This is a genomic window from Variovorax sp. PvP013 (genome assembly GCF_050435945.1).
Classification (GTDB): domain Bacteria; phylum Pseudomonadota; class Gammaproteobacteria; order Burkholderiales; family Burkholderiaceae_C; genus Variovorax.
Genome location: NZ_JBNDLF010000003.1, coordinates 448,375 through 503,409, shown reverse-complemented (window position 1 = coordinate 503,409; position 55,035 = coordinate 448,375). Strand labels below are relative to the sequence as shown.

General features: G+C 71.1%; 54 protein-coding genes, 2 tRNA genes, 3 pseudogenes and 1 riboswitch (2 of these 60 cut by a window edge). Of the genes and pseudogenes, 34 read left to right on the top strand and 25 right to left on the bottom strand.

The window, feature by feature from the left end; all coding sequences use genetic code 11:
- The 5 genes from ABID77_RS12750 to ABID77_RS12730 all read right to left on the bottom strand — a co-directional run.
- On the bottom strand, positions 1-210 hold the start of the coding sequence (locus ABID77_RS12750) for a glycosyltransferase family 2 protein (RefSeq protein ID WP_429596051.1). The gene continues 867 nt to the left of window position 1, outside the view; 210 of the gene's 1,077 nt are visible here — the first part of the coding sequence; the start codon lies at positions 208-210; its stop codon lies off the left edge, out of view.
- Between the two features lie 79 nt (positions 211-289).
- On the bottom strand, positions 290-2,131 hold the full coding sequence (locus ABID77_RS12745) for an ArnT family glycosyltransferase (protein ID WP_429596048.1): 1,842 nt from the start codon (positions 2,129-2,131) through the stop codon (positions 290-292).
- Between the two features lie 19 nt (positions 2,132-2,150).
- Positions 2,151-3,788 carry a peptide chain release factor 3 gene (locus tag ABID77_RS12740; protein WP_429596045.1) on the bottom strand — a complete coding sequence of 546 codons (1,638 nt, stop codon included), beginning with the start codon at positions 3,786-3,788 and terminating at the stop codon, positions 2,151-2,153.
- A gap of 131 nt (positions 3,789-3,919) precedes the next feature.
- Complete coding sequence (locus tag ABID77_RS12735) at positions 3,920-4,363, bottom strand: hypothetical protein (protein ID WP_429596042.1); 444 nt, start codon at positions 4,361-4,363, stop codon at positions 3,920-3,922.
- A 38-nt stretch (positions 4,364-4,401) separates the two neighbouring features.
- Positions 4,402-5,175 carry a hypothetical protein gene (locus tag ABID77_RS12730; RefSeq protein ID WP_429596040.1) on the bottom strand — a complete coding sequence of 258 codons (774 nt, stop codon included), beginning with the start codon at positions 5,173-5,175 and terminating at the stop codon, positions 4,402-4,404.
- A 153-nt stretch (positions 5,176-5,328) separates the two neighbouring features.
- A riboswitch (S-adenosyl-L-homocysteine riboswitch) is annotated at positions 5,329-5,397 on the top strand.
- Positions 5,398-5,496: 99 nt separating this feature from the next.
- Between ABID77_RS12730 and ahcY the strand changes: the two genes are divergently transcribed.
- The 6 genes from ahcY (at position 5,497) to ABID77_RS12700 (ending at position 11,277) form a co-directional block, all read left to right on the top strand.
- Complete coding sequence (gene ahcY / locus ABID77_RS12725; RefSeq protein ID WP_429596037.1) at positions 5,497-6,969, top strand: adenosylhomocysteinase; 1,473 nt, start codon at positions 5,497-5,499, stop codon at positions 6,967-6,969.
- Between the two features lie 10 nt (positions 6,970-6,979).
- Positions 6,980-7,741, top strand: coding sequence for a TlyA family RNA methyltransferase (locus ABID77_RS12720; RefSeq protein WP_429596034.1), 762 nt, complete (start codon positions 6,980-6,982; stop codon positions 7,739-7,741).
- A gap of 32 nt (positions 7,742-7,773) precedes the next feature.
- A complete protein-coding gene (metF, locus tag ABID77_RS12715; RefSeq protein ID WP_429596031.1) occupies positions 7,774-8,607 on the top strand; it encodes a methylenetetrahydrofolate reductase [NAD(P)H] in 834 nt (277 codons plus the stop codon).
- A 118-nt stretch (positions 8,608-8,725) separates the two neighbouring features.
- Positions 8,726-9,436 carry a septal ring lytic transglycosylase RlpA family protein gene (locus tag ABID77_RS12710; protein ID WP_429596029.1) on the top strand — a complete coding sequence of 237 codons (711 nt, stop codon included), beginning with the start codon at positions 8,726-8,728 and terminating at the stop codon, positions 9,434-9,436.
- A 228-nt stretch (positions 9,437-9,664) separates the two neighbouring features.
- On the top strand, positions 9,665-10,951 hold the full coding sequence (locus ABID77_RS12705; protein WP_429596026.1) for a PQQ-dependent sugar dehydrogenase: 1,287 nt from the start codon (positions 9,665-9,667) through the stop codon (positions 10,949-10,951).
- Entirely contained in the window at positions 10,948-11,277 is a 330-nt protein-coding gene (locus tag ABID77_RS12700) for a c-type cytochrome (RefSeq protein ID WP_429596023.1), read from the top strand. The genes ABID77_RS12705 and ABID77_RS12700 overlap by 4 nt, the downstream gene beginning before the upstream one ends.
- Before the next feature lie 31 nt (positions 11,278-11,308).
- Here ABID77_RS12700 and ABID77_RS12695 read toward each other — a convergent pair whose 3' ends face one another.
- Positions 11,309-12,229, bottom strand: a complete 921-nt coding sequence (locus ABID77_RS12695) for a 23S rRNA (adenine(2030)-N(6))-methyltransferase RlmJ (RefSeq protein WP_429596020.1) — start codon at positions 12,227-12,229, stop codon at positions 11,309-11,311.
- 202 nt (positions 12,230-12,431) lie between these two features.
- On the opposite strand from ABID77_RS12695, the gene ABID77_RS12690 reads away from it, so the two are divergent.
- From ABID77_RS12690 to erpA, 4 genes are all read left to right on the top strand, one after another.
- The gene (locus ABID77_RS12690) at positions 12,432-13,496 is read left to right on the top strand and encodes a porin (protein WP_429596017.1); all 1,065 of its coding nucleotides are present in this window, start codon (positions 12,432-12,434) and stop codon (positions 13,494-13,496) included.
- A 185-nt stretch (positions 13,497-13,681) separates the two neighbouring features.
- Complete coding sequence (gene rplM, locus ABID77_RS12685; RefSeq protein ID WP_429596014.1) at positions 13,682-14,113, top strand: 50S ribosomal protein L13; 432 nt, start codon at positions 13,682-13,684, stop codon at positions 14,111-14,113.
- 11 nt (positions 14,114-14,124) lie between these two features.
- Positions 14,125-14,517: a 30S ribosomal protein S9 gene (gene rpsI, locus ABID77_RS12680; protein ID WP_429596011.1), complete on the top strand. Its 393-nt coding sequence runs from the start codon at positions 14,125-14,127 to the stop codon at positions 14,515-14,517.
- 201 nt (positions 14,518-14,718) lie between these two features.
- A complete protein-coding gene (erpA, locus tag ABID77_RS12675; protein WP_429596008.1) occupies positions 14,719-15,084 on the top strand; it encodes an iron-sulfur cluster insertion protein ErpA in 366 nt (121 codons plus the stop codon).
- A 77-nt stretch (positions 15,085-15,161) separates the two neighbouring features.
- On the opposite strand, the gene ABID77_RS12670 is transcribed toward erpA, so the two are convergent.
- Both ABID77_RS12670 and ABID77_RS12665 read right to left on the bottom strand, forming a co-directional pair.
- Positions 15,162-16,319, bottom strand: a complete 1,158-nt coding sequence (locus tag ABID77_RS12670; protein WP_429596005.1) for an anhydro-N-acetylmuramic acid kinase — start codon at positions 16,317-16,319, stop codon at positions 15,162-15,164.
- 52 nt (positions 16,320-16,371) lie between these two features.
- Positions 16,372-17,721 carry a M23 family metallopeptidase gene (locus tag ABID77_RS12665; protein ID WP_429596002.1) on the bottom strand — a complete coding sequence of 450 codons (1,350 nt, stop codon included), beginning with the start codon at positions 17,719-17,721 and terminating at the stop codon, positions 16,372-16,374.
- 158 nt (positions 17,722-17,879) lie between these two features.
- Here ABID77_RS12665 and tyrS point away from each other — a divergent pair, with 158 nt between their 5' ends.
- The 3 genes from tyrS to dtd are packed head-to-tail and all read left to right on the top strand — an operon-like array spanning position 17,880 to position 20,534.
- Positions 17,880-19,112: a tyrosine--tRNA ligase gene (tyrS, locus tag ABID77_RS12660; protein WP_429596000.1), complete on the top strand. Its 1,233-nt coding sequence runs from the start codon at positions 17,880-17,882 to the stop codon at positions 19,110-19,112.
- Between the two features lie 55 nt (positions 19,113-19,167).
- On the top strand, positions 19,168-20,097 hold the full coding sequence (locus ABID77_RS12655; RefSeq protein WP_429595997.1) for a cation diffusion facilitator family transporter: 930 nt from the start codon (positions 19,168-19,170) through the stop codon (positions 20,095-20,097).
- Positions 20,094-20,534, top strand: a complete 441-nt coding sequence (gene dtd, locus ABID77_RS12650) for a D-aminoacyl-tRNA deacylase (RefSeq protein ID WP_429595994.1) — start codon at positions 20,094-20,096, stop codon at positions 20,532-20,534. The genes ABID77_RS12655 and dtd overlap by 4 nt, the downstream gene beginning before the upstream one ends.
- Before the next feature lie 10 nt (positions 20,535-20,544).
- On the opposite strand, the gene ybeY is transcribed toward dtd, so the two are convergent.
- A complete protein-coding gene (gene ybeY / locus ABID77_RS12645) occupies positions 20,545-21,030 on the bottom strand; it encodes an rRNA maturation RNase YbeY (RefSeq protein WP_429595991.1) in 486 nt (161 codons plus the stop codon).
- Between the two features lie 2 nt (positions 21,031-21,032).
- Positions 21,033-21,980, bottom strand: a complete 948-nt coding sequence (locus ABID77_RS12640; protein WP_429595988.1) for a PhoH family protein — start codon at positions 21,978-21,980, stop codon at positions 21,033-21,035.
- A gap of 31 nt (positions 21,981-22,011) precedes the next feature.
- On the opposite strand from ABID77_RS12640, the gene ruvA reads away from it, so the two are divergent.
- Positions 22,012-22,584, top strand: a complete 573-nt coding sequence (gene ruvA, locus ABID77_RS12635; protein WP_429595986.1) for a Holliday junction branch migration protein RuvA — start codon at positions 22,012-22,014, stop codon at positions 22,582-22,584.
- Positions 22,585-22,612: 28 nt separating this feature from the next.
- Here the strand turns inward: ruvA and ABID77_RS12630 are convergent, their stop codons facing one another.
- The gene (locus ABID77_RS12630) at positions 22,613-23,047 is read right to left on the bottom strand and encodes a hypothetical protein (RefSeq protein ID WP_429595983.1); all 435 of its coding nucleotides are present in this window, start codon (positions 23,045-23,047) and stop codon (positions 22,613-22,615) included.
- A 37-nt stretch (positions 23,048-23,084) separates the two neighbouring features.
- Positions 23,085-24,830, bottom strand: coding sequence for an alpha/beta fold hydrolase (locus ABID77_RS12625; RefSeq protein WP_429595980.1), 1,746 nt, complete (start codon positions 24,828-24,830; stop codon positions 23,085-23,087).
- Positions 24,831-25,058: 228 nt separating this feature from the next.
- Between ABID77_RS12625 and ruvB the strand changes: the two genes are divergently transcribed.
- Together ruvB and dmeF are read left to right on the top strand one after the other, a co-directional pair.
- Positions 25,059-26,114: a Holliday junction branch migration DNA helicase RuvB gene (gene ruvB / locus ABID77_RS12620; RefSeq protein ID WP_429595977.1), complete on the top strand. Its 1,056-nt coding sequence runs from the start codon at positions 25,059-25,061 to the stop codon at positions 26,112-26,114.
- A 47-nt stretch (positions 26,115-26,161) separates the two neighbouring features.
- Positions 26,162-27,154 carry a CDF family Co(II)/Ni(II) efflux transporter DmeF gene (dmeF, locus tag ABID77_RS12615; RefSeq protein ID WP_429595974.1) on the top strand — a complete coding sequence of 331 codons (993 nt, stop codon included), beginning with the start codon at positions 26,162-26,164 and terminating at the stop codon, positions 27,152-27,154.
- 225 nt (positions 27,155-27,379) lie between these two features.
- Here the strand turns inward: dmeF and ABID77_RS12610 are convergent, their stop codons facing one another.
- Positions 27,380-27,760, bottom strand: a complete 381-nt coding sequence (locus ABID77_RS12610) for a hypothetical protein (RefSeq protein WP_429595971.1) — start codon at positions 27,758-27,760, stop codon at positions 27,380-27,382.
- Between ABID77_RS12610 and ABID77_RS12605 the strand changes: the two genes are divergently transcribed.
- Entirely contained in the window at positions 27,744-28,415 is a 672-nt protein-coding gene (locus tag ABID77_RS12605; RefSeq protein ID WP_429595968.1) for a hypothetical protein, read from the top strand. The two genes, ABID77_RS12610 and ABID77_RS12605, sit on opposite strands and share 17 nt — an antisense overlap.
- A gap of 182 nt (positions 28,416-28,597) precedes the next feature.
- Here ABID77_RS12605 and ABID77_RS12600 read toward each other — a convergent pair.
- A tRNA-Met gene (locus ABID77_RS12600) sits at positions 28,598-28,674 on the bottom strand.
- 187 nt (positions 28,675-28,861) lie between these two features.
- On the opposite strand from ABID77_RS12600, the gene ABID77_RS12595 reads away from it, so the two are divergent.
- Both ABID77_RS12595 and ABID77_RS12590 read left to right on the top strand, forming a co-directional pair.
- A complete protein-coding gene (locus tag ABID77_RS12595) occupies positions 28,862-29,569 on the top strand; it encodes a sigma-70 family RNA polymerase sigma factor (RefSeq protein ID WP_429595965.1) in 708 nt (235 codons plus the stop codon).
- The gene (locus ABID77_RS12590) at positions 29,566-30,933 is read left to right on the top strand and encodes a hypothetical protein (RefSeq protein WP_429595964.1); all 1,368 of its coding nucleotides are present in this window, start codon (positions 29,566-29,568) and stop codon (positions 30,931-30,933) included. Before ABID77_RS12595 ends, ABID77_RS12590 begins: the two co-directional genes overlap by 4 nt.
- Positions 30,934-30,970: 37 nt before the next feature.
- Here ABID77_RS12590 and ABID77_RS12585 read toward each other — a convergent pair whose 3' ends face one another.
- The 4 genes from ABID77_RS12585 to ABID77_RS12570 form a co-directional block, all read right to left on the bottom strand.
- Positions 30,971-31,750 carry an enoyl-CoA hydratase gene (locus ABID77_RS12585; protein ID WP_429595962.1) on the bottom strand — a complete coding sequence of 260 codons (780 nt, stop codon included), beginning with the start codon at positions 31,748-31,750 and terminating at the stop codon, positions 30,971-30,973.
- A gap of 62 nt (positions 31,751-31,812) precedes the next feature.
- Complete coding sequence (locus ABID77_RS12580) at positions 31,813-33,657, bottom strand: M61 family metallopeptidase (protein WP_429595959.1); 1,845 nt, start codon at positions 33,655-33,657, stop codon at positions 31,813-31,815.
- Complete coding sequence (locus ABID77_RS12575; protein WP_429595956.1) at positions 33,654-34,409, bottom strand: DsbC family protein; 756 nt, start codon at positions 34,407-34,409, stop codon at positions 33,654-33,656. Before ABID77_RS12575 ends, ABID77_RS12580 begins: the two co-directional genes overlap by 4 nt.
- 82 nt (positions 34,410-34,491) lie before the next feature.
- Positions 34,492-35,718: an FAD-dependent monooxygenase gene (locus tag ABID77_RS12570; RefSeq protein WP_429595953.1), complete on the bottom strand. Its 1,227-nt coding sequence runs from the start codon at positions 35,716-35,718 to the stop codon at positions 34,492-34,494.
- Between the two features lie 180 nt (positions 35,719-35,898).
- Between ABID77_RS12570 and ABID77_RS12565 the strand changes: the two genes are divergently transcribed.
- Positions 35,899-36,762, top strand: coding sequence for an MOSC domain-containing protein (locus tag ABID77_RS12565; RefSeq protein ID WP_429596166.1), 864 nt, complete (start codon positions 35,899-35,901; stop codon positions 36,760-36,762).
- Between the two features lie 105 nt (positions 36,763-36,867).
- Positions 36,868-37,959: a redox-regulated ATPase YchF gene (gene ychF / locus ABID77_RS12560; RefSeq protein WP_429595950.1), complete on the top strand. Its 1,092-nt coding sequence runs from the start codon at positions 36,868-36,870 to the stop codon at positions 37,957-37,959.
- A 64-nt stretch (positions 37,960-38,023) separates the two neighbouring features.
- Here the strand turns inward: ychF and rbsD are convergent, their stop codons facing one another.
- From rbsD to ABID77_RS12545, 3 genes are all read right to left on the bottom strand, one after another.
- Positions 38,024-38,422, bottom strand: coding sequence for a D-ribose pyranase (rbsD, locus tag ABID77_RS12555; RefSeq protein ID WP_429595947.1), 399 nt, complete (start codon positions 38,420-38,422; stop codon positions 38,024-38,026).
- Positions 38,419-39,375, bottom strand: a complete 957-nt coding sequence (gene rbsK / locus ABID77_RS12550) for a ribokinase (protein ID WP_429595945.1) — start codon at positions 39,373-39,375, stop codon at positions 38,419-38,421. The genes rbsD and rbsK overlap by 4 nt, the downstream gene beginning before the upstream one ends.
- Before the next feature lie 91 nt (positions 39,376-39,466).
- On the bottom strand, positions 39,467-39,937 hold the full coding sequence (locus ABID77_RS12545; RefSeq protein ID WP_429595942.1) for a YqaA family protein: 471 nt from the start codon (positions 39,935-39,937) through the stop codon (positions 39,467-39,469).
- 177 nt (positions 39,938-40,114) lie between these two features.
- Here ABID77_RS12545 and dusB point away from each other — a divergent pair, with 177 nt between their 5' ends.
- From dusB to ABID77_RS12525, 4 genes are all read left to right on the top strand, one after another.
- On the top strand, positions 40,115-41,200 hold the full coding sequence (dusB, locus tag ABID77_RS12540; RefSeq protein ID WP_429595939.1) for a tRNA dihydrouridine synthase DusB: 1,086 nt from the start codon (positions 40,115-40,117) through the stop codon (positions 41,198-41,200).
- Between the two features lie 57 nt (positions 41,201-41,257).
- The gene (locus ABID77_RS12535; RefSeq protein WP_429595936.1) at positions 41,258-41,494 is read left to right on the top strand and encodes a Fis family transcriptional regulator; all 237 of its coding nucleotides are present in this window, start codon (positions 41,258-41,260) and stop codon (positions 41,492-41,494) included.
- A gap of 141 nt (positions 41,495-41,635) precedes the next feature.
- The gene (gene purH, locus ABID77_RS12530) at positions 41,636-43,234 is read left to right on the top strand and encodes a bifunctional phosphoribosylaminoimidazolecarboxamide formyltransferase/IMP cyclohydrolase (protein ID WP_429595933.1); all 1,599 of its coding nucleotides are present in this window, start codon (positions 41,636-41,638) and stop codon (positions 43,232-43,234) included.
- Between the two features lie 5 nt (positions 43,235-43,239).
- Positions 43,240-43,371 carry a hypothetical protein gene (locus ABID77_RS12525; RefSeq protein ID WP_429595930.1) on the top strand — a complete coding sequence of 44 codons (132 nt, stop codon included), beginning with the start codon at positions 43,240-43,242 and terminating at the stop codon, positions 43,369-43,371.
- Between the two features lie 54 nt (positions 43,372-43,425).
- Here the strand turns inward: ABID77_RS12525 and hemL are convergent, their stop codons facing one another.
- Entirely contained in the window at positions 43,426-44,715 is a 1,290-nt protein-coding gene (hemL, locus tag ABID77_RS12520) for a glutamate-1-semialdehyde 2,1-aminomutase (protein ID WP_429595927.1), read from the bottom strand.
- A gap of 52 nt (positions 44,716-44,767) precedes the next feature.
- Positions 44,768-45,775 (bottom strand): bifunctional hydroxymethylpyrimidine kinase/phosphomethylpyrimidine kinase, encoded by a 1,008-nt coding sequence (gene thiD / locus ABID77_RS12515; RefSeq protein ID WP_429595924.1) that lies wholly within the window; start codon positions 45,773-45,775, stop codon positions 44,768-44,770.
- A 97-nt stretch (positions 45,776-45,872) separates the two neighbouring features.
- On the opposite strand from thiD, the gene ABID77_RS12510 reads away from it, so the two are divergent.
- The 7 genes and pseudogenes from ABID77_RS12510 to ABID77_RS12480 form a co-directional block, all read left to right on the top strand.
- Positions 45,873-46,043: a rubredoxin gene (locus tag ABID77_RS12510; protein WP_429595921.1), complete on the top strand. Its 171-nt coding sequence runs from the start codon at positions 45,873-45,875 to the stop codon at positions 46,041-46,043.
- Between the two features lie 83 nt (positions 46,044-46,126).
- A complete protein-coding gene (locus ABID77_RS12505; protein ID WP_429595918.1) occupies positions 46,127-46,528 on the top strand; it encodes a response regulator in 402 nt (133 codons plus the stop codon).
- Entirely contained in the window at positions 46,528-46,893 is a 366-nt protein-coding gene (locus tag ABID77_RS12500; protein WP_429595915.1) for a response regulator transcription factor, read from the top strand. The genes ABID77_RS12505 and ABID77_RS12500 overlap by 1 nt, the downstream gene beginning before the upstream one ends.
- 83 nt (positions 46,894-46,976) lie before the next feature.
- Positions 46,977-47,528: a chemotaxis protein CheW gene (locus tag ABID77_RS12495; protein ID WP_429595912.1), complete on the top strand. Its 552-nt coding sequence runs from the start codon at positions 46,977-46,979 to the stop codon at positions 47,526-47,528.
- A 454-nt stretch (positions 47,529-47,982) separates the two neighbouring features.
- Positions 47,983-49,005 (top strand): annotated as a pseudogene (locus ABID77_RS12490) (methyl-accepting chemotaxis protein); the annotation flags it as partial.
- Positions 49,005-50,243, top strand: a pseudogene (locus tag ABID77_RS12485) (Hpt domain-containing protein); the annotation flags it as partial. The pseudogenes ABID77_RS12490 and ABID77_RS12485, both read left to right, overlap by 1 nt.
- A 180-nt stretch (positions 50,244-50,423) precedes the next feature.
- A pseudogene (locus ABID77_RS12480) lies at positions 50,424-53,138 on the top strand (response regulator); the annotation flags it as partial.
- Between the two features lie 57 nt (positions 53,139-53,195).
- On the opposite strand, the gene ABID77_RS12475 reads toward ABID77_RS12480, so the two are convergent.
- Positions 53,196-53,272, bottom strand: a tRNA-Pro gene (locus ABID77_RS12475).
- Between the two features lie 51 nt (positions 53,273-53,323).
- On the bottom strand, positions 53,324-54,253 hold the full coding sequence (locus tag ABID77_RS12470; RefSeq protein ID WP_429596163.1) for a polyprenyl synthetase family protein: 930 nt from the start codon (positions 54,251-54,253) through the stop codon (positions 53,324-53,326).
- A gap of 250 nt (positions 54,254-54,503) precedes the next feature.
- Here ABID77_RS12470 and rplU point away from each other — a divergent pair, with 250 nt between their 5' ends.
- Together rplU and rpmA are read left to right on the top strand one after the other, a co-directional pair.
- Entirely contained in the window at positions 54,504-54,815 is a 312-nt protein-coding gene (gene rplU, locus ABID77_RS12465) for a 50S ribosomal protein L21 (protein WP_429595909.1), read from the top strand.
- Positions 54,816-54,830: 15 nt separating this feature from the next.
- A protein-coding gene (gene rpmA, locus ABID77_RS12460; RefSeq protein ID WP_429595907.1) for a 50S ribosomal protein L27 crosses the window boundary here: on the top strand, positions 54,831-55,035 show its 5' portion. 65 nt of this gene lie beyond the right edge of the window; only the first 205 of its 270 coding nucleotides appear in the window; the start codon lies at positions 54,831-54,833; its stop codon lies off the right edge, out of view.

The window sequence follows — 55,035 nt, the reverse complement described above, 5'->3', positions numbered from 1 at the left end:
GCGGGCGCCGTGCGCGCGCGCGACGGCGGCGGTGCCGTCGGTGGAGCGGTTGTCGAACACGTGGATCGCGGCGCCGGGCAGCGCGGCGCGGCAGTCGGCGATGACTTGCGCGATGGCGCCTTCTTCGTTGAAGCAAGGGATGACGACGGCGATGCGCGGGTCGCGCGGGACGGACGGCGGTGCGAGGGCCGGGCGGGGGAGGGGCGTCATGGGCGGGCGGTCGTCGAAGGGCGGGTACGGGGTCGGGGAAGGGCGAAAGGCGGTGCGGTGCAGGTCGGCGGCGGGCCGCTCAGGGAGGGGGCGTCGGCGCCAGGCGGTAGAGCCGCGCCGTGCCGTCCGTGTGCAGCGGGACGAAGAAGCGCTCGAAGTCGGCCCGCAGCGGCAGGTCCGGCCAGCGCTCGGCGTTGAGCACCAGCGTGTCGAAGCCCTGTGTCGCCAGCTTGCGGTGCATCTCGCGCGTCGGCAGCGCGACGACGTCGCCGTAGCGCCAGGGGCCGAAGGTGTCGCCCCGGACCGGCAGCAGCGCCGTCGGGACGTAGTAGAGCGATTCCTCGAAGCCCAGCTGGTAGACGCGCCGGACGCCGGCCTTGGCCGCGTGGTCGCGCAGCCAGGCCCACAGGCCGTAGGCGTTGACGCGCTCGCGCAGCAGCGCCTCGCGCGCCGCCGGCGCCGGCACCACGCGCTGCGCGTGGCGCACGCTCCAGGCCAGGCTCGCCACGCCGACGCACGCCATCAGCAGCGCACCGGCCACCCGCGCGGCGCGCGGCGTGCGCAGGAGCGCGACGCGCTCGCGCAGCCCGCGCACGCCCCGCACCCAGCCGACGGCGGCGAGCAGCGCGAGCAGCGGGAAGGCGGTCATCAGATAGCGCGGATAGCGCGAACTCGCGACCCACACGGCCAGCATCCAGGCGCTCGCCCACAGCGCGCCGCGCACGGCCGGTTGCCGGCGCAACGTCGGCATGAAGGGCACGGCCAGCGCCGGCCAGAGCAGCCAATCGGGCCAGCCGGCCTTGTCGCGCAGGTCGGCGAGCTGGCCCTGGTAGTCGGCCAGGTTCCAGTCGGTGAAGCCGAACCATTTGCCGCCCAGCGGGTTGAAGGGGTCGCCGGTGAGGACGGTGTTGCGCGCGTACCAGTAGACGCAGGGCAGCAGGAGCGCGCCGGTGACCGGCAGCCAGGTCGTGGGCCGGCGGTCGCGCAATGCCAGCACGATCGCGAAGAAGGGCAGCAGCGCCAGCACCTGGTACTTGGCGCCCGCCGCGATGCCCAGGCAGAAGGCGGCGACGAGCAGCCAGCGCCGGTCGCGGGCCGCGTCGACGTGCCAGGCGTGCAGTGCGACGAAGCCGACCGTCACGAACAGCGTCGCGCCCATGTCGACATAGGCGCGGTCGTACTGGCCCTTGGACAGCAGCAGCCAGAGGGCGGCAGCGACGCCGGCTACCACGCGGTCCCGCAGGTGGCGCACGCCGAGCCCGTAGATCAGCGCCGCGGCGAGCCAGCCGGTCGCGGCGTGCAGGAGATGCGGCAGCACGTCCTCGCCCCAGAGCAGCGGCACGGCGAAGAGCAGGTCGAGGTTGTAGGGGAACCAGGGATAGCGCAGCCAGTCGCTGACCACCAGCCGGCCGGTGCGCGCCCACTCGCGCGCGTGCGGCAGGTGGTAGGCCAGCTCGTCCCAGGCCATCGGCGGGGACAGCGGCGCGAGCAGGGTGGGCAGGGCCAGCAGCGCGACGGCGACGAGGGTCCAGCGCTCGGCGGTGGTGCGGGAAGCCCGGGCGCCACGCAGGGAATGTCGCGGCGCACCCGGTGCCGTCGTCGGGCGATCGCGCCGACGTTTCAGCATCGCCCAGGCACCCAGGCCGAGGCCCGCCGCCGCCAGCCCTAGCACCGGCGCCCTCGTCAGTTCGCCGGCGATGCCCAGGCCCTGCAGCGCGCAGACCCAGACGCCGATCCCCAGCGTGATGGCGATCGGATGGGCGAGCGATCCGATCGGGTCGTCCGCCCCCGGCATCGACGCGGACGCCGCGGCGCGATTGCCCGGCAGCAGCAACCGGCCGATGCCCCAGCAGCCGAACAGCCAGACGCCCAGCAACGCGTACTGGGCGAGCGCGAAGGCCAGCGGATTCGACGACGGCACGGGCGGCGGCTCCCGCGCGTCAGCCCGCGTTCTGCAGCGACAGGCCGGCGTGTTCGCGCAGCGGATGGAAATGGATCTTCGGGAAGCGCTCCTGCGCCAGCCGCACGTCGTAGGGCGAGGTGCAGAGGTAGGCCAGGGTGTTGGCCGCGTCCAGCGCCATGCGCGCCGGGTAGGCGTTGACGAACTCGCGCAGCTCGGCCGGCGTGTCGGCGGTGATCCAGCGCGCGCCGGTGTACTGGCAGCCCTCGAGCCGCACGTCGCAGTCGTACTCGCCCTTCAGGCGGTGCTGCACCACCTCGAACTGCAGCTGGCCGACGGCGCCCAGCAGCATCGGCCCGCCGATCTCGGGGCGGAACACCTGGATCGCGCCTTCCTCGCCGAGCTGCGCCAGGCCCTGCTGGAGCTGCTTGGTGCGCAGCGGGTTCTTCAGGATCACGGTCATGAAGAGTTCCGGCGCGAAGAAGGGCAGGCCGGTGAACATCAGGTTGGCGCCGTCGGTGATGGTGTCGCCCAGCTGCACGCCGCCGTGCGTGGTGAAGCCGACGATGTCGCCGGCGAAGGCCTCCTCCACCGCCTCGCGGCGCTGGCTCATGAAGGTCACGACGCTGGTCGGGCGCAGTTCCTTGGCCGTGCGCTGCACCTTGAGCTTCATGCCCGGCGTGTAGCGGCCCGAGGCCATGCGCACGAAGGCGATGCGGTCGCGGTGCGCCGGGTCCATGTTGGCCTGCACCTTGAAGACGACGCCGGCGAAGTCCTTGTCCGCCGGCTGGATCTCCTTGACCACCGGCTGGCGGTTGACCAGCACGGTGCTGGTGCGCGACTGCGGCGAGGGCGCGAGGTCGACCAGCGCGTCGAGCACCTCCATGACGCCGAAGTTGTTCACGCCCGAGCCGAAGAACACCGGCGTCTGCCTGCCGGCGAGGAAGGCCGCGCGGTCCCAGGCCGGCGAGGCGCCGGCGGCGAGCTCCATGCTCTGCTCGGCGTTCTCGAACTCGGCGCCGAAGCGCTTGATGAGTTCGTCGCGGTCGTCGAGGCGGATCGTCTCGAACTCCTGCGGCAGGCGCTCCTTGCCGGAGTCGAACACGGTCATGGTCTGCGTGCGCAGGTTCATGATGCCGCCGAAGCTCTTGCCCTGGCCGACCGGCCAGGTCATCGGCACGCAGGGCATGCCCAGCTCGCGCTCGATCTCGTCGAGGATGTCCAGCGGCTCGCGCACCTCGCGGTCCATCTTGTTGACGAAGGTGATGATGGGCGTGTCGCGCTGGCGGCAGACCTCGATCAGGCGTCGCGTCTGCGCCTCCACGCCGTTGGCCGCGTCGATCACCATCAGGGCCGAGTCGACGGCCGTCAGCACGCGGTAGGTGTCCTCCGAGAAGTCCTTGTGGCCGGGCGTGTCGAGCAGGTTGATGACGTGCTCGCGGTAGAGCATCTGCATCACCGACGACGCCACCGAGATGCCGCGCTGCTTCTCGATCTCCATCCAGTCGGACGTGGCGTGGCGCGTCGCCTTGCGCGCCTTGACCGAGCCGGCGATCTGGATCGCGCCCGAGAACAGCAGCAGCTTCTCGGTCAGCGTGGTCTTGCCGGCGTCGGGGTGGGAGATGATCGCGAAGGTGCGGCGGCGCTGGGTTTCTTCGAGGAATTTGTCGTTCGACATCGGGGCGGACTCAATGGGACGTGCGAGGTGCGCGACCGCCGGGAGGCCGGCGGGTGCGGCGGGCGGAGGGCCGGGAAGGGACGACATTGTCCCTCAGGGCAGGTTTCGTCGCCGGCCCGCCCCTGGGTGACTCAGGTTCGCCTGAACTGCTTCCGCAGGAACGGCCGGTGACGCGCGATGTGCGCCATCTGCGGCTCGGCGATGGCGCCGCCCAAGTCGACGCCGTCGCCGTTGAGCACCTCGTTGGCGAGATCGAGCGCGCGCGCGACCACTTCCTCCTCGCTCACGCCCTGCTGCGCGGCGAGGTCCAGCGCGACGCGCTTCATCGCGCGCTGCGACAGCATCCACATCGCGCCGAAAGAGTCCCAGGCCGCCGCGGCGTCCTTGAAGCGGTCGCGCTCGGCCAGGATCTGATCGAGCGGCTTGGCCAGGATCTCCTGGAGCCCGCCGAGCTTCTCCACGAGTTCCTCGTTGCGCGCCTCCAGCGCCTGGCGCAGGTCGTCCGCGCTGGGCGGCGGCGTGATGGACCCGTCGGGATTCGGGGCGGCGATCTGGAGCTGGTCGGACAGGGACATGGGACGCGATTCTCGCGCCCCATGTCCCTCGCCGGTCCTCACATCGGCGGCGCGAAGCCGTTGCGACCGGCCAGCACGCGCACCGCCGTCGGCGTGCCGTTGCGCTCCTGCGCGTTGACCAGCACCCGCGCGCCGGGCACCAGCAGCGCGTCGGTGGCCGGGCGGAAGGTCACGACCGGCACGTCGCGCGGCACGATCACGGTCTTCTCGCCGCCCTTGTAGGCCAGGCGCAGCTGCTGGCCGCCGCGCACCGACGCCGGCGCCGCCGCCAGGTCGGCGACGGTGGCGTTGGTCATGGTGCTCTTCGGTTCCAGGTCCCAGGGGAAGTGGCCTTCGCCGGTGCCACGCGCCTCGGGCGGGAACACCAGCACCTCGAGGGCGCGCTGCGTGCCGTCGGGTTGCGGCATGGCGGCGGTGCCGACGTAGCTGCCCTTGGTGATGTCGGCCAGCTTGATCGCATAGACCTCGGAGACGGGCAGGTCGGGCACCCGCGCCAGGGTCACGACCTCGCCGCCGCGGTCCTTGACGATCAGCTGGGCGGCGTCGGCGTAGACGACCGTGCCCCGGATGCGCACGGTGGGCGTCGCGGGCGCGGCGCGCGCCGGCGCCGGCGCCGCGCCCATCGGCGCCGGTGGCGCCATGCCCATGGGGGGCGCCGGCGGGGCGGGCTGGCTCCAGGCCGCCTGGGGCAGGGCCAGGGCGCCCGCGAGGCCCGCCACGGCGATCGCCGTGGCGCAGGAGCGGGGGGTGCGGAGGAAGCGCGACAGCGTCGGAAGCGGTCGGAGGAGGGCGGCGGTCTGGGTGCGTGTCATGGAAGGCCTCGGTCGAAGAAGGTGGACCGCGCCGGTCGCCGGGTGGCTCCGGAACGCGCGTCGGCCGCGACTGTAGGCAGGACGCGTCCCCCGGGCGTGCAGGGATTCGGGCCGGCCCGAAGCAGGGCGAAACCGGTGTCGGGCTAAAATCCCGGCTCCGAGGAGCGTTGCAGCGCCGTCAGGCGTGAGGCTCGGAACACATCGCAACCACGCTCATCCGCTGTCCATCGCGGTGAGTCCCGTCCCTGCCAGGCACCCTGCCGGCATCGACGTCCCCCCGATCCAGCGGCATCCGCAATCAGCCTTGGAGTCCCTTTCCTCATGAGCGCCGTCCTCGAATCCCCGTCCTCCGTCTCCCCCCTGCTGCCCGCCGCCAAGCCCGCCTCGGCCGCCGACCAGGCCATCACCGACATCACCCTCGCCGCCTGGGGCCGCAAGGAGATCCGCATCGCCGAGACCGAGATGCCCGGCCTGATGGCCATCCGCGCCGAGTACGCCGCCGCCCAGCCGCTCAAGGGCGCGCGCATCACCGGCTCGCTGCACATGACCATCCAGACGGCGGTGCTCATCGAGACGCTGCAGGCGCTCGGCGCCGACGTGCGCTGGGCCTCGTGCAACATCTTCTCGACGCAGGACCACGCCGCCGCCGCCATCGCCGCGGCCGGTACGCCGGTGTTCGCCATCAAGGGCGAGTCGCTGGAGGACTACTGGGACTACACCCACCGCATCTTCGACTTCGGCCCCAAGGGCGCCAAGGGCGAAGGCCCCAACATGATCCTGGACGACGGCGGCGACGCCACGCTGCTGATGCACCTGGGCCAGCGCGCCGAGCAGGACCTGTCGCTGATCGACACGCATTCGAGCGAGGAGGAGCGCATCCTCTACGCCGCCATCCGCCGCAAGCTGGCCGAGGACCCGACTTGGTACAGCCGCAAGTCGGCCGAGATCATCGGCGTGACCGAGGAGACGACCACCGGCGTGCACCGCCTGAACGACATGTCGGCCAAGGGCCTGCTGAAGTTCCGCGCCATCAACGTCAACGACTCGGTCACCAAGAGCAAGTTCGACAACCTCTACGGCTGCCGCGAGTCGCTGGTCGACGGCATCAAGCGCGCGACCGACGTCATGATCGCCGGCAAGGTGGCCGTCGTGGCCGGCTACGGCGACGTGGGCAAGGGTTCGGCGCAGGCCCTGCGCGCCCTGTCGGCGCAGGTGTGGGTCACCGAGATCGACCCCATCAACGCCCTGCAGGCCGCCATGGAAGGCTACAAGGTCGTGACCATGGAGTACGCCGCCGACAAGGCCGACATCTTCGTCACCACCACCGGCAACCGCGACGTCATCCGCCACGAGCACATGGTGGCCATGAAGGACCAGGCCATCGTCTGCAACATCGGCCACTTCGACAACGAGATCGACATCGCGTCGATCGAGCAGTACGAGTGGGAGGAGATCAAGCCGCAGGTCGACCACGTCAAGTTCCCCGACGGCAAGCGCATCATCCTGCTGGCCAAGGGCCGCCTGGTGAACCTGGGCTGCGGCACGGGCCACCCGAGCTTCGTGATGTCCTCGTCCTTCGCCAACCAGACCATCGCCCAGATCGAGCTGTTCACCAAGCCCGACGCCTACGAGTCCGGCAAGGTCTACGTGCTGCCCAAGCACCTCGACGAGAAGGTCGCGCGCCTGCACCTGAAGAAGGTCGGCGCCATGCTGACCGAGCTCAGCGACGCCCAGGCCGCCTACATCGGCGTCGACAAGGCGGGTCCGTACAAGGCGGACACCTACCGCTATTGATCGCCGCGCCATGCGTGCCGATCAATTGCTGGTGGAGCGCGGCATGGCCGCGTCGCGGTCGCAGGCGGTGCGGCTCATCGCCGGCGGGCTGCGCTGGCGCGACGCGGGCAGCGCCGACGCCTGGCGCGACGTCGGCAAGAACCGCGACGACATCCCGGAGACGGCGGAGCTCGACCTGGCCGACGCGGCCGAGTCGCGCTTCGTCTCGCGCGGCGGGCTGAAGCTCGAAGGCGCCTTGGCGGCCACGGGCATCGACCCGCGCGGGCGGCATTGCCTCGACGTCGGCCAGTCGACCGGTGGCTTCACCGACTGCCTGCTGCAGCACGGCGCGGCCCACGTCACGGGCGTCGACGTCGGTCACGGCCAGCTGCACGCGCGCATCCGCGAGGACGAGCGCGTCACGGCCGTCGAGCGCGTCAACGCGCGCGCGCTGACCGTCGCCGACCTGCCCGAGGACGAGCGCGCCGACTTCGACCTCGTGGTGGGCGACCTGTCGTTCATCTCGCTGACGCTGGTGCTGCCGGCCGTCGTGCCCTTCCTCGCGCCCGGCGGCGACCTGCTGCTGCTGGTCAAGCCGCAGTTCGAGCTGCAGCCCGGCCAGGTCGGCAAGGGCGGCATCGTGCGCGACGCCGCGCTCTACGCGGTGGTCGAGGCGCGCCTGCGCGAGGCCTGCGCGGCGCTCGGCCTGCGCGTGGCGCGCTGGCTCGACAGCCCGATCGCCGGCGGCGACGGCAACCGCGAATTCTTCCTCCACGCCGTTCGCGTCCTCTAGGGCGACGGCGTTTCCTCATCCAGGAGCCGCGCATGCGCCTTCCCCTGAGCTTCGAATTCTTCCCGACCAAGACGCCCGAAGGCGCGGTCAAGCTGCGCGCCGTGCGCCAGCAACTCTATGCGTTGAATCCCGAGTTCTGCTCGGTGACCTACGGTGCCGGCGGCTCGACGCACGCGGGCACCTTCGCCGCCGTGCGCGAGATCATCGAGGAGGGCGTCCCCGCGGCCAGCCACTTCTCGTGCATCGGCGCCACGCGCGCCACGGTGCGCGCGCAGCTGGCCGAACTGCGCGCGATGGGCGTGCGGCGCCTGGTGGCGTTGCGCGGCGACCTGCCCAGCGGCTACGGCATCGGCGGCGAGTTCCAGTACGCGAGCGACCTGGTCGAATTCATCCGCGCGGAAACCGGTCGCGACTTTCACATCGAGGTCGCCTGCTATCCCGAGATCCACCCGCAGGCGCGTTCGCCCGAGGCCGACCTGCAGGCCTTCGCGACCAAGGCGCGCGCCGGCGCCGACTCGGCGATCACGCAGTACTTCTTCGGCGCCGAGGCGTACTTCCGTTTCGTCGACGACGTTCGCCGCCTGGGCGTCGACATCCCCATCGTGCCGGGCGTGATGCCCATCACCAGCTCGACCCAGCTGATGCGCTTCTCCGACGCCTGCGGCGCCGAGATCCCGCGCTGGATCCGGCTGCGGCTCAACGGCTTCGGCGACGACGTCGAGTCGATCAAGTCCTTCGGCCTGGACGTCGTGGCCGCGCTGTGCGAGCGCCTGCGCGACGGCGGTGCGCCCTCGCTGCACTTCTACACGATGAACCAGGCCGCCGCGCCGCTGGCCGTGCTCGATCGGCTCGGCTGGAGCGACTAGGCATGAGGGTGAGGGCAGGGCGTCCCGGACCGGGCCGCACGGTCGCGCAGGGCCTGGAGTCCGGACGATGAGCGCGGAGGTCCGGCGCGGCCGACCCGGGCGCCGAGTCGCCTGCGCGGTGTCCGTCGCCTGTTCGGTCGCGGCCCTGCTGCTGCTCGACGGCTGCAGCGCGACGCCCGACCCCGCCGCCACGCCGGAAGCCGCGACGACGGCCTCCGCGCCCGCGACGGCGCCCTCGTCGGGCACCGGCCTGCGCCCGCTGGCGCGCGACATCAGCGTGCCCTCGGGCGCGCCGCCGCGTTCCTCCGTCGCGACGGTGAGCTACGACCTCTCCTCCAGCGGCAACGACGACCCGTTCGCCGGGGTGGACGACGGCGTCCCCGGCGACCGGTCGTCCGGGGAGTTCTTCCAGCGCGGCGGCGCCTCCTGGTACGGCATCCAGTTCCATCAGCGCCGCACGGCCAACGGCGAGCGCTTCGACATGTCGGCCTTCACCGCCGCGCACCGCACGCTGCCCTTCGGCACGGCCGTGTGCGTGCGCAGCCTCACCAACGGGCGCGAGGTGCTGGTGCGCGTCAACGACCGCGGGCCCTTCGGACCCGGCCGCGTCATCGACCTGAGCCGCGCGGCGGCCGAGGCGATCGACATGGTCGGCCTGGGCATCAAGCAGGTGGCGATCACCGTGATCGGCAAGGAGAACGCCGGCACGCGCTGTGGCGGGGCGCCGGTCGACCGCGCCGCGCTGACGGCCCTGGGCGGCGGCGACGAAAGGGCGGCGTCCGAGCCTGCCGCCCCGCGTCGCGTGGGCCGCAAGCGCGGCCATCGCTGAGGACGCGAGGTCGCGCGAGCACGCCGGCGCACGCGCTGATCCGCCGCCGGGGCACCGGCCGGTGCGAGCGCATCGACGTCCCGGAGGAAACAGGCCGTTACACCAGGCCCGATGTTCATAGGGCAAGTCCCGATCGAAGCCGATGGGGTGGCGCAGCACAGTCGATCGGCCGGCCACACGACCGGCCGGTGTGTCCGCCCACATCGCACGAACAACAGGAGACCAGAGATGTCCGCACCATCGCGAGCGCGCCGCCCCGCGCGCCTCACCCTCACCGTCGTCGCCCTCGCGGCCGCGATGGCGACCGCCCTGCCCGCCGTGGCGCAGAACATCGACAAGCTCAAGCAGATGAAGGTGTCGGGCACCGACCCCAACATCCCGACGGTCGCGCAGACCGGCAAGAACGCCGACCAGCTGCGCGCCAACCTGAAGGCCATCAAGCTCCCGCCGGGCTTCAAGATCGACCTCTACGCCGTGGTGCCGGACGCACGCTCCATCGCCGTGGCGCCGGCGGCCAACATGATGTTCGTCGGCACCCGCAAGACCAACGTCTGGGCCGTGACCAACCGCAACGGCGGCGACATGGCCACCGAGGTCAAGCAGTTCGCGCCTTCGCTCAATTTCCGCAACCCCAACGCGGTGTGCTGGACCCGGGACGGCTTCCTGATCGTGGTCGAGAGCAACCACGTCTACTCCTTCCCGGGCGCCGAGTTCTTCTACGACACGCCCGACGTGGCGGTGGCCGAGGTGGTGCCGCAGGGCCAGCTGATCCCGCCGGAGGAGGAGTCCTTCAACCACAGCGGCCGCACCTGCCGCATCGGCCCGGACAACAAGCTCTACATCACGCTGGGCCAGCCCTTCAACGTGCAGCCGCGCGAGAAGCTCGCGCTCTACACCAAGACCGGCATCGGCGGCATCGTGCGCATGAACCAGGACGGCACCGGCCGCGAGGTCTTCGCCACCGGCATCCGCAACAGCGTGGGCATGGATTTCAACCCCAAGGACGGCAGCCTCTGGTTCACCGACAACCAGACCGACGGCATGGGCGACGACATCCCGCTCGGCGAGATCAACCGCGCCACCAAAGCGGGCCAGTTCTTCGGCTACCCCTACATCGTGGCCAAGACCCGCATCACCGAGCACGGCTACGACAAGGACCCGATCCCCGCCGGCGCGGTGGACCCGCAGGTCACGACGGTCGCGCACGCGGCCGACCTGGGCATGGCGTTCTACACGGGCAAGCAGTTCCCGGCCAAGTACCAGGGCGGCTTCTTCTCGGCCCAGCACGGCTCCTGGAACCGCACCAAGCCGATCGGCGCGCGCCTGCTCTACACCTCGCTCAAGCCCGACGGCACGGCCGACAAGAACGAGGTCTTCGCCGAGGGCTGGCTCGACGACGCCACCGGCACCTACCGCGGCCGTCCGGTGGACGTGGCGGTCGGCAAGGACGGCTCGCTCTTCGTCTCCGACGACTACGTCGGCGCCATCTACCGCATCACCTACCAGGCGCCATGAACCGGCAGCTCATCGCATGGGCGGTCGCCCTGGCGGCCGCGACGACGACCGCACCGGCGGCGCTGGCCGCCAGCGCCGCCGCCGGCAAGACCAAGGCGGCGGCCTGCGCCGCCTGCCACGGCCCGCTGGGCAAGGCCACGATGCCCGACGCGCCCAACATCGCCGGGCAGCCGGCGATGTACCTGGTGGAGCAGCTCAAGGCCTACCGCAGCGGCGCGCGCAAGCACGAGGTGATGTCGATGATGGCCAAGCCGTTGAAGGACGCCGACATCGACGACCTGGCGGCCTGGTTCGCGTCGATCCAGGTGCAGGTCCAGGCGCCGTAGACGACGCCTGGCCTCGGCCTGGACCGCCCGCTCAGCCGCCCGCGTCGAGCGAGAAGGTCGCGTTGCGGTCCTGGGCGAGGCGCTCGACCATCTGTGGCAGGGCGGCGGCGAGCTTGGCCTTGAGCGTGTGCGGCGGGTTGATCAGGAACATGCCGCTCGCCGGCAGGCCGGGGCGGCGCGTCTCGCCGGTCGGCGTCGTCACGAGCTTGCTCGACTTGACCGTGAGCGTCGCGTGCAGCCAGGACTTGCCGGCCTTGGTCGCCATTGTCTTCAGGCGGCGTGGCAGGTCGTGCGCCTCGGGGCGCGGGATGATCGGATACCAGACCGCGTAGGTGCCGGTGGCGAAGCGCTTGAGCGCCTCGGCGGCGAAGTCGAGCACGCGTGCGTAGTCGCTCTTGATCTCGTAGCTCGGATCGCACAGCACCAGCGCGCGGCGCGACGGCGGCGGCAGGAATTTCGTCGCGCTGCCGAAGCCGTCTTCCATCAGCACGGCGATCTTGCGGCCCGCTTCGAGCTGGGCGATGTTGGCCGACAGCGTGCGCGAATCGGTCGGATGCAGTTCGAACAGCTTGAGCTTGTCCTGGTCGCGCAGCAGGTGCTGCACGATGAAGGGCGAGCCGGGATAGATGCGCGCACCGCCCTTGGGATTGAAGTCGGCGATCACCTCCAGATAGCGCGCGAGGGCGTCGGCAGGGGGCGTGGCGACCGGTGCCGCGCCGGCGGCGACCGAGGAGGCCGGCGCGCCGACCAGCCGGATCACGCCCTGGGCCGCCTCGCCGCTCGTGTCGGCGTAGTCGCCGTCGAGCCGGTAGAGGCCGGCGCCCGCGTGCGTGTCGACGACGGTGAGCGGGGCTTCCTTCTCGAGCAGGTGGTCGAGGGTGGCGATCAGCACCGTGTGCTTGAGCACGTCGGCGTGGTTGCCGGCATGGAACGCGTGGCGATAACTGAACATGCGGCGATGGTAACTGCCAGCCCCCGGTGTTCCGGTTGCCGGCGGTTCCTGCGTCGTCACGTCGTCCGGGTCGCCCCGTCGACTCGCGTCCTGCGCCTACATTGGCATTGGCACAACGCTTGCTTCGCGGAAAGAGTGGGTGCGACCACCGCGCCGATTACATTTGCTTCCAGATACTTTCAACTTCCAACGGAATCCCGTCATGAATTCTTCCCGCCTGAGCGTCCTCGCTTCCGCTGCAACCCTGATCGGCATGGCCGCTCCGGTCCATGCGCAATCCAGCGTGGCCATCTCCGGACTCGTGGACGTCTATGTCGCCTCGACCCGCATGGCGGGGGCGCCGGGCCGGGTCACCGAAGTCGGCTCGGGCGGCCTGACCACGTCGTGGATCGGCTTTCGGGGCACCGAGGACCTGGGCGGCGGTCTGAAGGCCACCTATGCGCTGACGTCCTTCATCCGCGCCGACAGCGGCGTCTACGGCCGTTTCAACGGCGACACGTCGTTCTCGCGCGATGCCAATGTCGGCCTGACGGGCGGTTTCGGCTCGGTGCGCCTCGGTCGCGGTACCGCTCCCAACTTCCTGCCGACGATCTTCGCCAACCCGTTCGGCGACTCCTTCGCCTACTCGCCCCTGGTGCTGCACGCCAACGTCAATACGGCCGCCTGGGGCTTCCGCACGACGCCGTCGGACACCGGCTGGGGCAACCAGATCGCCTACACCACGCCGAACTACAACGGCCTCGCCGCGACGGTCCAGTATCAGTTCGGCGAACAGAGCAGCGACACCGGCAACAAGGGCAAGCACAACGTCGGCATGAACGTGCTCTACATCAGCGGCCCTTGGACCGCCGTGGCCTTCTACGAGCGCGACCAGGTCAACAATCCCGTCACGGGTCTGCTGACCACGACGATCAACAACGTCGCCGTGCCGGAGACCAAGAAGGACTGGATGGTCGGCGGCAGCTACAACGCCAACTTCGCCCGCTTCTTCCTGACCTACGGCGGCGCCAAGACCGAGGTCGCCAACTACGACGCCAAGACCGCGTCGGCGGGCGTGAGCGTGCCGATCGGCCTGGGCAGCCTCATCGGCGCCGTGGCGCGCACCAAGGTCGAGGGCACCTTCGAAGGCACGCGCACGACCGGCAGCATCGGCTACGACTATTTCCTGTCCAAGCGCACCGACCTCTACGCCATCGCGATGCGCGACCGCGTGACCGACCGCAACAGCGGCAACAGCGTGGGCGTGGGCATGCGCCACCGCTTCTGAGTGCCGCAAGGGCCGAATTCCGGGGTCTTTGTTGCCGCGAAGACGCCAGCGGCATAGAATCGAAGGCTTCGCAGCGCTCGAGCGGCCCCGCGGCGAAGCTTGAAACCCACCTAAGAGATTCCCGTCAGAGGAACGCCGACCGTGGAAAAGGGCCCCGCAAACCTCCTCTCCAACAGAGAAAACTCATGACCAAAACGTTCAGCGCCAAGCCCGCTGACGTGACGCACGAGTGGTTTGTGATTGACGCGACCGACAAGGTCCTCGGACGAGTAGCCAGCGAAGTTGCTCTCCGTTTGCGCGGCAAACACAAGGCCATTTACACGCCTCACGTCGACACCGGTGACTTCATCGTCATCATCAACGCATCGCAACTCCGCGTGACCGGCGCCAAGCCGATCGACAAGGTGTACTACCGTCACTCGGGTTACCCGGGCGGCATCACCGCGACGAACTTCCGCGACATGCAAGCCAAGCACCCGGGCCGCGCCCTGGAAAAGGCCGTCAAGGGCATGCTGCCCAAGGGTCCGCTCGGTTACGCCATGATCAAGAAACTCAAGGTCTACGGTGGCGCAGAGCACCCGCATACCGCCCAACAGCCCAAAGCGCTGGAACTGTAAGGAGCCTTGAGATGATTGGTGAATGGAACAATGGCACCGGCCGTCGCAAATCCAGCGTCGCCCGCGTGTTTCTGAAAAAGGGCACCGGCAAGATCACGGTCAATGGCAAGGACATCCAGGCCTATTTCGGCCGCGAGACCTCCATCATGATCGCGAAGCAGCCGCTGTTTCTGACGAACAACGTCGAAGCCTTCGACATCATGATCAACGTGAACGGCGGCGGCGAGTCCGGCCAGGCCGGCGCGGCGCGCCACGGCATCACCCGTGCGCTGATCGACTACGACGCGACGCTCAAGCCGGTGCTGAGCCAGGCCGGTTTCGTGACGCGCGATGCGCGCGAGGTCGAGCGCAAGAAGGTCGGTCTGCATTCGGCACGTCGCCGCAAGCAGTTCTCCAAGCGCTGATCGGCATTCGCCGGTTGCACGAAAGGCCGCCTTCGGGCGGTTTTTCTTTGGACGGTCGTTCCTGGCATCCGGTCGCGAGAGCCCGCACTGCGATCAGCGGCAAATTCGTGCCTCGGCCTTGCAATCGGCCGATTGCGATAGCATTTCTCCTTGCGTCGAACTCTCGATGCGTCGACGCACCCCCCACCGGAGTTCCATCCCATGAGCGCACTTGCAGAAGATATCCAGACCCAGATGCCCGAGCCGATCCTGTTCACCGACAGCGCGGCCGCCAAGGTGGCCGACCTGATCGCCGAGGAAGGCAACCCGGACCTCAAGCTGCGGGTGTTCGTCCAGGGTGGCGGCTGCTCGGGGTTCCAGTACGGCTTCACGTTCGACGAGATCACGAACGAGGACGACACCATCATGAGCAAGAACGGCGTCTCGTTGCTGATCGACGCCATGAGCTACCAGTATCTCGTGGGCGCCGAGATCGACTACAAGGAAGACCTGCAGGGTGCCCAGTTCGTGATCAAGAACCCGAACGCGACCAGCACCTGCGGCTGCGGATCGAGCTTCTCGGCCTGAAGCGCATGCGGTTCGCGTCCCATCGACGCGGGCGCCGCTCCATCGAAACCGCCTCCGGGCGGTTTTTTCTTGGGCGTTCAGGCCGGGTACAGGGCGCCCAGCACCCGACCGCCTCGCGCCCCGGTGACGCTGGCCAGGTTGCCGTTCTCGCGTCGCACCGTGGCGCGCGCCAGCCAGGCGAAGGCCGCGGCCTCGACCTGCTGCGGCGGTAGTCCGCGCACTGCCGAGGAGATCACGTCGACACCCGGCAGCCGGGCTGACAAGCGTGCCATCAGATTGTCGTTGAAGGCGCCGCCGCCGCAGACGACGAGTTCGCGCGCGGCACCGGCATGGCGCCGCACGTCGTCGGCGCAGGCGGCGGCGCTGAGTTCCGTCAGGGTCGCCTGAACGTCGGCCGGCGCCACCGTCCGGCCCTGGAGCCGCGCGGCGAGCCAGTCCGGGTGGAACAGGTCGCGCCCCGTGCTCTTGGGCGGCGCCTTGATGAAGTAGGGGTCCGACAGCAGATCGGCGAGCAGGTCGGGCAGGACCTCGCCGCTGGCGGCCCAACGGCCCGAGCGGTCGAAGGGCTCGCCGGTGTGGCGTTGGCACCAATGGTCCATCAGCGCGTTGCCGGGACCGCAGTCGAAGCCGAGCACGAGGCCGACTGGATCGGCTCCCGCCCCGGCGTCGACGATGGAAGGTGGCAACACGCTCAGGTTGGAGATGCCGCCGATGTTCAGCACCGCCACCGTGGCATCGGCGCGTCCGAAGACGGCGCGGTGGAACGCCGGCACCAGCGGCGCGCCCTGGCCGCCCGCCGCGACGTCGCGGGTGCGGAAATCGGCGATCACGTCGATGCCGGTCAGTTCGGCGAGCAGGGCGGGATTGTTGAGCTGCAGCGTGTAGCCGATGCCGTCGAACTCGCCGGGCCGGTGGCGCACCGTCTGGCCGTGCGCGCCGACGGCGACGATGTGCGCGTGGGTCGTGCCGGTGCCGTCCGGCGGACGCAGCAACTGCGCGACGACCTCGGCATAGCACCGTGCCAAGGCATTGGCGCCCAGCGCGGCACGGTGGATCTCGTCGCCGCCGGGCGTGTTGAGTGCCAGCAGTTCGGCGCGCAGCGCGGCGGGCAGCTCGGCGCTCGCATGCCGGCGCACGTCGGGGCGGCCGTCGGCGTCGAAGTCGACCAGCACGCCGTCGATGCCGTCGAGCGAGGTGCCCGACATGAGTCCGATGTAGCGATCGCCGCCGGTCATGCGCGTGAGGTCGATCGACGCGCGAGGCGGTCGGGCGTGCCGGGGACGGGCGTCAGTCGGCGCTGGCCTGGACCACCGAGAAGGCCGCGGCGAGTTCCATGCGGGTCGATACCGCCAGCCGCTCGAAGGCCGGCCGGGCCGAGGCGCTCAGGGGCGCGACGCCGGTCTGCTGGGCGAGGGTGGCCGGATCGGCCTGTTCGCCGTTGATGCGGAATTCGAAGTGCAGGTGCGGACCGGTGGCCCAGCCGGTCGAACCGACGGCGCCGATGAACTGGCCCTGGCTCACGCTCTGGCCGACCTTCACGTCCATGCGGCTGAGGTGGGCGTAGGCCGTTTCCTGGTTGTTGCGGTGCTTGATGACGATCAGGTTGCCGTAGCCGCTCTGCGTGCCGGCGAACTCGACCACGCCGTCGCCCACGGTGCGCACGGCCGTGCCGGTGGGCGCGGCGAAGTCGGTGCCCTTGTGCTGGCGCCAGCTGTTGAGGATGGGGTGCAGGCGCATCGCGAAGCCGCTGGAGATGCGCGAGAACTCGACCGGCGAGGCCAGGTAGGCCGCCGCCAGGCTCTTGCCGTCGGGCTGGTAGTAGCCGCCCTTCTGGCCCGGTTCCTGGAACCAGATCGCCTGGTGCGTCCTGCCACCGCTCTCGATCTCGGCGGAAAGCACGCGGCCGGTGCGCAGGGCCTGACCGTCGGCCTCGAAGGTCTCGTAGACGACGGCGAAGCGGTCGCCCTTGCGCAGCGAGCGGAAATCGACCGCGCCGTCGAACACGTCGGCCAGCTGGCTGGCGACGGCGTCGGGGATGCCGGCGTCGTCGGTGGCGGCGAACAGCGTGGTGCGCAGGACACCGCTGGCGAGCTTGCTGGCGGCGACGAGCCGCTCGTTCTCGGTGCGGACGGTGAAGCCGCCGGCCGTCTGCGTCACCACGAGGCGCTTGAAGGCGCCGGTGCCGTCGGGGATCCAGCGCGCGATCAGGCGCTGCAGCGAGTTGTCGCGCGCGGCCTCGGCCGTGACGGTGCGCCCGGAACGGCTGAGCAGCGCGCCGCGCGCCTGCGCGTTGCCGCGCACGAAGGCGGCCGCGGCGGGGTCGGAGATGCCCAGGCGCTTGAACAGGGCCTCGACGGTGTCGCTCGGACGCGTGATCTCGGTGCGGAAGAGCGTGAAGTCGTGCGACTCCAGGGCTTCGGTCTGGGGAGCGGCGGCGAAGGGCTTGACGGCTTCGAGCACCTGACGGACCGGCAGGTCGGCCGGATCGTCGCCCAGCGAGGCCACGGCGAAGGCGCCGCCGCCGGCGCACAGCAACAGGGTGCCGATGGCGGCGGTGATCTGCTTGGGATAGGTTCGGAAGGTCCGGGAAATGCGGGAAGCGATCAGCTCCTCGGCGGCAAGAATGGCATGGATCAACGTCTGAATTCCGTTTGGGTCGGCGGATCCGCGCTGCAGGAACTCGCGAAGCGAGGTGGTAGGACAGTACGGACGGGAGCGCCGCTTAGAATCCGGCGCCTGAGAAAAAGTCGGGGTGAGTATAGCTTCGGCCACCCGGAAACCGTCCCAAACCCCCCATGACCGCCGCTCCTGTTACAGACCAAAATGTGTCCGATCGTGTAGGAATCGCGCTCGAAACCTCCCTGCGGGGCGCCGACGAACTGCTGCCCCAGTCCGAGTGGGTGCGCAAGCTGCAGCGCTCGGAAGCCACCGGAACGCCGTTGCGCATCAAGCTCGGGCTCGACCCGACGGCGCCCGACATCCACATCGGCCACACGGTGGTGCTCAACAAGATGCGCCAGCTGCAGGACCTCGGGCACACCGTGATCTTCCTGATCGGCGACTTCACCACCACCATCGGCGACCCGTCGGGCCGCAACAGCACGCGGCCGCCGCTCACGCGCGAGCAGATCGAGGCCAACGCCCAGACCTACTACCGCCAGGCCAGCCTGGTGCTCGATCCGGCGCGCACCGAGATCCGCTACAACTCCGAGTGGAACGATCCGCTGGGCGCGCGCGGCCTGATCCAGCTGGCGGCCAAGTACACCGTGGCGCGCATGATGGAGCGCGACGACTTCGACAAGCGCTACAAGGGCGGTCAGTCGATCTCGGTGCACGAGTTCCTGTATCCGCTGCTGCAGGGCTACGACTCGGTGGCGCTGAAGTCGGACCTCGAACTCGGCGGCACCGACCAGAAGTTCAACCTGCTCATGGGCCGCCACCTGCAGCAGGAGCACGGCCAGGAGCCGCAGTGCATCCTGACGATGCCGCTGCTCGAGGGCCTGGACGGCGTCGAGAAGATGTCCAAGAGCAAGGGCAACTACATCGGCGTGACCGAGGAGCCCAACGCCATGTTCGCCAAGGTGCTGTCGATCTCCGACGAGTTGATGTGGCGCTGGTACACGCTGCTGAGCTTCCGCTCGCTCGCCGACATCGCCGCGCTGAAGGCCGAGGTCGCCGCCGGGCGCAATCCGAAGGACGCCAAGGTCGCGCTGGCGCGCGAGATCACGGCACGCTTCCACAGCGCCGCCGCCGCCGACGCGGCCGAGCAGGACTTCGTCAACCGCAGCAAGGGCGGCGTGCCCGACGAGATGCCCGAGCTGTCGCTTTCCGGCGCGCCGCTGGGCATCGCGCAGCTGCTCAAGCAGGCCGGCCTGGCGCCGTCGACGTCCGAGGGCAACCGGCTGATCGACGGTGGCGGCGTGCGCGTCGATTCGGCCGTGGTGAGCGACCGCGGCCTGAAGCTCGAGGCCGGCCGCTACGTCGTGCAGGTCGGCAAGCGCAAGTTCGCGCGCGTGACGCTGGCCTGAGCGGCCGGACGACATCGGTCCATCGACACCGCCGATGTCCCTCCTTCCCGAATCCATGAGCCCAAGCCGCCTGCCGCAGCCGCGCACCCTGCTGCGGCTGTCGATCGCGGTGGCGCTGGTGACCATCGTGCTCAAGGGTCTGGCCGGGTACGTGACCAATTCCATGGGCCTCATCTCCGACGCCATGGAGTCCTTCGTCAACCTCGCGAGCGCCACCTTCGCGCTGGGCATGGTGACCATCGCGACCCGGCCGCCGGACGACGACCATCCCTACGGGCACCACAAGGCCGAGTACTTCTCCTCCGGCTTCGAGGGCATCCTGATCCTGGGCGCGTCGGTGGCCATCGGTGTGGTGGCGGTCCTGCGGCTGCTGTCGCCGGAACCGCTGGAGGACCTCGGCTGGGGGCTGGCGCTGTCGATCGTCAGTTCCGGCTTCAACGGCGCACTGGCCTGGATGCTGTTCCGGGCCGGGCGCGAGCACCGCTCGATCGCGCTGGAGGCCGACGCGCGCCACCTCGTGACCGACGTCTGGACCTCGGCCGCCGTGGTCGTGGGCATCGTCGGCGTCCACTTCACCGGCTGGCTCTGGCTCGATCCGGTGCTGGCGATCGGCGTGGCGATCAACATCGCGCGCGAGGGCGTGCACCTGGTGTGGCGCTCGTCGCAGGGCCTGATGGACCGGGCGCTCGACGCCGAGTCGCTGGCCACGCTCGACGCCGTGCTGGCGCGTTTCGCCGCGCAGCCCGGCGGCGTCACCCTGCGCTTCGACGACATCGCGACCCGCAGCGCCGGCCAGCGCCGCTTCGCCGACCTGCACATGCACGTGCCGGGCGACTGGTCGCTGCGGCACGCCGCCGCCCTGCGCGACCGGCTGGAGCAAGCCTTGATGGACGCGCTGCCCGGCCTGCGCGTCACCATCCAGCTGCTGCCGCTGGACATGGAGGCGCGCGCGGTGCTGCTGGCCGAGGGTGAGGGCGCCGCATGAAGGCCGTGCTGCAGCGCGTGCGCGAGGCGCGGGTCGAGATCGACGGCGACGTCGTCGGCCGGATCGGCATCGGCCTGCTGGTGCTGCTGTGCGCCGAGCGCGGGGACACCGACGCCGTCGGCGACCGGCTGCTGGCCAAGCTGCTGAAGCTGCGTGTCTTCGCCGACGAGGCCGGCAGGATGAACCGCAGCGTCCAGGACGTCGGTGGCGGCCTGCTGATCGTGAGCCAGTTCACCCTGGCGGCCGACGTGCGTGGCGGCAACCGGCCGAGCTTCACGCAGGCGGCCGCGCCCGACGAAGGCCGGCGCCTCTACGACCGTTTCGTGGCGCAGGCGCGCACGGCGCATCCGGTGGTCGAGACGGGCGTGTTCGCGGCCGACATGCAGGTGCACCTGGTCAACGACGGACCGGTGACGATCCCGCTGCAGATGACCTGACGCCAGGGGGTCAGGCGGCTTCGGCGCCCGGGTCCTCGTACGGGTCGCGGATGCCGAGGCCGGCCAGGATCCGCGTCTCGCAGGCTTCCATCTCCTCGGCGTCGGCCTCGCCGGTCTCGTGGTCCCAGCCCTGGGCGTGCAGCGCGCCGTGCACCAGCAGGTGCGCGTAGTGCTCGGCCAGCGGCTTGCCCTGCTCGGCGGCCTCCCGCGCGACCACGGGGGCGCACAGCACGAGGTCGGCCATCACCACCGGCTCCTGCGCGTAGTCGAAGGTCAGCACGTTGGTGGCGTAGTCCTTGCCGCGGAACTCGCGGTTCAGGCGCTGGCCCTCCTCGGCGCCGACGATGCGCACCGTGATCTCGCCGTCGACCGCCAGCGCATGGCGGATCCAGCGCGCGACGCGGTGGCGCGGCAGCACGGCGCGGTGCGCCGCGACGTCGTCGAAACGGGCGAACTGCAAGGACAGCGACAGCTGCTGCAAGGGCGCGGCGGCCATGCTCAGGCCGCTCCCGCGCGCTTGCGCACGCCGTCGTAGGCGTCGACGATGCGCGCCACCAGCGGATGGCGCACCACGTCGGCGCTGGTGAATCGGGTGGTGGCGATGCCCTTGACGCGCTTCAGCACGCGCTCGGCGTCGACCAGCCCGGAGAGCTGCGTCTTGGGCAGGTCGATCTGGCTGACGTCGCCCGTCACCACCGCCTTGGCGCCGAAGCCGATGCGGGTGAGGAACATCTTCATCTGCTCGGGCGTGGTGTTCTGCGCCTCGTCGAGGATGACGAAGGCGTTGTTGAGCGTGCGTCCGCGCATGAAGGCCAGCGGCGCGATCTCCAGCGCGTTGCGCTCGAAGGCCTTCTGCACCTTGTCGTAGCCCATGAGGTCGTAGAGCGCGTCGTAGAGCGGGCGCAGGTAAGGGTCGACCTTCTGCGACAGGTCGCCCGGCAGGAAGCCCAGGCGCTCGCCGGCCTCGACCGCCGGGCGCGTGAGCACGATGCGCTGCACCGCGCTGCGTTCCAGCGCGTCGACCGCGCAGGCGACCGCGAGGTAGGTCTTGCCGGTGCCCGCCGGGCCGATGCCGAAGGTGATGTCGTGGGCGGCGATGTTGGCGAGGTAGGCCGCCTGCGTCGGCGTGCGCGCGCGCAGGTCGGCGCGGCGCGTGACCAGCATCGGGCCGTCCTCGCCGTCGGCGCCCATGCCCGAATCGCTGGCCAGGGTGAGCTGCACCACGGCGGCGTCGATCGGCCGGTCGGCGATCTCGTAGAGGGCCTGCAGCACCTCGATGGCCTGGTCGGCGATGGCCTTGGGGCCGTCGACCTTGAACTGCTCGTGGCGGTGCGCGATCGTCACGCCCAATGCGTCCTCGATGCGGCGCAGGTGCTCGTCGAGCGGGCCGCAGAGGTGGCCCAGGCGCGCGTTGTTGAGGGGCTTGAAGGTGTGGCGAACGATCAAAGGATAATTCCGGGCTCGATGAAGGGAACCCATGATAGGCAAATTGACCGGCACGCTGGCCGAGCGCAATCCACCGCAGGTGGTGGTGGACTGCAACGGGGTCGGCTACGAGGTCGACGTGCCGATGAGCACGTTCTACAACCTGCCGCACACCGGCGAGCGCATCTCGCTGCTGACGCATTTCGTGGTGCGCGAGGACGCGCAGATCCTCTACGGCTTCGCCACCCACCAGGAGCGCGCGGCGTTCCGTCACCTCATCAAGATCACCGGCATCGGCCCGCGCATGGCGTTGGGCGTGCTCTCCGGCCTGAGCGTGGGCGAACTGGCGCAGATCGTCACGCTGCAGGACACCGGCCGGCTGGTGAAGCTGCCCGGCATCGGCAAGAAGACGGCCGAGCGCCTGCTGCTCGAGCTCAAGGGCAAGCTCGGCGCCGACCTCGCCCTGCCGGCCCATGCCGACACCGACGCGCAGGCCGACATTCTGCAGGCGCTGGTCGCGCTCGGCTACAGCGACAAGGAGGCCGCCGCCTCGCTCAAGGCGCTGCCCAAGGACGTGGCGGTGGGCGAGGGCATCAAGCTGGCGCTGCGGGCGCTGGCGAAGTAGGGAGGCAGGGCGCGCGCGCCGCCGCTCTTCAGCGCAGGTCCTGCGTCAGCAGCGCCAGCAGGAACATCGCCGCCTGGCACGCCACCGCCGTCGCGTGGCGCTGCATCAGCTGCCGCGCGAGGACGACGCGATCGTCGAGCTGGCGCGGCGCGTTCGCCGCGAAGCGCAGGCCCAGCCGCTCCAGCGCGCCGTCGAGCACGCCGAGCGAGGCGATGCCGCCGCCGGCCAAGCCCTCGAACAGGCCGGCCTCCAGCCGCACGCGCTGGGCCAGGTAGCGCTCCAGCACGCCGATCACCGCGACGGCGCCGAAGCCCATGCACGACAGCAGCGACAGCGAGCGTCCCGTCAGGGCCAGCACCGCGACCGCGATGAGGCCGAGCGCCAGGCCGCACGCGGCCATGGCGCCCGCGGCGCGCAGCAGGTGCGCGGTGGCGGCGCACAGCGCACGGTCCGGTTCGTTCATGGCGTCGGTCTCCTGACGATCGGTGAGGGGGCGGCATTCACTCCCGCCGGATGGCCAGCGAGACCGTGAAGATGCCATGCGCGTCGATGCGCATGGCGATCTTCCTGAAACCGGCCTCCTCGACGAGTTGGTCGATCTCGGCCTGCGTGCGCCGGCGCATGACCCAGGGTTCTCCGTCGTGCTCGCGCCGGCTGACGAGCGCGCGCGCGATCAGTTCGAGCTGCGGGTGCCAGGACTGGTTGGTATAGATGAAATAGCCGCCGTCCTCCACCGCGTCGCCGACGCCGGCGAGCGAGCGCCGCACCATCTCGTTGGCCGGATACAGCTCGTAGAGGCCCGAGGCCACGGCGAGCGTCGGCCGCGGCCGCAGGTTGGCCAGGCCCAGGCGGTCGAACGCGTCGCCAAGCTCGAAGCGGGCGACGTGCGCCAGTTCGCGCGCCTCGATCAGGGCGCGTGCCTCGCGACCGCTCTCCTCGCTGACGTCGCGCAGCAGGACCGAGCTGGTGCGGATCGGGCTGGCCTTCACGGCATCGAGCACGTAGCGGCCGGGGCCCGAGGCGATGTCCAGGATGCGGACGTCCCGGTGGCGCTCGGCCAGCCACTCCATGGCGTCGCGGATCAGTTCCTCGACGTGCTGGCGGCGCGTACGCAGGGCGCGCCAGCCGAGCGCGTCGAGGTAGTGCCGGTCGATGCGGCGTCCGAGGGCGTGCCGGCCCCCGGCCTGGTCGCGGTAGATGTAGTCGAGCATGGCGCCGGAGTCGAAGCCGGTCGCGTGGCCCAGCTTCAGGCCGTGCGAGGACAGCGTGCCGGCCCGGATGCCCAGGCGCATCAGCGACCACCGCAGGTTGCGCGGCGACAGCAGCGGCAGCGGCAGCGCCAGGGCCTGGGACTCGTCGGCCGTGTCGCCGCGCAGGTGAGCCTCGCGCAGGTCGACGTCCGCGGGCGTGGCGTCGATGAGCCGCAGCACGAAGGCGCGCACGGCCTGCACGGCGGTCTCGCGGTCCCGGTCGCCCAGGGCGTCGTGGCGCGCCTCCGGCAGTTCGAGCCGGCTCTTGTGGGCGCTGCCCAGGCGGTCGAAGAACCGATGCTGCGGCCGCGCGTGCGCGATGCGGTCGGCGCCCGAGACCAGCAGCTGCACCGGTCGCACGATGGCGTTGGCGTCGGCCACCACGCGCAGGGCGGCTTCCCGCAGCCCCAGCAGGAAGCGCGCGTCGAGCGGCTGCCGGGCCAGCGGATCGGCATCGTGGTCGGCGCGGCGCCGCGGGTCGCGGGTGAGGGCGCCGCCGCCGGGGCCGTCGATGGTCCGTGTCCCGCGCAGCCGGCTCGTCAGCCGCAGTCCGGCGTGGCGTCGGTTCACGAAGGCCGGCGACACCAGCGTCAGGCCGCGCACCCGGGGCGCGTGGTCGTGCACCCAGGTCGCCGCCAGCACCGCGCCGCCGCCCTCGGCGACGACGTGGAGGACGCGCGCGGGCACGCCGTGGGCGAGCGCGAGGTGGTCGACGAAGGCCTGCAGGTCGCGCACCGCGGTCGCGAAGTCGAGCGCCTCGCCGCGCGCGACGACCGAGCGCCCGTGGCCGCGCGCATCCCAGGCGAAGACGTCGAAGTCGGGCAGGTCGAGCTCGTCGGCCAGGTGCGCCATGCGCTCGCCGTGCTCGTGGGGGCGGTGCAGCAGCATGAGGGCGCCGCGCCGGGGACGGGCGGTGGCGGGCCAGTGGCGGTAGAAGAGCGCGACGCCGTCGTGGGTCAGGAAATGGTGCTCCTGCGGCACGCGGGGCTGGATCATGGGTCTCTGTGATTCAAGGAACGCTCGACGTGCGTCGTCGATGTCGGCAAGGCGGATGCGCGCGCGGGGAGGCGGGTCGTCGACGGCGGCGGCCTCGCGCTCCGGTGCGTTCGGTGCCGGCGGCTCGCCGTGACAAGGGGCGCATTCTGCCAGCGCCTTCCCGGGAAAACCGCACTTGTGCCCGAATCGGGGGCGGGCTACTAAACTGTCCTGCAACCCCCGCGCACCATGACCATCCAGACCGACGATTTCGCCCCGGCCCCGCCTCGCATGGTGTCGGCCGCACCCGCCTCGCCCAACGAGGAGGCCATCGAGCGCGCCCTGCGTCCCAAGCTGCTCGACGAGTACGTGGGCCAGGCCAAGGCGCGCGAGCAGCTCGAGATCTTCATCGGCGCGGCCAAGAAGCGCGCCGAAGCGCTCGACCACGTCCTGCTGTTCGGCCCGCCCGGCCTGGGCAAGACCACGCTCTCGCACATCATCGCCGCCGAGCTGGGCGTGAACCTGCGCCAGACCTCCGGCCCGGTGCTGGAGAAGCCCAAGGACCTGGCGGCGCTGCTGACCAACCTGGAGCGCAACGACGTCCTGTTCATCGACGAGATCCATCGGCTCTCGCCCGTGGTCGAGGAGATCCTCTATCCCGCGCTGGAGGACTACCAGATCGACATCATGATCGGCGAGGGCCCGGCCGCGCGCAGCATCAAGCTGGACCTGCAGCCCTTCACGCTGGTGGGCGCCACCACGCGTGCGGGCATGCTCACCAATCCGCTGCGCGACCGCTTCGGCATCGTCGCGCGGCTGGAGTTCTACACGCCCGAGGAGCTCGCGCTCATCGTCACGCGCAGCGCCCGGCTGCTCGACGTGCCGACCGACGTGGCCGGCGGCTTCGAGATCGCGCGGCGCTCGCGCGGCACGCCGCGCATCGCCAACCGGCTGCTGCGCCGCGTGCGCGACTACGCCCAGGTCAAGGGCGAGGGCCGCATCACCGCGGACATCGCCAACCGCGCGCTGGCCATGCTCGACGTCGACCCCCAGGGCTTCGACCTGATGGACCGCAAGATGCTCGAGGCCATCATCCACCGCTTCGACGGCGGCCCGGTCGGCCTGGACAACGTCGCCGCCAGCATCGGCGAGGAGCCCGGCACCATCGAGGACGTGATCGAGCCCTACCTGATCCAGCAGGGCTATCTGCAGCGCACCCCGCGCGGGCGCATCGCCACGCTGGCCGCCTACCGCCACCTGGGCGTGGCGCCGCCGCAGCGCGCCGAGGGCGGGCTGTTCGGCTGACCGACAAGGTCCCGGACTCCAGACACCGAAGCCAAGGAAGGCCCTGCATGCACACCCATGATCTCTCGCCCTGGCGCCACAGCCACCGGTTCGGCTCGGACGACTCGGCCGGGGAGCGCGGGACGCGCCTCGTGATGTGGATCACGGCGGTGGTCATGGTGGTCGAGATCGGCGCCGGCTGGTGGTTCAACTCGATGGCGCTGCTGGCCGACGGCTGGCACATGAGTTCGCACGCCTTCGCGATCGGCCTGAGCGCCTTCGCCTATGCGGCCATGCGGCGCCATGCGAGCGATCCCCGCTTCGCCTTCGGCACCTGGAAGATCGAGGTGCTGGCGGGCTTCGCGAGCGCCCTGTTCCTGCTCGGCGTCGCGGCGCTGATGGTGGTGGGGTCGGTGGAGCGGCTGTGGTCGCCCGCGCCAATCCACTACCGCGAGGCGATCGCCGTGACGGTGCTGGGCCTGCTGGTGAACCTGTTCTGCGCCTACCTGCTGGGTGGAGCGCACCATGCGCACGACGGGCCGGGGCACGGGCATCCGCACGGCCACGAACATGGCCACCCGCATGCCGACTATCACCACGACCATGGTCACGAGCGAGGCACCGACCTGAACCTCAAGTCCGCCTACCTCCACGTGCTGGCCGACGCCGCCACGTCGGTGCTGGCGATCGTCGCGCTCGTGGGCGGCTGGATCGGGGGGTGGTCCTGGCTCGACCCGGCCATGGGCATCGTCGGCGCCGTGCTGGTCGCGCGCTGGGCCCACGGACTGCTCAAGGAAACCGGCCGCGCGCTGCTCGACCGCGAGATGGACCATCCGGTGGTCGAGGAGATCCGCGAGGGCATCGAACACGGCCTGGCCGATTCGCACACGCGCGTCGCCGACCTGCACGTCTGGCGCGTCGGCCGCAACGCCTATGCATGCGCGCTCACGGTCGTCACGCATTCGCCCACGCTCACGGCCGACGACGTGCGTGCGCGGTTCTCGATGCACGAGGAGATCGTGCATTCGACGGTCGAGGTGCAGCGCTGCGAAGACGTCTGAGGCCGGTCCGAGTTCTCTCTCCCTGTTTGTCTCTCCGTTCATTGCGATCGGCAATGGCGTTTCGGCATTGCCCCCTCGTCACCCGCACGGCGGCAGGAAAGAGCAAAGAGATTCCACCGGCACGATCCTCTCGACGCATTGGACACGTTCCAGGTACGCCATCGCGCAATGCCATTCGAGACGAATTGCGATTCGCGCGCGGCGAAGTCATGAGTCAATAAAAGTTCAGAGTTCGTTTTCGCGTATCTGCCGATACTCCCGCACCGCATTCAGGGCGGTCGATGGCGGAGGCGCGAAACGAAGGGCGGAATCCGTCGGCTTGGAGGCATGCAACGAGATGCCGTCACTCGGATTCGCATTGGAAATCCACGCCATCGGGACTTCATTTCCAGACTCATCCCAACCTTCGAACTCGAATCGACTTCCCATGACGAACAAGATCTCTTTCGTGCTTTCCGTGATTTCCGTCGCGTTGCTGCAAGCTTGCGGCGGCGGTGGCGGAGATTCTGATTCCATGAACGTGTCGTCAACCGGCAGTGCCGGCACGAGCACGTCTTCGACTTCAAGCACGAGCACGAACACCGGCTCGGTGTCGGCGACCTTCAATCGCAGCGCCACGGCACGCTACCACCTGACCAACGCAGGCGGCCAGGTCTTCGGCAGACTCGACGCCAGCGTCCAGGAAACGAACGGTGCCATGACGACGCTCGGATCGAATGTGCTGAGCGGCAGCAAGGTGGTGAAGGAAATCAGTGGCGATGCGACCTACGCACTGGGCCGGTGGACGGCCGGCACCGTCACCAACTCCTCGGGTGCTGCCACGCTGACCGGCGCGGACAACAAGGCCTATCACTACATCGCCTTCAACGTCCCGAGCGCCCTTCCCACCTCGGGCACGCTGACGTGCGACGCGGGTGTGTTCAGCGCACCCACCTATGCCAGCGGTGGCGTCGGAAACGGCGCCTTCGACAGTGGCGCCGCCAGCGGAGCGGTGACATTGACCTTCGGCTCCACCGGTGCGTCCGTGGGCGGAAACATCAACGTGACTGCCGCGGGCAGCAGCGGCTCGATCGCCTTGAAAGCCTCCGGTGTGACGGTGAACGGTTCGTCGATCAGCGGCAACTACCTCAGCAACGGTGCCGGAGCCTACCTCCAGGTCGGCGATGCCGGGGCGGGCGCCTACCTCGTGGTGGGCAGCTACGCGGTCTCGCTCGCCAATGGCGCGCTGTACATCGGCGCGGCCCGGTTCCGCTGCAGCTGACCGAAGAGGCCCGCCGCGCATTCGCGAGGGCGGGCATCGATCGGTCTTCGGTTGCGTGCCAAGACGAAGACCGACGCGAAACGCCGCTCCTGCAGCAGGAGGGGGACATGCAGGATCATGGTCACCCCAGGGCCGAAAGACAAAAAGCCCTGCAAGTCGACGACTTGCAGGGCTTTTATGACTGGTGGCTCTTCACGGATTCGAACCGCGGACCTGTGGATTATGATTCCATCGCTCTAACCGACTGAGCTAAAGAGCCGAGCCCAGGATTATAGCCCGGACTTTTTCGTCTTGACCAGAGCTTTTCGGACGAGGCCTGCCGGCGGCGATTTCGGGTGTCCGCGTCGGAGGCCGTGCGGCAAGTAGTGCGCAAGTCGGTCCTATTTGGTGCCTCGCAATGTCACCACCGCACCAGGCAGGGCGTGCCGATGTAAGAATTCGTGCCTATGTCCACCACCGCCGACACCCTCCTGCCGCCTTTGTCGTCCACGGCGACCGCCGAGCGCTCCGACGAGGCGCTGATGCTCGCCTATGCCACCGAGGGCGACATCGGCGCCTTCGACACGTTGTATGCGCGCCACGAGACGCCGCTCTACCGCTTCGTGCGGCGCCTGCTGGGCGCACAGGCGGCCGAGGGCGACGAGGTGTTCCAGGAAGCCTGGGTGCGCATCGTGGCGGCGCGCTCCGGATTCGCGCAGCAGTCGCTGGCCTGGCGCACCTGGGCCTTCGCCTTCGTCTGCGGCCTGGCGCTCGACCGGCTGGGCGCGAGCGGCCGCCAGGTCCGCTTCTTCCCGCCGCGCGACGACACCGACTTCGATGGCGACGACGAGGACGAACGCCCCGACGACCTGGACGGCGTCCCGCCCGACGTCGCCGGCGGCACGACGACCCGCTATCCGGCGCTCGACGACGCCGCGCTGTGGCGCGCCGCCGGACGCCGCCTGCTCGACGGCCTCAACGGCCTGCCCGCCGAACAGCGTGCCATGCTGCTGCTGCGCCACGACCACGGCTTCACCACGCCGATGCTGGTCGACACGCTCGGACTCCCGATCGATACCGTGCGCAGCGGGCTGCGCCACGGCGCCGGGGTCCTGCACGCCTGCATGGCCGATCCAGACGGCAGCGGCGGCGACCGCACGGAGAAACACGCATGACCGACGACCGCACTTCCGAATCCGACACCGGCACGGCCGACACCGACCCCCGCTTCGATCCCGCGCCGGTGTTCGGCGACGGCCATCCCGCCGTGCATCCCGGCCATCCCGCCCTGCGCCGCGCGCTCGACCACGCGCCCGACCGGGGCAGCGAGCCCGACGACGAACTCCGCCAGGCCATCCGGTCCTTCGCGCACGAGTCGGTCGCGCCCTCGCTGCCTTCCGGCCGCACGGGCCTGCTGGGGCGGCGCGCGGGCGAGGGCGCCACGGGCCTGGAGGCGCGCACCCGGGCCCGGCGCAGCCGCCTGCTGCGCAACCTGATCGTCGCCGCGGTGCTGGTGGTGATCGTGGCGACCGTGACCTGGCATCGCGAGCCGGGTCCGGGGAACGTGCGGCCGGCCGCCACGGCACCCGAGGCGGCGGTGGAACCCGTCGCGCCGACGGCGTCGGCGGCGAGCGCCGCGGCAGCCGTGGCGACGGCGAACGCGCCGGCATCGGCAGCGGCGGGCGCGCCGGCATTGTCCGAAGCCGAGAAGATCCTGTTCGCGCCGCGCGTCACGCTGCCGGAACCCGCGTCGCCCGCGGCATCGGCACCCTCCAGGGCGCCGAAGGTCGCGACACCTTCGATGCCGTCGACAGCGCCGACATCCGCCACGCCGGCGGCGACAACACCGACCCCGACGACGCCACCGGCGGCGCAGCAGCCGAAGACGTCCATGGCCGCGCTGCCTTCCACGCCGGCACCGGTCTCCGGCACGTCGCCCGGCGCCGCGGCCGAACGCGCGAAGGGCGCCGCTGCTTCTGCAGCGGCGACCGCGACGCCGGTGACGCCGCCGGTGTCACCGGCAACCACGCCCGCCGGCCGCGCCGCCGCGTCCTTCGCCGCGCCGGGCGGCACCGGTGCCGCGCCCGCCGGCTCGGCCGCCACGCCGTCCACCGCCGCGAAGCCGGCGGCGGACGCGGCGCCGCCGTCGCCGCCGACCTTCGCGGCCCTGTCGCAATGGACCCAGCTGACGATGACGCGCGCCGACGGCACCACGCGCCGGCGGTCCAAGGCCGACGCGCGCGAGCTCGGCGCGTTGCTGGGATCGGCGGCGCTGGCCGGCGGCGGCGCCGAGCCGATCCGGGGTCGCGTCGACTGGCGCGTCAGCCTGGAGCGCAACGGACAGACGCTCGCCCGCGTGGAACTGGCCGGCAACCAGGTGCGCTGGATCGAGAACAACGCCGCCCCGGGCACCGGCACGCCGCCGGCGGGGTCGCTCGACAGCGTGCGGGAGATGCTGGAGAACGTGTTCGAGGAGCCTGCGTCGGGCGGCGCCTCGAAGCTGGCGCCCCTGGTGCCGGTCGAGGTCCAGAGCCGGTGATCGGTCGACCGGCCCGCGTGCGGGCCGGCCGGTGGGGTCATCCGTGCGTGAACGCAGCCTTGCGCTTGTTGACGAAGGCGTCCATGCCTTCCTTCTGGTCGGCGGTGGCGAAGAGGGCGTGGAACAGCCGGCGTTCGAACATCACGCCGTCGGACAGACCGCTCTCGAAGGCGCGATTGACCGACTCCTTGGCCGCCATCACGGCGATCTGGGAGAAGTCGGTGATGACCAGCGCGGCGCCTAGCGCCTCGTCGGCCAGCTTCTCGTAGGGCACGACACGGCTGACCAGCCCGGCGCGCTCGGCCTCGGCGGCGTCCATCATGCGGCCGGTCAGGGCCATGTCCATGGCCTTGCTCTTGCCCACCGCGCGCGGCAGGCGCTGCGTGCCGCCGGCGCCGGGAATGACGCCCAGCTTGATCTCCGGCTGGCCGAACTTGGCGTTGTCGGCGGCGATGATGAAGTCGCACATCATCGCCAGCTCGCAGCCGCCGCCCAGGGCGAAGCCGCTCACGGCGGCGATCACCGGCTTGCGGATCGAGCGGATGGTTTCCCAGTTGCGGGTGATGTAGTCGCCCTTGTAGGCGTCGACGAAGCTGAACTTGGCCATCGCGCCGATGTCGGCGCCGGCGGCGAAGGCCCGCTCGCTGCCGGTGACGATGATGCAGCCGATGGCGTCGTCGGCGTCGAAGGCCTGCAGCGCGGCGCCCAGTTCGGTCATCAGGGCGTCGTTAAGCGCGTTGAGCGCCTTCGGCCGGTTGAGGGTGACGATGCCGACCTTGCCGGCCTCGGTGCGCACTTCGATGGTGTCGTAGCTCATGGTGTCTCCGTGAGGGTGAAGGGAAAAGGACGCGTGGACGTGAACGGAAGGGCGCTTCGGCCTCAGGTCGGCGGGGCCAGCCAGGCGCCGAGCTTCGTGGCGTCCTGCGCGAACAGCCGCCACGTCGTAACGCCCGTCGGGATCGTCAGCGGCAGGCGCAGCAGCCGCCGGTCGCGCGCGACGAGCGCCGTGACCTTCTTCTGCGCGCCGAGGTAGAGCGCGAGGTCGTCGAGCTTGGTCAGGCGCCAGCCCTGCGCCGGGCGACCCTTGGCGGCGGCGCCCTCGATGCCGATCCATTCGTCGTTGGCGGCGAAGCCGGCGCGCTCGGCCGCGCCGCCGCGCAGCACCACCTTGACCTGCACGCCGCCGTTGGCCTCGGCCACGCGCAGGCCGAGTTCCTGCGCCCGCACGGCCGGATCGTCCAATGTCGCCACGCCGTGGACGCGCAGCAGTTCCGACAGCGGCAGCTCGCCGGTGCCGTGGACCCACCGCGCGAGTTCCTCGGCATAGGAGCGGGCGCCGACCGCTTCGAGCGCACCGGCGATGGCGGCCTCGTCGATCGGGCCGCCGCCGCCGCTGTGCTCCCACAGGTGACGCATGACGTCGTCGAGCGTGCCGTGGCCCTCGCGGCGCAGCGTCAGGTCCAGGCACAGCGCGACGAGCGCACCCTTGGTGTAGTAGCTGACGGTCTGGTTCGGGGTCTGCTCGTCCTGGCGGTAATACTTGACCCAGGCGTCGAAGCTGGCGTCGGCGACCGACTGCACCTGGCGCCCGGGCGTCTGCAGGACCTGGTTGGCGGTCTTGTTGAGCAGCTTCAGGTAGGTGGCGTCGTCGATGCGACCGGCGCGGCGCAGCAGCAGGTCGTCGTAGTAGCTGGTGAAGCCCTCGAAGAACCACAGCAGGCGCGTGTAGTTCTCGCGGTCGTAGTCGTAGCGCGCGAACTCGGCCGGCCGCAGGCGCTTGACGTTCCAGGTGTGGAAGTACTCGTGGCTGATCAGGCCGAGCAGGGTCGTGTAGCCCTCGGGCTGCTTCTTCGCCCCGGCCTGGGGCAGGTCGCGCCGCGTGCAGATCAACGCGGTCGAGTGGCGATGCTCGAGCCCGCCGTAGCCGTCGTCGACGGCGTTGAGCATGAAGACGTAGCGGTCGTGCGGCGGTTTGGGGACACCGCGGTGGCGGCCCTTGCCGACTTCGGCGCCGTGCCAGAAGCGCATCTGGGTCTCGCAGATGGCGCGCGCGTCGTCGATCAGGCGCGCGCCGTCGAAGGAGGGCGGCGCGCCGGCGACGACGAAGCGGTGCGGCACGCCGCAGGCCTCGAAGTCGGCGCTCCAGAAGGCGCCCAGCTCGACCGGGCTGTCGGCAAGCTCGTCGTAGTCGGCGGCGAGGTGATGGCCGAAGCCCTGCGCATCGCAGCGCTGCGGCGCCAGGGCGGTGGCGCAGGACCAGCGCGCCGTGCCGGCGGGCGTCGGCGGCGCGACGATCTCCAGCGCGTGCGGGGCGTCGGTGCGGCCCTCCACGCGCAGGCACAGGCTGGTGCCGTTGAAGAAGCCCCGGTCGGCGTCGAGCCAGGCGGTGCGCACCGAGTGGTCGTAGGCGCAGACCTCGTAGCGCAGCACCAATGGCTTGCCGGGCGTGGCGTCGACGGTCCAGCTGTGCTTGTCGAGCTGCGTCACGGCGGCCGGGCGGCGGCCCTGCATCGCGCGCAGGTCCTGCAGGTTCTTGGCGAACTCGCGCACCAGGTAGCTGCCGGGAATCCACACCGGCAGCGACACGCGCTGCGACGCCGCGGGGTCGTCGATGGTCAGCGTGACGGCGAAGAGGTGGGCGTTGCGGTCCGCGCACTCGACGCGGTAGCGCACGCCCGGCGATGCGGCGGCGGGAACGGCGGCGGCCGTGCGGGCCCGGCTCATCGCCTGGGCGCCGCCGCGGCGGCCGCGGTCAGCTGCTTCTCGACCTGCGCCGAGGGAATCGCGCCGGGCGCGCGCGTGCCGTCGCTGAAGATCAGCGTCGGCGTGCCGGTGATGTTGTGCTTGCGGCCGAACTCGATGTTGCGCTGCAACGCCGTCGCGTCGCAGTTGGCGGCGGCAGCCTCGGGCCGGGTGCCGGCGGTCATCCAGTCGCTCCAGGTCTTGCCCTTGTCCTTGCTACACCAGATGTCGCGCGACTTGGCCGTCGAATCGGGGCCGAGCACCGGGTAGAGGAAGAGGTGCACGGTGACGTTGTCGACGTTCTTCAGGTCGCGCTCGAATTGCTTGCAGTAGCCGCAGTTCGGGTCCTCGAACACCGCCAGCTGGCGCTTGCCGTTGCCGCGCACGATCTTGAAGGCGTCCTTCAGCGGCAGCTTGTCGAAGTCGACCTGGCTGAGCTTGTCGACGCGCTCCTCGGTGAGGTTCTTGCGCGCCTGCACGTCGATCAGGTTGCCCTGCAGCAGGTAGGTGCCCTGCTCGTCGGCGTAGTAGATCTCGGTGTTGTTGATGCGCACCTCGTAGAGGCCGTCGACGGGCGTCTTGCGGACCTCGTCGATCTTGGCGAACTGCGGGATCTGCGCCGCGAGGTTCTTGCGGATCTCGGCCTCGCCGGCATGGGCGGCGAGCAGGCCGCTCGCGCCCAGGGCGGCGACGGCCAGGAGACAGTGGCGGAAGACGGAGCGGAGAGGCGTCATCGGGGGTCCAGTGAGGGAGTCGTGGGACGGATGCGGAGGCAGATCGGAGGAAGGCGGTCGCGAAGGCGCGCGCGAGGCGGGTTCACGCCCCCAGGCCCATGGCCTGGCGCGCGATCCACTGCTTGACCCGCCGCGTGCGGTCGAAGCCGCGCATGCCCCAGTTGCGCAGCGCCGGCAGCGGCTCGGCGCCATGGGAGAAGAGCTGCTGCAGGCCGTCGGTGGCCAGGCTCATCGACAGCACGTCGGTGCGGCGCGAGCGCTCGTAGCGCCGCAGCAGCCGGGCGTCGCCGACGCCGCGCCAGTAGTCGCGCTCGCGAATCGCGCGCGCAAGCATGGCGACGTCCGCCAAGCCCAGGTTGAGGCCCTGGCCGGCCAGCGGATGCACGGTGTGGGCCGCATCGCCGGCCAGCGCCCAGGGCTTGCCGGCGGCGGGATCGGCGGCATCGGCGGCGAAGCGGCCGGTCCAGCGGTCGGCGATGGCGCGCTGCAGCGGCCAGGCGGCGCGCTCGCTCGTCAGCGCGAGTGCACCCAATGCGTCGTGGCTGGCCTTGCGCAGGGCGGCGGCGAATTCGTCGGGGCTCTGCGCCAGCAGGGCCGGGGCGCGGAACTGGTCGACCGACCACACCAGCGCCAGCGCGCGGCTGGCGCCGGCGGCGGTGGCCAGCGGATCGTCGACGCCGTCGCTGCCGGCGTCGCCGGCCGGGGCGGCGCCGGCGCCGTCCGCCGCGCCGAGCGGCAGCAGCGCCAGGACCTCGCCCCGGGGGCCGAACCACTGCCGCGCGATGCCGCCGTGCGGCCGCTGCGCCGTGAGGCGCGCGGCGATGGCGTGCTGCGGGTAGGGCGTGACCTCGTAGCCGACGCCCAGCGCGTCGCGCGTCGCGCTGGCCTTGCCCTCGCACACGACCGTGAGCGCGGCGGCGACGGGCGCGTCCACCACCTCGACCTGTGGCTGGAAGCGCACCGCGTCGGCCAGCCGGTGCTCCAGCGCCGGCACGTCGACGATCCAGGCCAGGGCCTCGACGCCCTGCTGCGCGGCGTCGAAGCGGACCTGGCCGCCGTCGTCGCCGTGGACGCGCATCCCGCCGACCCGCGTGGCATGGGCCGCGTCGGGCCAGGCGCGCAGCGATTCGAGCAGGGCCTTGGAGGCCGCGTTGAGCGCATAGGCGCGCACGTCGTCGTGGGCCCGGCGGTCGGCCGAGGGCGCCGGCGCGACCAGCGCCACGCGCACGCGTTCGCGGGCCAGGAGCAGTGCCAGGGTGCGGCCGACGATGCCGCCGCCACGGATGCAAACCTCGGGGGATGGTGCCATCGGGGCATTGTAGGAGGGGGGTTCCGGCAGGGGACAATCGTTCCCTCCTTGCCCTTCGCGGCGTCTTCCCATTCCCGTCCGAGGCCCTTCCGCGTGACTCCCGCTGCTGCTCCTTCTTCCGCCGCCGCCGATGGCGTCGTCCCCGTCACCCCGGACGCATCCGACGCGTTCGCCTTCGACGTGCGCTCCACCATCGCGCGGCTGTTCGTCCATCCGGTCAAGTCCTGCGCGGGCGTCGAGGTGAAGGAGGCGCTGCTGACCGAGACCGGCCTCGAGTTCGACCGCGCCTGGATGGTGGTCGATGCCGAGGGCGTCTTCGTCAGCCAGCGCGAGCTGCCGCGCATGGCGCTGATCCGGCCGCAGCTGAAGCACTTCGAGATGGTGCTGCGCGCGCCCGGCATGCTGGCGCTGCACGTCGCCTTCGACCGCGTCGAGCAGCCGGTGCGCGTGCGCGTCTGGAAGGACGAGGTGGCCGCCTACGACATGGGCGACGTCGCCGCGCAGTGGTTCGGCGACTTCCTCTCCGAGCCCGGCGCGCCGCGGGCCCTGCGGCTGGTGCGCTTCGACCCGGAGCATCGCCGGCTGTCGAATCCGGCGTGGACCGGCGGCATGGAGGCGCAGACCCAGTTCTCCGACGGCTTCGCCGTGCTGGTGGCGAGCGAGGCCTCGCTCGGGGAACTCAACGAACGCCTCGCGGCGGCCGGGCACGATGCCGTGGGCATCGAGCGCTTCCGGCCCAACATCGTGCTCGCCGGCGTCGAATCGCACGACGAGGACCGCGTCGACCTGCTGCGCATCGTCACGGGCGAGGGCACCGGCGCCGTGCTGCGGCCGGCCAAGCCCTGCACGCGCTGCCCGATCCCCGACATCGACCCGGCCACGGCGCGCAGCAGCCCGGAGGTGGGGGACACCCTGCGCACCTACCGCGCCGACGCGCGCGTGGGCGGCGCGGTCACCTTCGGCATGAACGCGACCGTCGTCGCGGGCATCGACCAGGTGCTGCGGGTGGGGCAGGCGGTGCACGCGAACTACGTGTTCGAGTAATGCGGAAACGGGCCGGAAAGGCATCCGGAAAGGTCGAATCGACCGTCGCCGGACCGGCCCCTCCACCCGCGCCCTAAAATCGCGGGTTGATTCCAGAGGACATCCATGAGCTTGAAGTGCGGCATCGTCGGCCTGCCCAACGTCGGTAAATCCACCCTTTTCAACGCGCTGACCAAGGCCGGCATCGCGGCGGAGAACTATCCGTTCTGCACCATCGAGCCGAACGTCGGCGTGGTCGAGGTGCCCGATCCGCGCCTCGCGGCCCTGAGCCAGATCGTGCAGCCCGAGCGCGTCGTGCCGGCCATCGTCGAGTTCGTCGACATCGCCGGCCTCGTGGCCGGGGCCAGCACGGGCGAGGGCCTGGGCAACAAGTTCCTCGCGCACATCCGCGAGACGGACGCCACGGTCAACGTGGTGCGCTGCTTCGAGGACGACAACGTGATCCACGTCGCCGGCAAGGTCGACCCGATCTCCGACATCGAGGTCATCCAGACCGAGCTCTGCCTGGCCGACCTGGCCACGGTCGAGAAGGCGCTGCACCGCCACACCAAGGTGGCCCGCTCGGGCGACAAGGAAGCGCAGAAGCTCGTCGGCCTGCTCGAGCGCTGCCAGGCCGCGCTCAACGAGAACACGCCCGTGCGCGCGCTGTCCTTCACCAAGGAGGAGCAGCCGCTGGTCAGGTCCTTCACGCTCATCACGGCCAAGCCGGCGATGTTCGTCGCCAACGTGGCCGAGGACGGCTTCGAGAACAACCCCTTCCTCGACCGCCTGAGCGAGTACGCCGCGAAGCAGAAGGCGCCGGTGGTCGCCATCTGCGCCAAGATCGAGGCCGAGCTCTCCGAAATGGACGACGAGGACAAGGCGATGTTCCTGGCCGAGATCGGGCAGGAGGAGCCGGGCCTCAACCGCCTGATCCGTTCGGCCTACCAGCTGCTGGGCCTGCAGACCTACTTCACCGCCGGCGTGAAGGAAGTGCGCGCCTGGACCATCCACGTCGGCGACACCGGCCCGCAGGCGGCCGGCGTGATCCACACCGACTTCGAGAAGGGCTACATCCGCGCCCAGACCATCGCCTACGCCGACTTCGTCGCCTTCAAGGGCGAGCAGGGCGCCAAGGACGCCGGCAAGATGCGCGCCGAAGGCAAGGACTACGTCGTCAAGGACGGCGACGTGATGAACTTCCTGTTCAGCTCCTGAGCGGGTCGACCGGGCGACGCGGTCGCCCGACGGCGGGGCCGTCCGTCCGGCCCGTCGCCCGAGTTCAGAACGTCACGCCCGCGACCAGCACGATGTTGGCGTAGGGCGAACACTCCCCCGTGCGCACCACCGCCTTGGCCCGCGCACTCAGGCGCTTGAAGTCGTCGTGTGACAGCGTCTCGGGCACCAGGTCTCCGAGCTGACCCTCGCACCATGCCGGCAATGCGCCGCCGGCGGCGTCGAGCGCCTCGCGGGCGATCACGGCGCGTTCCACCTGCATCTCCGTGAGCACCACGCGCAGCACGTCCGCCACGCGCGGGATGCCTGGCGTGAGCGCCAGGTCGATGCGGCACGGGCCGTCGGGCACCGGCAGGCCGGCGTCGCCGATCACGACCATGTCGCCGTGGCCGAGCGTGGCGATGACCCGGGAGAGTTCGGCGTGGAGGAGGGCGGTGCGTTTCATGGCAAGACGGTCCGGTCGGGCGGCGGCGGGCTGCGCAGCACGTCGTCGCGCCGCGGGATGGAAGGTTGCGCGCCGGGCCGCCCGACGCACAGCGCGCCGGCGCGGATGCCCAGGCGCACGGCGGCGTCGAGGTCGGCGCCGTCGCGCGCCAGCGCCACGGCCAGCGCGCCCAGGAAGGTGTCGCCGGCGGCGGTGGTGTCGACCACCTCGACCTCCGGTGCGGCGTGATGGCGTGCGCCCTGCGCATCGACCGACACCGCGCCGCGCGAGCCCATCGTCACGACCACGCGCGCCACGCCGCGCCGGCGCAGCGCCTGTCCGGCGGCGGCGGCGTCCTCGGGCGATTCGGCGGCCAGGCCGCTGAGCATGCGAGCCTCGACCTCGTTGACCACCAGCGTGTCGATCAGCGGCCACCAGTCCTCGGCGACGGGCTGCGCCGGCGACGGATTGAGCAGCACCTTGCAGCCGGCACGCCATGCCGCGTGGAGGGCGCGCTCGACCTGGGGCAGCGGCGTCTCGAACTGGGCGATCAGGAAGTCCGCGCCCTGCAGCCGTGCGGCCAGCGCGTCCTCGTCGATCTCGACGCGCGCGTTGGCGCCGGCGATGACGACGATGCGGTTCTGGCCGGCGTCGTCGACCATCACCAGCGCGGTGCCCGTCGGCGCGGTGGCATCGACGGCGACGGCCGTGGTGTCGATGCCGTCGCCCTCGAGCGCCTCGCGCAGCGCCCGCCCGTGGGCGTCGTCGCCGACGCAGCCCACGAGCCGCACCCGGGCGCCCTGGCGCGCGCAGCCGACGGCTTGGTTGCCGCCCTTGCCGCCGGGGACGTGGTCGATCGAGCGGCCCTGGAGGGTCTCGCCGGCGGCGGGGGCGTGCGGCACGCGCAGCACCAGGTCCATGTTGAGGCTGCCGAGCACCACGATGCGTGGCGACGTGTCGGTCGAAGAGGTCATGAGGCGGGAAGGAAGAGGAGGTCGGAGTCCGTCGTCGGCGCCGTCCGGACGTCGCGGTGCGCGCCACGGGTCCGACGGTCGCGCGACCGGCTCACTCCGGAAAGATGTAGAGCAGCGCGAAGGTCATCGTCACGTAGCGCGCGAACTTGCCGATGGCCATGTAGCCGGTGCAGCGCCAGAAAGGCATCTTGAGCCAGCCCGCCACCGCGCACAGCGGATCGCCCACCAGCGGCAGCCAGCTCAGCAGGCAGGCCTTGGGGCCGAGCCGTTCCAGCCAGCCGAGCACGCGCACGTGGTGCTTGGAATGCGAATACTTGTCGGCCACCTGGTGGGCGCCATAGCCCATCCACCAGGTCACCATGCCGCCGAGCGTGTTGCCCACGGTGGCCACGGCGATCGCCGACCAGAGCATGTCCGGGTTGAGCTTGAGCAGGCCGAAGAGGATGGGCTCCGAGCCCACCGGCACCAGCGTCGCCGACACGAAAGCCGCCATGAAGACGGTGGAGAGCCCGTATTCGGGCAGCGCCAGCAGCGCCAAGAGGGAGTCGAGCCAGGCTTGCATGTGCGCCGCAGTATAGGAACGCCTCCGGCGCGCCCGCGTCGGAGGACGCGCCGCCCGCCCGGGCGCGGCGCGGCCGACGCCGGGGGTGCAAATCGTTTCACTCTCCGGAATGCGGATTCGTTACAATCGTGCCTCATTTTTCAGCAGCGACCCGCTCGCTCCCTCCTTTTCCCCACCATGCAGATCGGCCCCGTCGCGCTGGAGAACCGTCTTTTCGTCGCGCCCATGGCGGGCGTCACGGACCGGCCGTTCCGCAGCCTGTGCCGGTCGCTCGGCGCGGGCTACGCGGTCAGCGAGATGGTCACCTCGCGCCGCGACCTCTGGCACACGCTCAAGACCTCGCGCCGCGCCGACCACACCGGCGAGCCCGGCCCGATCGCGGTGCAGATCGCCGGCACCGACGCGGCCATGATGGCCGACGCGGCGCGCTACAACATCGATCGCGGCGCCCAGGTCATCGACATCAACATGGGCTGCCCGGCCAAGAAGGTCTGCAACAAGTGGGCCGGCTCGGCCCTGATGCGCGACGAGCCGCTGGCGCTGGAGATCGCCGCCGCCGTGGTCGCCGCCGCCGCGCCGCACGGCGTGCCGGTGACGCTCAAGATGCGCACCGGCTGGAGTGCCGACCACCGCAACGCCGTCAAGCTGGCGCGCGACTTCGAGGCCGCCGGCGTGCGGATGCTCACCGTCCACGGTCGCACGCGCGAGCAGGGCTACAAGGGCGCCGCCGAGTACGACACCATCGCCGCCGTCAAGGCCGCCGTGCGCGTGCCGGTGGTGGCCAACGGCGACATCACGACGCCCGAGAAGGCGCGCGACGTGCTCGCCGCGACCGGCGCCGACGCCGTGATGATCGGCCGCGCGGCGCAGGGCCGGCCGTGGATCTTCCGCGAGATCGGGCACTTCCTGGCCACCGGCACGCACCTCGCGCCGCCGCTCGTCGCCGAGGTGCGCCGGCTGCTGCTCGACCACCTGCGCGAGCACCACGCGCTCTATGGCGAGCACAGCGGCGTGCGTACCGCGCGCAAGCACATCGGCTGGTACGTGCGCGCCCTGCCCGGGGGCGAAGCCTTCCGCGCCGGCATGAACGCGATCGAGGACTGCGAGGCGCAGTGGCGGGCGGTGTCGGACTACTTCGAGGACCTCGCCACCCGCATGGAGCGCATCCCGGCCCACCGCGACGAGCCGACGCGCGACGACGACACCGATACCGACGACGACAAAGATCCGCACCCGAAGGCCGCCACCGCGGCCGCACGGTGAGCGTGAGCGACCGACCGGGTCCGCCGACACGACGAAACCAAAACAGGCCTTGGGCACATGAGCAAGAAGAACATCGACGAGTGCGTCAGGAACAGCCTCGAAATCTATTTCCGCGACCTCCACGGCATCGAGCCCGACGGCATGTACGACATGCTCGTGCGGGTGGTGGAGAAACCCCTGCTGGAGGTCGTCATGGCGCGTGCCGAGGGCAACCAGTCGCGCGCCGCCCAATGGCTGGGGCTCAACCGCAACACGCTGCGCAAGAAGCTCGTCGACCACAAATTGATCAAATAACCCCCAGGGCTGCGCGCACTGCGTGTCGCTTCGCCCACCCCCTTGCAGGGGGCGCTGCCGGCGGACCGGCGGAGCCGGTTCCGCGGCAGCCCTGGCCTCCATACCCCCGATTTCCATCGCATCAACCGAGAACCTCCCTTCATGGCATCGACCGCACTCATCTCCGTCTCCGACAAGACGGGCATCCTCGAATTCGCGCAGGCGCTGCACGCGCTGGGCATCCGGCTGCTGTCGACCGGCGGGACCGCGAAGCTGCTGGCCGATGCCGGCCTGCCCGTGACCGAGGTGGCCGACCACACCGGCTTTCCCGAGATGCTCGACGGCCGCGTGAAGACCCTGCACCCCAAGATCCACGGCGGCCTGCTGGCGCGGCGCGACCTGCCGGCGCACGTCGCCGCCATCGAGGCGCACGGCATCGACGCCATCGACCTGCTGGTGGTGAACCTCTATCCGTTCGAGGCCACCGTCGCCAAGGCCGGTTGCACGCTGGAGGACGCGATCGAGAACATCGACATCGGCGGCCCGGCCATGGTGCGCAGCGCGGCCAAGAACTGGAAGGACGTCGGCGTGCTGACCGACGCCTCGCAGTACGCGACCGCCCTGGCTGAATTGAAAGCCGACGGCAAGCTCAGCGACCGGACGAAGTTCGGCTTCTCCGTGGCCGCCTTCAACCGCATCGCCGACTACGACGGCGCCATCAGCGACTACCTCTCGGCCATCGACTTCGACGCCAGCATCGGCCAGGCCGCGCCGGTGCGCACGCCGTTCCCGGCGCAGTCCAACGGCCGCTTCGTCAAGCTGCAGGACCTGCGCTACGGCGAGAACCCGCACCAGCAGGCCGCGTTCTACCGCGACCTGCATCCGGCGCCCGGTTCGCTGGTCACCGCGAAGCAGCTGCAGGGCAAGGAGCTGAGCTACAACAACATCGCCGACGCCGACGCGGCCTGGGAGTGCGTCAAGAGCTTCGACGCGCCGGCCTGCGTGATCGTCAAGCACGCCAACCCGTGCGGCGTGGCGATCGGCGCCGACGCGTCGGAGGCCTACGCCAAGGCCTTCAAGACCGATCCGACCTCGGCCTTCGGCGGCATCATCGCCTTCAACCGTCCGGTGGACGCCACCGCCGCGCAGGCCGTGAGCAAGCAGTTCGTCGAGGTGCTGATGGCGCCGGGCTTCACGCCCGAGGCGCTGGCCGTCTTCAAGGCCAAGGCCAACGTGCGCGTGCTGGAGATCGCGCTGCCCGCGGGCGGCGCCTCCGACTGGGACAACGGCCGCAACGCCGTGGACGTCAAGCGCGTCGGCTCGGGCCTGCTGATGCAGACGGCCGACAACCGCGTGCTGGCCGAGAGCGAGCTCAAGGTCGTCAGCAAGCGCCAGCCGACGCCCGCGCAGCTGCAGGACCTGCTGTTCGCCTGGAAGGTCGCCAAGTACGTCAAGAGCAACGCCATCGTGTTCTGCGCCGGCGGCATGACGATGGGCGTCGGCGCGGGCCAGATGAGCCGGCTCGACTCGGCGCGCATCGCCAGCATCAAGGCCGAGCACGCCGGCCTGTCGCTGCAGGACACGGCGGTGGCGAGCGACGCCTTCTTCCCGTTCCGCGACGGCCTCGACGTGGTGGTCGACGCCGGCGCGAGCTGCGTCATCCAGCCGGGCGGCTCGATGCGCGACCAGGAGGTGATCGACGCGGCCGACGAGCGCGGCGTGGTGATGGTGCTCTCCGGCGTGCGCCACTTCCGGCATTGAGCCCGATGGCCCCGAAGCACGACGACGATGCCGTCGACACGCCCCGGCCGCGCTGGGTGGCCTGGCTGATCGTGGTCGTCATGGCGACGGTCATGGCCGGCATGCTCAACATCGGCTGGCGACTGATGGGCGGCTGAGGCCGGCACCGGTGCCGGGGCGTCCCGCCTCGCCGGACAGCCCGCCCGCCCGTTTCAACCCAGCGTGCGGAAGATCTCCCGCGCCGCCGCGACGGTCTCCGCGATGTCTTCCCCGGTGTGCGCCGAACTCACGAAACCGGCCTCGTAGAGCGCCGGCGCGATGTAGACGCCACGGTCGAGCAGGCCGTGGAAGAGGGTGTTGAACCGCGCGTTGTCGGTGGTCATGACGGTGGCGTAGTTCTGCGGCAGCGCGTCCATCAGGAAGAAGCCGAACATGCCGCCCTCGCTGTCGACACTGAACGGCACGCCCTCGGCATCGGCGGCGTCCTTCAGGCCCTCGACCAGCGAGCGCGTGCGCGCCGACAGGGCCTCGTAGAAGCCGGGGCGGGCGATTTCCTTGAGGGTCGCCAGGCCGCAGGCGGTCGCCACCGGATTGCCCGAGAGCGTGCCGGCCTGGTAGACCGGCCCGAGCGGCGCGAGCAGTTCCATGATGGCGCGCGGCCCGCCGAAGGCCGCCAGCGGCATGCCGCCGCCGATCACCTTGCCCAGCACCGTGAGGTCGGGCGTCACGCCCAGCACGCCCTGCGCGCCGTGCAGTCCGACGCGGAAACCCGTCATCACCTCGTCGAACACCAGCAGTGCGCCGTGCCGCGTGCACAGCTCGCGGCAGCGGCGCGCGAACTCCGGCGTGGCGCGGATGAAGTTCATGTTGCCCGCGATGGCCTCGATCATCAGGCAGGCGATGTCGGGGCCGTGCAGCGCGAAGGCCTCCTCCAGCTGCGTCAGGTTGTTGTACTCGAGCACCAGCGTGTGCTGCACCACCTCGGGCGGCACGCCGGCCGAGGTCGGATTGCCGAAGGTCGCGAGGCCCGAGCCGGCCTTCACCAGCAGCGCGTCGGCGTGCCCGTGGTAGCAGCCCTCGAACTTGACGATCATCTTGCGCCCGGTGGCGCCGCGCGCCAGGCGCAGCGCGCTCATCGCCGCCTCGGTGCCCGAACTCACCAGCCGCACCATCTCCATCGAAGGCACGAGGTCCAAGATGGCCTCGGCCAGCTCGATTTCGCGCTCGGTCGGCGCGCCGAAGGAGAAGCCATCGAGCACCGCCTTCTGCACCGCTTCGACCACCGCCGGGTGGCCGTGGCCCAGGATCATCGGCCCCCAGGAGCCGATGTAGTCGATGTAGCGCCGGTCGTCCGCGTCCCAGAAATGGGCGCCCCGGGCGCGCTGCACGAAGCGCGGCGTGCCGCCGACGGCCTTGAAGGCGCGCACGGGCGAGTTCACGCCGCCGGGGATCACGGCGCGGGCGCGCTCGAAGAGGATGTCGTTGGTGTCGGTGTGGGCCATGGGGCTCGGAGGGGAAGGGGGAGGCGGGTGGAGGAGGGGGGAAACCGGGCGCTCAGTGCCGGGTGTCGTGGGGCGGCAGCCCGAAGTCGGACGGATCGGGCGGGCTGCCGGCGTCGTCGTCGCCTTCGTCTTCGTCGTCCTCGGGCTGGGCCCAGAACAGGCGGTCGGGCAGCACGTGGCCCATGCCGGGGCGGAAGCCCGCGTCGAGGCAGCGGTCCATGTAGCTCAGGGCCTCGCCGGTGGCGGCGACCAGGTCGGTGCCGCTGGCCAGCAGCGCGGCGAGCGCGGCCGACAGCGTGTCGCCGGCACCGGCGAACACGGCCTCCAGGCGCTCGTACTTCTCGCTGGTCAGCACCGCCTGGGGCGATGCCAGCACGTTGTCGAAGTACTGGTCGGGCAGCACGATGCCCGTGACCAGCGTGTAGGGCGTGCCCTGCTCGCCGGCGGCGCGGGCGATGTCGCGCGCGGTCGGCGGGCGCTCGCCGGCCCAGTCGGGCAGCAGCCAGCGCCGCAGGGTGCTGTGGTTGCCCACCAGCACGGTGGCCTGCGGCAGCACGAGTTCGCGGAAGGCGTCGAGGTAGGCCTCGATGCGGTTCTCGTCCCACCACGAGAGGTTGGGCATGTAGGCGACGACGGGCGTGTCGGGGTAGTCGGCGGCGATGCCGGCGATGCCGGCCAGGTTCTCGGGCGAGCCGGCGAAGCCGATCTTGATGAGCTGGACCTCGACGTCCTCCAGGATGGCGCGGGCCTGCTCGGCCACGGCCTCCTCGTCGAAGGCGAAGTGGTCGAAGATCTCCGCCGTGTCGCGCGCGTAGGCGCCGGTCACGACCGGCAGCATGTGCGCGCCGACCGAGGCGATCGCCAGGGCGTCGCCGTTCAGCCCGCCGGCGCCGCTCGGATCGCTGGCGTTGAAGACCAGGACGCAGGGCGGATCGAGGTCGAGTTCGACCTCCACGCCGTCGTCGGCCTCGGCGTCGATTCCGGTGTCGCCGGCGGGGGGGTCGTTAAGATCCGCGGACCCTGCGACGCTGCCACTTGCCGGTAGTAATTGGTTTCTCATTCGCCTCTCCGGGGAGATTCTTGAAAACGATATGCCGCGAGCCTGGATGCGATTGAATACATGGGTTGCATTTTTAGAATACGGACTTTGAGTAGCGATGAATACGAAAACCTGGATGTGTCTGATCTGCGGCTGGATCTATGACGAATCGGCGGGCGTGCCGGAGGATGGTATTGCGCCCAACACGGCCTGGGCCGACGTGCCGATGAACTGGACATGTCCCGAATGCGGTGCGCGCAAGGAAGATTTCGAAATGGTCGAGATCTGAAGCATGGCACAGCGCCGGCGGCCCCGATCCTCACCGGGACTCGCGGCCGCCGGTGCCGTTTCCGACAACCAAGGAGCCGGACGATGGGCACGAACGGATCGCCGAGGCGGGTGCTGGTCATCGACGACAGCCACACCGTCCGGCGCAGCGCCGAGATCTTCCTCGCACAGGGCGGCTGCGAGGTGCTGCTGGCCGCCGACGGCTTCGAGGGCCTCGCGCGCGTGGCCGAGGACCGGCCCGACATCGTCTTCTGCGACGTCCAGATGCCGCGCCTGGACGGCTGGCGCACCTGCGCCATCGTGCGGCGCCATCCGCGCTTCTACGACCTGCCGGTGGTGATGCTGTCGGCCAGCGACAGCGCGTTCGACGACCGGCGCGGCCACGAGGCTGGCGCGCGGGAACACATCGTCAAGCCCTTCACCGGCGAGCAGCTGCTCGACGCGGTGCGGCGCCTGGCCGGCACCCCGGCCGCGGCGGGGGCCTGATGCCGGTGCGCGACGTGCTCGTGGTCGACGACTCGAAGACCGAATCGCTGTTCCTCGCCCGCCTGCTGCAGGGCCACGGCTTCTCGGTGCGCACGGCCGACAGCGCCGACGAGGCCATGCGCTGCCTGGCGCAGCAGCGGCCCGACCTGATCCTGCTGGACGTCGTCATGCCCGGGCGCAACGGCTTCCAGCTCGCGCGCTCCCTGACGCGCGATCCGGTCTATTCGGCGGTGCCGATCATCCTGTGCACCAGCAAGAACCAGGAGACCGACCGCATCTGGGGCCTGCGCCAGGGGGCGCGCGACCTCGTCGTCAAGCCGGTCGATCCCGCGATCCTGCTGGCCAAGATCGCCGCGCTGGGCTGACCGACGCGGCCGCCGCCCTCCGATCCGCCCCGCCGCTCCCCCGACGCCTTCCCAACGCCTTCCTCCACCCTCGCCCATCGTCCATGGTTGCCAGCGACATGCCCCGCGCCTTCCAGGTCCCCCCCGCCGCCCCCGCGCCGGCCGCCGGTCTGCAGGACGCCTCGACCGCCTGGCTGGCCGTCGAGGCGGGCGCCCACCACTACCTGCTCGCGCTCGGCGATACCGGCGAGATCTTTCCCTGGACCGCGCCGCAGCCGGTGCCGCACACCGTGGGGTGGTTCCTGGGCGTGTCCAACCTGCGCGGCGGCCTCTACGGCGTGGTGGACCTCGACGCCTTCGCGGCGGCCGATGCCGGCCCGGACGGCGCCCGCACCGCGCGACGGACCGGCGACGCGCCCACGTCGACGCGCCTGGTCGCGCTGCACGCGCGCTTCGACGTCAACTGCGCCTTGCAGGTCGACCGCGTGCTCGGCCTGCGCGGGGCCGAGCTCTTCGCCGCCGATGCCAGCGCGGGCGCCGGCGAGGCATCGGCCTGGCGTTCCCGCCACTGCGTCGACACCGCCGGCACGCGCTGGCAGGTGCTCGATCTGCAGGCGCTCGCGCGGCATCCCCGCTTCCTGAACGTCGGCTTCTGAACGCATGACGACCGACCGCCTCCCCGAGGAACCGACCGTGAACCCGACGACCGATCCCACGCCTCCGATCCCGCCCGTGACGCCGGCCGTGCCCGACCCCATGGCGGCCACCGCCCACACGGCCACTGCCGCCGGCGACCCGGTCCTATCGCCCGGCGTCCTGCACGCCGACACCACGGCGACCGAGCGCAAGGACGCCCGGCCCGAATTCGCCGCGGCCCGCCCGCGCAGCCCGTTCGCCATCGCCCTGGGCGTCGCGGTGCTGCTGCTGGTGGTGGTCACCGGCATCCTGCTGCTGCACGCGGCGCGCACCGGCCTGGACCTGGCCACGGTCGCCGGGCTGGCGCTGCTGCCCCTGGCCGCGCTGGCGATGGCGGCCATCGCCGGCCTGGCCCAGCTGCGCGCCGGGCGCGAGCGGGTCGCCACCACCGAGCGCACCCGCTCCGAGGCCGAGCGCCTGGGCGAGGAGGCCAGCCGCGTCAACGCCGCCAACCAGGCCGCCATCCTGCGCCTCATGAACGAGCTGCAGATGGTGGCCGAGGGCGACCTCACGCAGCAGGCCACCGTCACCGAGGACATCACCGGCGCCATCGCCGACTCGGTCAACTACACGGTCGAGGAACTGCGCCTGCTGGTGAGCAACGTGCAGAACACGGCCGGCCGCGTCGCCGAGACCACCTCGCAGGTCGAGAGCACGTCGACCGAGCTGCTGGCCGCCTCGACCGAGCAGCTGCGCGAGATCCGCGAGACCGGCCAGGCGGTGCTGACGATGGCCGAGCGCATCAACGAGGTGGCCTCGCAGTCGCAGGAGTCGGCCACGGTGGCGCGTCAGTCGCTGCAGGCCGCCGCGACCGGCCTGCAGGCCGTGGAGGACGCCATCGGCGGCATGAACGCCATCCGCGACCAGATCCAGGACACCGCCAAGCGCCTGAAACGCCTGGGCGAGTCGTCGCAGGAGATCGGCGAGATCACCGAGCTGATCTCCGACATCACCGAGCAGACCAACGTGCTCGCGCTCAACGCCGCGATCCAGGCCGCCTCGGCCGGCGAGGCCGGGCGCGGCTTCTCGGTGGTAGCCGAGGAGGTGCAGCGCCTGGCCGAGCGCTCGGCCGACGCCACGCGCCAGATCGCGGCGCTGGTGCGCGCCATCCAGACCGACACGCAGGACGCCGTCGGCGCCATGGAGCGCTCGACGCAGGGCGTGGTCGAGGGGGCGCGGCTGTCGGACCACGCGGGCACGGCGCTGTCGGAGATCGACCGCGTCTCACGCCGCCTGGCCGAGCTGATCGAGCAGATCACGCGCTCGGCCTCGCACGAGGCGACGTCGGCCAACGTCGTGGCGGCCAACATCCAGCACATCTTCGCCGTCACCGAGCAGACCGGCGACGGCACGCGCGCCACCGCCCGGCAGGTGCGCGAACTCTCCCACATGGCCGAGGAGCTGCGCCTGTCGGTCGCGCGCTTCAAGATCGCGTGATGGCCGGATCACCGCCCGTGCCGGCCACGCCCCTCGATCCCGCCCGGAGCCCCGCCGCCGCCGGTCATCCCGTGGCCGACGAGGCTCGGCGCGAGTCGCTCGGCTGGGTGCTCGACGAGCTGCGCATCGCGCTCGACGGCGTCGTGCCGGCCCTGCGGCAGGCCGCCGGCGGCGAACGCTCCGGCGACGCCGCCGCGCGGCAGGCCGCCCTGCAGGCGCTGCACCAGGCCGCCGGCGTGCTGACCCTGGTCCGGCGGCCGGACGCGGCGCGCGTGGCCGCTGCCCTGGAGGCCGCCGCCCGGGCCTGGATCGACCGTGCCGATGCCGCCGCGACCCGCGACGCGTCCACCGCCGATGCCGGCCTGGACGCGATCGAGCGCATCGCGCGCGCGCTGGTCGGACATCTGGAGGCAGCGGTCGCGGACCGTGCGATACCGGCTCCCGACCACTTCGCGCTCTTCACGCTCTTCGCCGAGGTGAGCCGGCCGGCGCTGGCCGAGCTGCGCGAGCGGCTCGACGGCATCGGGCGCGGGCTCGACCGCTTCTATCGCCGTCCGGAGACCCGCACGCCGCTGCACGCCGTCGTGGCGCAGCTGGACGAGCTCGAGGCGGCGCTGTCGGTGCTCGGCCTCGCCGACGGCGCGCACGCCGCGCGGCGCATGCACGCGGACGTCCGGGGCCTGCTGGCGGCCGACGCCGCGCAGGACGACGTGCGGCCGCAGGACGTCGACGCCCTGGGCGGCAACCTCGACGCGCTGGGCCTGCTGGTCGACATGCTCGGCCACCAGCCGGAGCTGGCACGGCGCGCCTTCGCCTTCGATGCGGCGGCCGGCGAGCTGCGGGCGCTGTCGTCGGACGCTGCGACCGACGAGGCCACCGGCGCGCCTTCCGCTGCAGCGTCGACCTCGACCGGCACCGGCGAAGCGGCCGACTCCGGCGCCGGTGCGGCGCCCGACGACGAGGATGCCGAACTGCTCGCCATCTTCCTCGACGAGGCGCGCGAGGTGCTGCGCAATGCCGGCGATGCCGCCGCGGCCCTGGCCGCCGACGCCGCCGACACCGCGCGCATGACCATGCTGCGCCGCGCCTTCCACACGCTCAAGGGCAGCGCACGCATGGTCGCGCTGACGGAGCTGGGCGAGGCGGCGGCGGCCTTCGAGCAGGTGCTCAACACCTGGCTGGCCGACCAGCGCCCGGCGACGCCCGTGCTGCTGGCCGCGATCGGCACCGCCCTGGGGGAATTCGCCGAGTGGATCGACGCCATCCGGACCGGGCGGGCGCAGGACTGGCGCGCGGCGCCGTTCCGCCATGCCGCCGACGCCCTGAAGGGCGAGGTGCCGGGCGCGACGCCGCAGGACGTCCTGGCCGCGCCGCGCCGCGCCGGGCGGGAGCGGCCGTCGTCCCGGGCGCAGGCCGACGACGCCGACGGCGACGTCCGGGTGGTCGGGCCGCTGCGCATCGACCGAAAGCTCCACGACGTGTACCTCGCCGAGGCCGAGGCCTGGTCGGGCGCGCTGGCCGCCGAGGTCGCCGCCTGGGCGGGCGACCCGCGCCAGCCGGTCGCCGCCTCGGCGATCGGCCTCGCGCACGCGCTCGTCGGCAGCTCCGCCACCCTGGGACTGCGGGACCTGTCGGACCTGGCGCGCCGCGTCGAGCGTGCGCTGCAGCAGCTGCGCCGCCAGGGGCGCGGCACGGCGCTGCAGGATGCGGCGGTGGTCGCGGGCGTCGACGAGCTGCGCCGGCTGCTGCACCGCTTCGCCGCCGGCTTCCTGGACGCGCCGGCGCCGGCCACGCGGCGGGCGCTGGACGACCTCGTCGCGCAGGCGGCGCCGGCGCGCGCGGCGGTGCCGCCGCTGCCGGGCGACGATCCCTTCGACGCCACCGACGCGGTGGACGCCGACCTGTTCCCGGTGTTCGAGGAGGAGGCGGTCGAGCTGCTGCACCAGCTCGGCGGCGCCCTGCGCGAATGGGCGCGGCAGCCGGGCGCGGACGCGCCGCGTGCCTCCGCGCTGCGCACGCTGCACACGCTCAAGGGCGGCGCCCGGCTGGCCGGCGCGATGCGCCTGGGCGAGCGCGCGCACCGCATGGAATCGGCCATCGAGCTCCTCGCGCGCGGCAAGGGCGTGGCCGCTCCGGCGGCGATCGAGGAGCTGTTCGAGCGCTTCGACGCGCTGCAGTCGGCGCTCGACCACCTGCGCGCCGGCGGCGGCGTGCCCGGGCCGGAGGGCGCCGATGCATCGGCCGATCCCGGCACCGGCGAGGGGCCGGCACCGCATGCCACCACGGCCGGCCAGACCGTGCGCATCCGCACGCAGCTCCTCGACCGCATGGTCGCGCAGGCCGGCGAGGTGGTCGTCACGCGCTCGCGGCTGGTCACCGGGCTGGCGCAGATGCGCGTCTCGCTCGGCGAACTCACCGGCAACCTCGACCGCCTGCGCCAGCAGCTGCGCGACGTCGAGCTGCAGGCCGAGAGCCGGATGCAGTCGCGCCTGGCCCAGGCCAAGGACTCGCAGCAGGGCTTCGACCCGCTCGAATTCGACCGCTTCACCCGCGTGCAGGAGCTCACGCGGATGATGGCCGAATCGGTCGACGACGTGGCCACGGTGCAGCGCGCCCTGCAGAAGAGCCTGCAGGGCAGCGAGGACGCCCTGGGCTCGCAGGCGCGCCAGACGCGCGAGCTGCAGCGCGACCTGCTGCGCACGCGCATGGTCGAGTTCGAGAGCATCGCCGAGCGCCTCTACGGCGTCGTGCGGCAGGCCTCGCGCGACAGCGGCAAGCAGGTGCGGCTGGACATCCACGGCGGCTCGACCGAGATCGACCGCGGCGTGCTCGAGCGCATGACGCCGGCCTTCGAGCACCTGCTGCGCAACTGCGTGGCCCACGGCATCGAGGGCGCCCGCGTGCGCGAGCGCGCCGGCAAGCCGCCGGCCGGGCTGATCGCCATCGACCTGCAGCAGGAAGGCAACGACGTCGCCGTGAGCTTCCGCGACGACGGCGGCGGGCTGGACGTGGCGCGCATCGCCGAGCGCGCGCGTGCGCTCGGGCTGGTCGGCGCGCAGGCCCGGCTCACCAGCGACCAGGCGGCCGACTTCATCTTCACGCCGGGTTTCTCCACCGCCGGTGCGGTCTCCGAGCTGTCCGGGCGCGGGATCGGCATGGACGTGGTGCGCACCAGCGTCGCCGCGCTGGGCGGGCGCATCGAGACCGACAGCACGCCGGGGCAGGGCACCCGCTTCAAGCTGGTGCTGCCGCTGACCACCGCCGTCACGCACGTCGTCATGGTGCGCGCCGGCGACACGACCATCGGCGTGCCGTCGAACCTGGTCGAGCGCGTGCAGCGCGCGAGCGCCGACGACCTGACCGTCGCCTATGCCGAGCGCCATCACGTGTTCGAGGGCGAGCGCGTGCCGTTCTACTGGGCCGGCGCGCTGCTGCAGTCGTCCGCGCGCAGCGACCCGTTCGCCGCGCGCACGCATTTCGTCGTCGTCGTGCGCAGCGCCGCGCGGCGCGTGGCGCTGCACGTCGACGAGGTGCAGGGCAATCAGGACGTCGTGGTGCGGAACCTCGGCCCGCAGCTCTCGCGGCTGGCCGGCATGGCGGCCGCGTCGGTGCTGTCGTCGGGCGCCGTGGCGCTGATCTACAACCCGGTCGCGCTGGCCGACGTGCACGGCGAGGCGGCCTGGCACCTGCAGTCCGGCGACGCGGCCGCGCACGGCATCGGCCTCGATCCGTCGCAGCCGACCACGCCGCTGGTGCTGGTGGTGGACGATTCGCTGACCGTGCGCCGCGTGACGCAGCGCCTGCTCCAGCGCGAAGGTTTCCGCGTCGCGCTCGCCGCCGACGGCCTGCAGGCGCTGGAACTCCTGCGCCGGGAGCGCCCGGCCGTCGTGCTCTCGGACATCGAGATGCCGCGCATGGACGGCTTCGACCTGGCGCGCCACATCCGCGCGGAGGCGGCGCTCGCCGGCCTGCCGATCATCATGATCACCTCCCGCATCGCGCCCAAGCACCGCGAGCACGCCCAGCGCCTGGGCGTGAACCACTACATCGGCAAGCCCTATGCCGAGGACGAGCTGCTGCTGCTGGTGCGCAGCTGCGTGGCGAGCGGGGCGGGGGACGTCGTCGGGGCGTGACGAGGCGTTGAAACGAAAAAAGCCCAAGTGGATTCACTTGGGCTTTTCATCTTTTCTTGGTCGGGGTGAGAGGATTCGAACCTCCGGCCTCTACGTCCCGAACGTAGCGCTCTACCAGGCTAAGCTACACCCCGATGGTGTCTCGACGAGAGGGCCGCATCGCATTCCCGAGGGCGGGAAGTGGATCAGGCGCGGCGCTCAAGCAGCTGAGCCGCTAATTGTAGCAAACCTTGCGTGTACGAATTCCGCGGCAGTCCGATCAATGCATCGATCGCGCGCTGCGCCTCGGCCGCGGCGGCGGCGCGGGTGGCGTCGAGCGCACCCGTGGTGCGGACGATCTCCACGATCCGCTCGAGCTGGGTCGTGTCGCCGGCCTCGATGGCCTTGCGGATGAGTTCGCCCGCTTCCGCGTCGGCGCGCTGCATCGCGAGGATCAGCGGCAGCGTGGTCTTGCCCTCGCGCAGGTCGTCGCCGATGTTCTTGCCGGTCTCGCTGGCGTCGCCGGCGTAGTCGAGCACGTCGTCGATGACCTGGAAGGCCGTGCCCAGCGCCTGGCCGTAGACGCCGCAGGCTTCCTCGATGTCGGGCGGGGCCTTGGCCAGCACGGCGGCCACGCGGGTGCTCGCCTCGAACAGCTTGGCCGTCTTGGAGCGGATCACCCGCAGGTACGCCTCCTCGTCGAGCGAGGCGTCGTGCATGTTCATGAGCTGCAGCACCTCGCCCTCGGCGATCACGTTGGTCGCGTCGGCCAGGATCTGCATCACGCGCATGTCGTTGCAGTCGACCATCATCTGGAAGGCGCGCGAATGCAGAAAGTCGCCCACCAGCACGCTGGCGGGGTTGCCGAAGGATTCGTTGGCGGTCGGCCGGCCGCGGCGCAGGGTCGACTCGTCGACGACGTCGTCGTGCAGCAGGGAAGCGGTGTGGATGAACTCCACCACGGCGGCGATGTTGAAGCGCTGAGCGCCCGTGTAGCCGAGCGCGCCGCTCATGAGCAGCAGCAGCGCCGGGCGCAGGCGCTTGCCGCCGGCGGAGATGATGTAGCGCGACACCTCGCTAACCAGCGGCACGCCGGTGTCGAGCCGCTCGGAGATCACGCGATCGACCTGCACCATGTCGTCGGCGATGAGGCCGAGGATGGCGGCGGTGGAGGAGTTGTCGGTATCGGAAACTGGCAAAGCGAGGGCGCCTGGGTACAGCGAAGGAGGGACGCCGGCGCGAGCGGCCGGAACCCGGGGATTATAAAGAGCGCCGTCTTCCCGGACCTCCGGCGCGGCCGGGACGGGTGTTCGTCCGACGCGCGTCGTGCTAGAATCTTGGGCTCTGCGGAATTCGCCGCGGAACCATCTTTTTCAAGAGGTCAACATGTACGCGGTCATAAAAACCGGAGGCAAGCAGTATCGCGTTGCCGCCGGCGAAAAAATTAAAGTAGAACAGATTGCTGCGGACGTAGGCCAGGAAATCGTGATCGATCAGATCCTCGCAGTCGGCAACGGCTCGGACATCAAGATCGGTACGCCCCTGGTGTCCGGCGCAACGGTCACAGCCACGGTGCTGTCCCATGGCTTGCACGACAAGGTGCACATCTTCAAGATGCGCCGTCGCAAGCACTATCAGAAACGTCAAGGCCATCGCCAGCAGTTCACCGAACTGCAAATCGGCGCGATCGCCGGTTAAGCAGGAGCCCACACCATGGCACAGAAAAAAGGCGGCGGCTCCACGCGAAACGGGCGCGATTCCAAGCCCAAGATGCTCGGCGTGAAAGCGTTCGGCGGCGAACTGATCAGCGCAGGCTCGATCATCGTGCGCCAGCGCGGCACCCAGTTCCACCCCGGCGCCAACGTCGGCGTGGGCAAGGACCACACGCTGTTCGCCCTGGTCGAGGGCCATGTGTCCT

Bases quoted from the DNA above. Each gene is read 5' to 3' on its own strand.
- ABID77_RS12740 (WP_429596045.1), bottom strand. From the start codon at position 3,788: ATGTCGAACGACAAATTCCTCGAAGAAACCCAGCGCCGCCGCACCTTC.
- ABID77_RS12735 (WP_429596042.1), bottom strand. From the start codon at position 4,363: ATGTCCCTGTCCGACCAGCTCCAGATCGCCGCCCCGAATCCCGACGGG.
- ABID77_RS12730 (WP_429596040.1), bottom strand. From the start codon at position 5,175: ATGACACGCACCCAGACCGCCGCCCTCCTCCGACCGCTTCCGACGCTG.
- ahcY (WP_429596037.1), top strand. From the start codon at position 5,497: ATGAGCGCCGTCCTCGAATCCCCGTCCTCCGTCTCCCCCCTGCTGCCC.
- ABID77_RS12720 (WP_429596034.1), top strand. From the start codon at position 6,980: ATGCGTGCCGATCAATTGCTGGTGGAGCGCGGCATGGCCGCGTCGCGG.
- metF (WP_429596031.1), top strand. From the start codon at position 7,774: ATGCGCCTTCCCCTGAGCTTCGAATTCTTCCCGACCAAGACGCCCGAA.
- ABID77_RS12705 (WP_429596026.1), top strand. From the start codon at position 9,665: ATGTCCGCACCATCGCGAGCGCGCCGCCCCGCGCGCCTCACCCTCACC.
- ABID77_RS12700 (WP_429596023.1), top strand. From the start codon at position 10,948: ATGAACCGGCAGCTCATCGCATGGGCGGTCGCCCTGGCGGCCGCGACG.
- ABID77_RS12695 (WP_429596020.1), bottom strand. From the start codon at position 12,229: ATGTTCAGTTATCGCCACGCGTTCCATGCCGGCAACCACGCCGACGTG.
- ABID77_RS12690 (WP_429596017.1), top strand. From the start codon at position 12,432: ATGAATTCTTCCCGCCTGAGCGTCCTCGCTTCCGCTGCAACCCTGATC.
- rplM (WP_429596014.1), top strand. From the start codon at position 13,682: ATGACCAAAACGTTCAGCGCCAAGCCCGCTGACGTGACGCACGAGTGG.
- rpsI (WP_429596011.1), top strand. From the start codon at position 14,125: ATGATTGGTGAATGGAACAATGGCACCGGCCGTCGCAAATCCAGCGTC.
- erpA (WP_429596008.1), top strand. From the start codon at position 14,719: ATGAGCGCACTTGCAGAAGATATCCAGACCCAGATGCCCGAGCCGATC.
- ABID77_RS12670 (WP_429596005.1), bottom strand. From the start codon at position 16,319: ATGACCGGCGGCGATCGCTACATCGGACTCATGTCGGGCACCTCGCTC.
- tyrS (WP_429596000.1), top strand. From the start codon at position 17,880: ATGACCGCCGCTCCTGTTACAGACCAAAATGTGTCCGATCGTGTAGGA.
- ABID77_RS12655 (WP_429595997.1), top strand. From the start codon at position 19,168: ATGAGCCCAAGCCGCCTGCCGCAGCCGCGCACCCTGCTGCGGCTGTCG.
- dtd (WP_429595994.1), top strand. From the start codon at position 20,094: ATGAAGGCCGTGCTGCAGCGCGTGCGCGAGGCGCGGGTCGAGATCGAC.
- ybeY (WP_429595991.1), bottom strand. From the start codon at position 21,030: ATGGCCGCCGCGCCCTTGCAGCAGCTGTCGCTGTCCTTGCAGTTCGCC.
- ruvA (WP_429595986.1), top strand. From the start codon at position 22,012: ATGATAGGCAAATTGACCGGCACGCTGGCCGAGCGCAATCCACCGCAG.
- ABID77_RS12630 (WP_429595983.1), bottom strand. From the start codon at position 23,047: ATGAACGAACCGGACCGTGCGCTGTGCGCCGCCACCGCGCACCTGCTG.
- ABID77_RS12625 (WP_429595980.1), bottom strand. From the start codon at position 24,830: ATGATCCAGCCCCGCGTGCCGCAGGAGCACCATTTCCTGACCCACGAC.
- ruvB (WP_429595977.1), top strand. From the start codon at position 25,059: ATGACCATCCAGACCGACGATTTCGCCCCGGCCCCGCCTCGCATGGTG.
- dmeF (WP_429595974.1), top strand. From the start codon at position 26,162: ATGCACACCCATGATCTCTCGCCCTGGCGCCACAGCCACCGGTTCGGC.
- ABID77_RS12595 (WP_429595965.1), top strand. From the start codon at position 28,862: ATGTCCACCACCGCCGACACCCTCCTGCCGCCTTTGTCGTCCACGGCG.
- ABID77_RS12590 (WP_429595964.1), top strand. From the start codon at position 29,566: ATGACCGACGACCGCACTTCCGAATCCGACACCGGCACGGCCGACACC.
- ABID77_RS12585 (WP_429595962.1), bottom strand. From the start codon at position 31,750: ATGAGCTACGACACCATCGAAGTGCGCACCGAGGCCGGCAAGGTCGGC.
- ABID77_RS12580 (WP_429595959.1), bottom strand. From the start codon at position 33,657: ATGAGCCGGGCCCGCACGGCCGCCGCCGTTCCCGCCGCCGCATCGCCG.
- ABID77_RS12575 (WP_429595956.1), bottom strand. From the start codon at position 34,409: ATGACGCCTCTCCGCTCCGTCTTCCGCCACTGTCTCCTGGCCGTCGCC.
- ABID77_RS12570 (WP_429595953.1), bottom strand. From the start codon at position 35,718: ATGGCACCATCCCCCGAGGTTTGCATCCGTGGCGGCGGCATCGTCGGC.
- ychF (WP_429595950.1), top strand. From the start codon at position 36,868: ATGAGCTTGAAGTGCGGCATCGTCGGCCTGCCCAACGTCGGTAAATCC.
- rbsD (WP_429595947.1), bottom strand. From the start codon at position 38,422: ATGAAACGCACCGCCCTCCTCCACGCCGAACTCTCCCGGGTCATCGCC.
- rbsK (WP_429595945.1), bottom strand. From the start codon at position 39,375: ATGACCTCTTCGACCGACACGTCGCCACGCATCGTGGTGCTCGGCAGC.
- ABID77_RS12545 (WP_429595942.1), bottom strand. From the start codon at position 39,937: ATGCAAGCCTGGCTCGACTCCCTCTTGGCGCTGCTGGCGCTGCCCGAA.
- dusB (WP_429595939.1), top strand. From the start codon at position 40,115: ATGCAGATCGGCCCCGTCGCGCTGGAGAACCGTCTTTTCGTCGCGCCC.
- ABID77_RS12535 (WP_429595936.1), top strand. From the start codon at position 41,258: ATGAGCAAGAAGAACATCGACGAGTGCGTCAGGAACAGCCTCGAAATC.
- purH (WP_429595933.1), top strand. From the start codon at position 41,636: ATGGCATCGACCGCACTCATCTCCGTCTCCGACAAGACGGGCATCCTC.
- ABID77_RS12525 (WP_429595930.1), top strand. From the start codon at position 43,240: ATGGCCCCGAAGCACGACGACGATGCCGTCGACACGCCCCGGCCGCGC.
- hemL (WP_429595927.1), bottom strand. From the start codon at position 44,715: ATGGCCCACACCGACACCAACGACATCCTCTTCGAGCGCGCCCGCGCC.
- thiD (WP_429595924.1), bottom strand. From the start codon at position 45,775: ATGAGAAACCAATTACTACCGGCAAGTGGCAGCGTCGCAGGGTCCGCG.
- ABID77_RS12510 (WP_429595921.1), top strand. From the start codon at position 45,873: ATGAATACGAAAACCTGGATGTGTCTGATCTGCGGCTGGATCTATGAC.
- ABID77_RS12505 (WP_429595918.1), top strand. From the start codon at position 46,127: ATGGGCACGAACGGATCGCCGAGGCGGGTGCTGGTCATCGACGACAGC.
- ABID77_RS12500 (WP_429595915.1), top strand. From the start codon at position 46,528: ATGCCGGTGCGCGACGTGCTCGTGGTCGACGACTCGAAGACCGAATCG.
- ABID77_RS12495 (WP_429595912.1), top strand. From the start codon at position 46,977: ATGGTTGCCAGCGACATGCCCCGCGCCTTCCAGGTCCCCCCCGCCGCC.
- ABID77_RS12470 (WP_429596163.1), bottom strand. From the start codon at position 54,253: ATGGTGCAGGTCGATCGCGTGATCTCCGAGCGGCTCGACACCGGCGTG.
- rplU (WP_429595909.1), top strand. From the start codon at position 54,504: ATGTACGCGGTCATAAAAACCGGAGGCAAGCAGTATCGCGTTGCCGCC.